Source organism: Vallitalea sediminicola, from assembly GCF_054408565.1.
Window position 1 is genome coordinate 1 of sequence record NZ_BTPT01000023.1, and the last position, 48104, is coordinate 48104.

The window sequence follows — 48104 nt, forward strand, 5'->3', positions numbered from 1 at the left end:
TGTGTATTGTTTGATAAAAGTTTGAATATCTACTCGCATAATTGTGCACCCCTTCCATATGGATTGATAGCACAATTATAGCAAAAAATGCTAAAACAAAACTGTATAAATTCCTACATTTTTATGTTGGAACTTTTCTACATTTTCATTATAGCATTTACATTATTAAAGGAGTAACTAATAAAATAATAAAAGAAAAAATAAGTACGAAACAACAATAACGAAAAACACTTTTTTTGTACATTCTAATACACCTCCTAAAACATTATAAATAAATTATATCATAAATGGGGTGGAATAAGTCATGAAAAGAAAACAAGATTATATATATTTTGACATTGAAATTAACTAATAGTAAAATATAATTAAATATTATAAATGAAATTCAAAGGATATACTTGAAATTTATTTATGGCAGGATAAAATGAAGCTAGCGTGAAGACTAAGAATATAGATGAGTATATTTAGGTTCAGGATGAGGTAAACAAAAAATGGAAAGAATAGAATACAGTTTTCAATCTAAAGATATTAAAAACTTCTTTAAAAAGAAAAAATGCCCATATTGTGGTAATACAAAAGTAACAAAAAGAACAGTGAAAGAGTTCAAAGGTAAAACCAAAAGTAAATTAGATGGTATGGAATTAAATCCAGATGTAGATTTATATGCTGGAACTATTGTATATAAATGTGAAAAATGTAAAAAGGAGTTTATTTTGCAAGCTCTATCCGATAAAACAAAATTAATGGAATCTATACCTGAAAATAAGCTTAATGATAATGAAAGAAAAGATAAGACTACATATGATATCAAAACAAAAATCGTGTAAATATATTCTTTAAACTATTAACTATGATTATGATACTCATTTTTTTATTTACCTATTCATTATGAATAAAATATTTTCATAAAAGTACTAGTTCTATATACTTTACTCATCTAAATATAATAATCTTTATATATTTTCATATTGAAAGTAAGTGTCAACTATGATACTATACTTATAAGTATTGTAAAAAAAACTATAATAGGAGGTTTAGCAGATGAACATTATCTATTTTAACACTCATGATTCTGGAAGATACATTTCACCATATGGATACAAAGTTCCAACACAAAACATTGAAAAATTTGCAAGAGAATCGATATTATTTAGACAGGCTTATAGCGCTAGTCCTACCTGTAGTCCCAGTAGAGGAGTTTTATTATCAGGAATGTATGCACATAATAATGGACTCATCGGATTATCCCATCGTGGATTCAAGATGAACGATTATAATAAACATATAGGTAGTTATCTAAGGGAAAATGGTTATAGAACAGCTATAGCGGGTACAGAACATATAGCTAATCATGGATTATTAGAACAGCACAACATGAATTATGATGTATTGCCATATGATGATGTCTTAGGACCAGCTAGTGACGATAATGATATACAAAATGCCAAGGCAGTTGCGGATTATATACTTGAATATAATAAAGATGAGAACTTTTTTATTTCCTTTGGTTTATGGAATACACATAGGAAGTATCCAGAGGAAATCACAGAAGGATATGAACCAGATTATCTTAAAGTACCTTCCAAACTAAAAGATACATATATGAACAGAGAAGATTTTGCTCATTACTGTACATCTGTAAAAATTGCTGATGATTGTTTTAAAATGGTTTTAGATGCGCTAAAAGAAAAAGGTATCTATGATGATACAATAATAATATTTACTACAGACCATGGATTGCCTTCGCCATTTATGAAATGTACACTTTTTGATAGTGGTATGGGGGTATCTCTAGTATTGAGAGTACCTGATTCACCTATGAATGGAAGAGTAGTGGAATCTATGTTTTCTCAAGTAGATCTATTCCCAACAATTTGTGAATTAATAGATTTAGAAATACCTGACTACATTCAAGGAATTTCACAAAAACCGGTTGTAATGAAGGAAAAAGATAAAGTCAGGGACCAAGTATATGCGGAGATTAATTACCATGCTTCATATCAACCTATGAGATGTATAAGAACAGAAGAATATAAATATATAAGAGTCTTTGATAACTACAAGAAGCCAATGCTCGCTAATATTGATAACTCTAATCCCAAAAAAGTATTATTAAGAAATAAATTTGATGAATATGAAATAAAAGATGAATATCTATTTAATACAGTTATTGATCCACAAGAAAAAGAAAATCTTATAGATGATGGGAAGTATAATAATGCATTAAATGAGATGAGACATAAACTAGATGATTTTATGAAAGAAACAAATGATTTTCTATTAAATGATAAAATAGAAGTACCAAAAGGTGTAGTAGTAAATGACCCTACTGCTAATACACCGAAAGAAAAAAGGATATTTTATTAAGATAAAGGCTTAATCAATAATTACCGTCATAAACATATATTTATGTCAAAATGATTAAGCCTTATATTATACCTTGTTCTATATAGTTAATGATTTTTCTAGTAGCCAATTTTTTATATCTTGGATGATATTTCTATCTTCTTCATTCATAGAAACATTGCCAATTGAATTGATTATTTCATCCATCTTAAAAGGAATACCTAGCAAACAAGAAGATATATTTTGTATCAACTGACTATTCATAGCATCTGAATATATTTTAGATTCTTCAATATGACCATTTTTTAGATTCAAACCTAATTCAAAGTCACCCCATGAAAATCTTTTGCCTAAGGATATTTCAAATTTTGGAGCCTCTCCATAACGCCATTCCCAAGAAGCATATTTATCATATAGTTCATGAATGTCGTAAGTATCCATATCTACATTAATAGTATCATTATATTTACCATAGATGTTTTCAAAACTATCGATAAGACTTTTTTTCATGGTTTCAATAGTTAAACTATCACTTAGTTCACATAAATTAAGTACTCTAGAACGAACGGAATCAATACCTTTTGAACTTATTTTCTCTTTAGAAACTTGTAGATAATCAGTAAGTTTGCTGAAATTAGTATCTATAAGGATTGTACCATGATGATAAGCTGATTTTGCTAAAAAATAAAAAGCATTGCCAGAGAACTTCTTACCATGGGCAGTTAAATCATTACGACCTGAAAATTCTGCATCAATACCAAAATTTCTAACAGCCTGTAAAATAACATTTAATTGTTTATCTAGATTATATAACTTTTTATCCATAATAAATGTAAAATTAAGATTGCCTAGATCATGATAGACAGCACCACCACCAGATAATCTTCGAGCCAATTTTCCATTTTCATTTTCTAACTTTTTCCACTTGCATTCTTTCCAAGGATTTTGATTTCTGCCTATTACAACAGTATTATCATTTTGCCATAGATATAAAATTATATCATTATCAGTAATACTACTTAACAAACATTCTTCTAAAGCTAAATTATACCAAGGATCTGTTGAATTAGAACATATTACCTTTACATTAACATTATTACTCTGCAAAATGTAACGCACCACCTTCAGCAGCTAAAACAGCTTCATGAATAGATTCTGCGGTAGTTGGATGAGCGTGGATTGTTTCTATGATATTCTCAGTTGTTAGACCATTTTTAATAGCTAACGTTATTTCTGCAATTAAGTCTGTTGCATGAGGTCCTATTATTGATCCACCTATTACTTTTCCAGTTGATTTTTCTTTTATTATCTTTACAAAACCTTTGCTTTCTCCTAGAGTCAATGCCTTACCATTAGCTGCAAATGGGAATTTACCTATTTCAATATCAATACCGTTTTTTTGTGCCATATTTTCGCTTACTCCTACCATAGCAATCTCAGGATTAGTAAATATAGCACTTGGTACTGCAGTATAATCCATTGTAGTTGCAATGCCAAGAATATTTTTAACTGCTACAATACCTTGATGGGAAGCGACATGAGCAAGTTGGATTATATTAGTAACATCACCAATAGCGTATATATTAGGGATATTAGTTTGCATTTTATCATTAACTTTGATACCTCTTGTTGTTTCATCTAGTTCAATATTTAATTTTTCTAAACCGATGTTTTTGTAAGAAGGTTGTCTTCCTACAGCCATAAGTACTTTATCAGCAGTGATGAACTTGGTTTCATTTTCTTCTGTAAATGAAACAATACATTTATCATCTTCACTCTTGATAATTGATTCTACACGGGAACTTGTATATAGTTTGATGCCGGAAGCCTTAGCGATTGTATTAATCTCGTCACAGACATCTTTGTCACATGCTAGTAGAGTATTTTCCAAGAATTCAACTACAGAAACATCTACTCCAAAGCTAGAATAAATGAAAGCGAATTCCATACCGATAATACCGCCGCCAACAATAACTAATTTATCTGGTAATGTATCAAGTTCAAGAGCATCTCTACTTGTGATGACATTATCTAGATCTATACCTATAATTGGAATCATTGAGGTTTTGGAACCAGTAGCGATTATAATATTTTTGCTGGTTATAGTAGCTTCCAGTTTATTATTTTTGGTAAATACTGTATTCTTATCAATAATTTCACCAGTACCTCTGATAACTTTTACATTATTTTTATCTAACAGATATTCTATGCCGATTACTAATTGATTGACAATGTTAGATTTCCTGTCGATAACCTTTTTCATATCTACAGAAATGTTGTCAGCATGTAAACCGAACTCATCAGCTTCTTTTAATTCTCTATAAACCGCTGATGAGCGTACGATAGCTTTAGTTGGTATACAACCATAGTTAAGACATGTTCCACCAACTTTTTCCTTTTCTATCAGAATAACATTGGCTCCCAATTTGGCAGCTTGAATAGCAGCAACGTATCCACCAGGTCCACCACCAATAATGGTTATATCGCTTTCAAGTTGTTGCTTTTGTGGTTTTAATAATCCACTGAAATAGTTGAAATTGTTGGAAGGTTTACTAACAGTACTTTCGATACTTGAAGTTTTTTCTTTAATATCTTCTTCAGGTATTTCACCGTCTATTATTGCAAGAATAGAACCTATAGCTACTGGATCGCTTTCATTAGCTTCTATGCTTTTAATTATTCCGTTAGCTGTTGCCATAATAGGCATATTTCCTTTATTAGATTCAATATTAAATAAAATATCTTCGGTAGTTACTTGATCACCAACATTCTTGTGAACTTTTCCTACTTTGCCATCTTTCGCATGACCTGATAATTTATCCAATTTAACTTCAATGTTCATGATATCCTCCTATACAAAAAAAAGATTATATTATTAAAGTAATTATATTTAAAAATAAGAGGCAGTCCAAACTGCCTCCGTTACTAATATAATTTATTTGAAATCGCCTTCAAATGTATCAATAGATTTCTTTAACAATGTTACAGTGTACGCCATAGAAGGTCCGCCGCCAAATGCTACTGCTACCATAGCTGCTTCTAGAATTTCTTCACGTGTCGCACCAGCTTCAAGAGATTTGTACACATGGAACACTATACAATATTCACAACGGTTATAAGCACCAATTGCTACACTCATTAATTCTTTTGTTTTAACATCTAGAGCTCCGGGTTCATAGGCAGTACCTAATAAATTCATGAATGACCCCATATGAGCTTCATTTGTTTTACCTAAATTTTCTAATCCTGACATAAAATCATTTAACATTTCTCTTGGGTCTTTTGCCATCTATATTCCTCCTAGTAGTAAATTAATTGCATATGCAATGATTAGTATAGCACATATTATTTTAGATATCAACTATCATCAATAAATAATTAATGGGAACCTTTTCAGTAGTTAGAAAAGGTTCTAACCTAAAATAAATTATCCATTAATATTATCTACCATTTTCTTTAAAACATTCATAAAAACTTTAAGTTCTTCATCTGTAATATTCTTAGAAAAAACGTTACTTGCTTTTTCGCCTTCAGGAAGCAATTGTTTTCTTAGGTTAACTCCAGTATCTGTTAACTCAAGAGTAGTTATTCGTCTATCATTAGAATCTTTTACACGTTTTACATAGCCATCTCTTTCCATTCTGTCGATTAATCTTACTACAGTAGAACTTTTTATGTTCATTTTTTTAGCAAGATCAACTTGACTAATAGATTTACACTTACCTAGATAATATAATGCAATCCATTGAACTCTAGTGCTACCTAATTGAATCAATCTGTCATTAAAATAATTCTCCATTTGTTTTGAAGCATTATTGGTAATAAATGCAACACAATCATCAAGATTAAACATTAAATCACTCCCTATATTATTAAGAAATTATATTAGTGTATATTAAAAGAATATTTATATATAAAAATAAAATATCAATCAATTTTGGTAATCAATTAAATTATATTAAAATTATATTAAAAAGAAAAGTCTTTTTATATAAAAATTAATTTTACTTAATAAATTATTAAAATAGGTTTACTTTTTTCTATTATCATAATATTATTAGTGGGACAATATAAATACATAAGGCTATATAGACTGCTGAATTTAATATAGTATGATATTAAAAGGTTAATCTTATTTTTGTAAAATAATTATTAGGTATATATATTGATCAGGATATTTTAAGGAAAACATTAAATAGACATAATAAGTGGTACTAAAAAATACTTGTATAATAAAAAATCTATGCTATAATTATAATAACGAAACGTTTCGTGATGGAGGTGTGTAATATTTCAACTATTAAAGATGTAGCAAAATACACAGGATTGTCTATAGCAACCATATCGAAATATATTAATGGTGGCAATGTGCTAGACGAGAACAAAAGAATAATCCAAGAAGCTATAGAAGTTTTAGATTATAAAAGAAATGAAATGGCCAGGGGATTGAAAACAAATAAGACCATGACAATAGGGGTGTTGTTACCTTCATTAGAAAACATATTTTTTACTTCAATTGTATCAATAATTGAAGGCATTTTACAGGAAAAGGGCTACGGAACTATAATATGCGACTTTAAAGAAGATAAAGAATTAGAACATACTAAACTTGAATTTTTAATAGATAAACATGTTGATGGTATTATTATGGTTAGTTATAGTGGAGAAAAAGAGCATATCAAGAAATTATTAGATAAAAAAATTCCAGTTATTCTATTGGATAGAATGATAAAAGGTTTAGAATGCGACATAGTTCTTGCCGATAACTTGAACGCTTCTTATCAGGCGGTAGAAGAATTGATTACAAGAAAACATAAAAGGATAGGTATAATATGCGGACCAGAAAAGACTTATACTGCTGATGAGAGAAGAAAAGGCTATATCAGAGTTCATGAAGATTATGATGTTGATATAGATGAAGAATTAATTAAAAATGCAGATTACACAGTAGTAAGTGGTTATAATGCCCTTGTTGATCTATGGAATGCAGACAATCGTCCATCCGCTGTATTAGTGACTAATTATGAAATGACAGTAGGTGCGATAATGGCAGTCAATGACCTTAATATTAGTATTCCAGACCAATTATCTTTAATTGGATTTGATAATATTCAGATGGCAAGAATAGTAAGACCACCATTATCCATCGTTGAACAACCAATGAAAGAAATTGGTGAAACGGCGGCTAATCTTATGCTGAAAAGACTTAACAAAGATTATTCGGATTTTCCTTCGACTTATAGATTGAAAACAAAAGTTCATATAAAAGAATCTGTATCGACCAATATATAGAGATAACTATATTTGGTTGATATTACTTTAGGCAAGAGCTAAACGTTTAGCTTTAATATATAAATATAAAACTAAACGATATGCAAATTAATAAAGTAACAATGTCAAAAATATAAATTAAATAAAGGAGTAATGAAAATGGAAAATGATCTAAGGAATAATTTTCAGATTGCATCAGATGGAGTAGACCCTAATATTATACCTAAAAAAAAGCTATATACAGGAGATGAAATGCCAGCAGTAGGGCTTGGCACATTCGGTTCTGACAGATTTACTGTAACGCAGATATCAGATGCTGTGTTAGGAGCAATTTCAGTTGGTTACAGACACATAGACTGTGCTTCTGTATATGAAAACGAAAAAGAAATTGGTGAATCTCTCGAAATAGCTTTGAAAAATGGTATCAAAAGGGAAGAACTATGGATAAATTCCAAAGTATGGAATGATATGCATGGTGACGGAGAAGTTTTAATATCAGTGGCTAAGACCTTAAAAGACTTAAAACTTGATTATTTGGATTTATATCTTATACATTGGCCATTTCCTAATTATCATGCTCCAGGCTGCTCAGTTGAATCAAGAAGTGAAAATTCACACCCATATATTCATGAAGAGTTCATGAAAACATGGAGACAAATGGAAAAATTAGTAGATATGGGATTAGTAAGGAATATCGGAACATCCAACATGACTAAAGCAAAGTTTGAACTACTAATGAAAGATGCAAGAATTAAACCGGCAGTTAACGAAATGGAACAACATCCTCATTTTCAACAACAAGAATTATTCGAATATTGCATAAACAATAATATTCAACCTATTGGTTTTTGTCCTATTGGATCTCCAACTCGTCCAGATCGAGACAAAACAGAAAACGATACAGTAGATATTGAAGATCCGGTTATTGTTGCAGCAGCAAAAAGACTTGGAGTACATCCGGCAGTCGTTTGTATTAAATGGGCAGTTCAAAGAGGTCAAGTACCTATTCCGTTTTCAGTAAAGAGAAACGAATATCTTAGCAACTTGAAATGTATAACAGAAAATCCTCTAACTCATGAAGAGATGGAAGCTATATCTAAGATAGATAAAAACTGTCGTTTAATCAAAGGTCAGGTTTTCTTATGGAAAGATAATCAATCATGGGAAGATTTATGGGATCTAGATGGGAAAATAACAAAATAGCGAGGAGGTCAACAGCAATGAAAGCGGCTGTATTATACGCACAAAAAAAGATTAGAGTAGAAAATATTGAAAAGCCTGCTATAGAAGCCAATGAAGTGTTGATAAAAGTAAAAGCTTCAGGAATATGTGGTTCAGATATACCAAGAGTCTTAGGAAAGGCTTCTCACTATTATCCTAATGTATTGGGACATGAATTTTCAGGTGAAGTAGTTGAAATTGGAAGTGAAGTAAAAAATATACATATTGGAGACAAAGTATCTGTAGCACCTCTAAAACCTTGTCATTCATGTGAAGACTGTCTTAGCGGTAATCATGCACTATGTAAAAATTATAGTTTCATCGGTTCAAGAGAATATGGTGCTTGGGCTGAATATGTAAAAGCACCAGAAGTTAATATAGTGAAATTACCTGATGAAGTTTCTTATGTTCAGGGAGCATTTCTTGAACCTATAACCGTAGCATTACATGGTCTGTTAGTCATGGATTTCAAACCAATGACAAGTGTAGCTATAACCGGTATGGGAACCATAGGTCTATTGACTTTACAATGTGCCAAGATCATGGGTGCAAAAGATATCACAGTATTTGATATTGATGATGAAAGGTTAAAAATCGCTGGTGATTTGGGAGCGGACAATGTAATTAATACTATGACAGATGATATCAATGAAAAAATTAAAGAAATTACAAAGGGTAAAGGTTTTGAAATGGTTCTAGAAACGGCAGGAGTACCATTTACAGAATTATTATGCTTAGAAATTGCTGGTAATAAAGGTAGTGTCATGTATATTGGTACACCCCACACTGAATTTACTATACAGCCAAAACAATTTGAATGTATGAACAGAAAGGAATTGAAAGTAAAAGGTTCTTGGATGTCATATTCAGCTCCTTTTCCAGGAAAAGAGTGGACTTTAGGTGCTAATTATCTTGGAACAGGACAGATAAAAGTAGAAAAATTAATAGATAGAATTATTGAAATAGAGGATATAAAATACGCATTTGAAGATATAGAGGCAAAAAAAGTATCTGGTAAGGTAATTATGCAATTATAGGAGGAATAATTATGCCATTAGTAAGTTCACTAGAATTAATTAATAAAGCAAAAGAAAAAAATGTAGCAATAGCAGCATTTAATATACATAATCTAGAGACTATTCAAGCAGTCATTGAAGGTGCTAGTGAAGAACGCGCTCCAGTTATTATTCAAACAACACCAGGAACATTAAAACATGCAGGAATAGAATATATAGGGGTTATTGTAAAAAAAGCAGCAGATATGTATAATATTCCGGTAGCACTTCATGTTGACCATTGCCCATCTTTTAATACTATTGTACAATGTATTAAGAATAACTATACATCAGTTATGATAGATGGAGCTAATCTTGAATATGAAGAAAATGTGAAATTGGTCAAACGTGTTACAAATATGGCTCATGCTGTAGGAATTCAAGTTGAAGGTGAGATTGGAAGGATAGGCGGTGTCGAAGACGATATGTTTGTCAACAGTGACGAAGCTGCATTAACAATTCCTTCTGAAGCCAAGAAATTTGTTGAAGATACTGGTATTGATACATTAGCAATAGCAATAGGGACTGCCCACGGTATGTACAAAGGAGAACCTAAGTTAGACTTTGATAGGTTGTCTGCAATCGAAGCTATAGTAGATGTACCTCTTGTTCTACATGGTGCTTCTGGTGTACCAGATGATAGTATCAAAGAGGCCATAAAACGTGGAATAGCAAAAATAAATATAGCAACAGAATTAAAAAATCCTATGGCAGAAGCTATAGTAGATACATTCGCTAAAAATAAAGATGAGAATGATCCAAGAAATTATATGGGAGCTGCTAGAGAAGCTGTAAAAGAAGTCGTTAAGAGAAAGATTAGACTTTGTGGATCAAGCGGCTTAGCTGACGAATTCTAGAGGTGTGTAATGATTCTTACAATTACTATGAATCCAGCTATTGATAAAGTCTATATAATAGATAATTATACACTTGGGGAGGTACATCGTCCTAAGAAGACGGTTGCCTCTGCAGGTGGTAAAGGACTTAACGTAGCCAAGGTTGCAAGAACAATGGGTGAAAAAGTTGTTGCAACAGGTTTATTAGGTGGTTCTAATGGAGATTTTATTAATAATAAAGTGAAAAAGCTGGATATTGAAAGCAGATTTATTAAGGTAAGTGGAGAAACAAGAATATGTGTTAACGTATCTGATACTGTTAATCAGATTAGTACAGAGATATTGGAAGCAGGACCAGTTGTATCAGAATATGAAGTTGATGAATTTATCAAAGCATATGAAGATATGTTGAATGATATAAAAGTGGTTACTATTTCTGGGAGTTTACCAAAGGGGATATCTGATGATTTTTACAAAGTATTGATTGATATTGCTAAGAAGCATAATAAAAAAGTTATTTTAGATACAAGTTCAAAAGCATTCATTGAGGGTATAAAGGCGATACCTTATATGGTAAAACCGAATACTGATGAGATTAAGCAAGTTTATAGTGGTGACGTGAGTACATTGCAAGGACTTGTAAAGGCTATTGAGCATTTTAAGAGAATGGGTGTTGAGGTACCTATAATCAGTCTAGGAAAAGATGGGTGCATTGCGGGACTAGATGGTGGTATATATAGATTTACCATTCCACCTGTGGAGGTTATAAATACAGTTGGTTCAGGTGATTCTTTTATAGCTGGATGTGCAATAGGATTAGAAAGAGAGTTAAGTCAGATAGACATGATTAGGATGGGTATGGCTTGTGGAACTGCTAATACTCAATTTGCTCAGACTGGGTATGTTGAGAAAGAATTGGTGGATTTGTATTTTAATCAGGTAGAGCAGGGTAAATTGTAATAATCACTTGCCTTACTCTGAAAAGCGATTGGTCTGCGTGATTATTACAATTTACCCTTTTATCCATGGTATCCATGTTATGTAGATAAAAAGATTACAGTTATATTGTGTAGTAAGTAATAAAATAATATATATAAAAATAATAGGAGATGATTAGTATGTTGAAGAAGATTCCAAGTATTTTATCACCAGAATTGTTGAAAATATTGATGGAGATGGGGCATGGGGATGAGATAGTTATATCTGATGGTAATTTCCCTGCTGCTTCAATGGCTCAGAGATTAGTTAGATTAGATGGGCATGGTGTACCTGAAGTTTTAGAGGCTGTGTTGGATTTGATGCCTTTGGATGTTTATACTGATGAACCTGTTGGATTGATGGAAGTCGTGAAGGGGGATACTTATGTTCCTGAGATATGGGATACATATAGAGGTATAATCAAGGAAAAAGAAGGAGACAAAAAAATCTGTTATGAGGAAAGATTTGCATTTTATGAGAGGGCTAAGAAGGCTTATGCAGTTGTAGCTACTGGGGAAACTTCATTATATGCAAATATTATTCTTAAAAAAGGTGTTGTTGTTTAATGGGTGATTTGCTATTAGCTATTGACCAAGGTACATCTGGTTGTAAGATGACTATATTTGATGTAATGGGTAAAGTAGTTTCTAGTATTACTAAGAGTTATGAGACTTATTATCCTAGTGAAGGTTTTGTGGAACAAGATACTGAAGAATGGTGGCAGGTAATTACTGAAGGGATTTCCCAGATATTAAGTAGAGACAATATTAATCCAGAAGATGTAAAAGGGATTGGTATTGATGGAACATCATGGGCTTGTATTCCTATTGATAAAGAAGGTGATGTTCTAAGTAGAGCTATGATATGGTTAGATAGAAGGGCCGAAAAACAAGCTGATTGGATGAAAGATGTAATCGGAGAAGATAGATTAATTAGCATCAGTGGTAATCCTGTTGATTCAGCGTATATAACTCCTAAGATGTTATGGTTAAAAGATAATAAGCCAGAGATATTCAATAGGACTTATAAATTCTTGCAAAGTAATGCTTATATAGCTTATAAGTTGACTGATGAAATTTCACAAGATTATTCCCAGTGTTATGGATTCCATTATTTTGATATAAAAAAAGGTGAGTGGAATGTTGAGATAGCTGATAAGCTAGGATTATCTATAGATTTGATGGCACCATTAATGAATAGCCATGATATAGTTGGTAGTGTTACAGAAAAAGCAGCTAAGTCAACGGGGTTAAAAGTTGGTACACCTGTTGTTGCTGGAGGGCTGGATGCTGCTTGTTGTACTTTAGGTGCTGGTGTAATCAATGAAGGACAGACTCAAGAACAAGGTGGTCAAGCAGGTGGAATGAGTATTGCGTTAGGTAAGCCTATAATACATGAAAGATTAATTCTTGGATATCATGTTGTACCTGATATGTGGTTGTTGCAAGGTGGTACAACAGGTGGAGGCGGAACTCTCAATTGGTTCAATAGAGAATTTGGACATGTTGAGAAGGAAGAAGCTGATAAAAGAGGAAGTAGTCCATTTGTCATAATGAGTGAAGAAGCTGGAAAGATACCACCAGGTAGTGATGATATAATATTTTTACCTTATATGAAGGGGGAAAGATCTCCTCTATGGAATAGTAAGGCAAAAGGTGTTTATTATGGATTGTCTTTTGATAAAACTAGAGCCCATATGATAAGAAGTACGATGGAAGGTGTTGCATATGCTCTTAACCATAACTTGGAAACCGCAAAAGAAGTAGGGGCTTTGGTTGGTACGTTATCAAGTGTAGGTGGAAGTGCCAATAGCAGCGTATGGACCCAAATCAAAGCAGATGTAACTAACCGAACTATTGAAGTACCTTATTCAGACCATGCGACTACTCTAGGTGCTGCTATTTTAGCAGGAGTTGGTGTAGGTATATACAAGGATTTTAATGAAGCAATAGAAAAGACAGTAACTATCCAAAACACTTATGAACCTAATCAAGAAAGAGTAGAGATATATATAAGAAATTATAGCAAATATATAAAGCTAAGCAATTTATTTGTAGATTCCCTTTGGTCTTAGAAGAAAAGTTGTAGATTTTAATTATATACGTCAAATAAAGTAGAGAGTAGATGAATACTATTTTCTGCTTTATTTTTTATGATATATTTATTACGACCTAAAAGTATACGAAATAGTATGCCAGCTTTACAAAATAAGGTATAGCATTGTTTATTTATTAATTACTAATATATTAACCAACAGTTAAACTATGCTCATTATATTTAACTATATCTCTATTGGTATATGATTAATTACACTGTATACTAGAAGAAGAATATTCTATCTAAGCAAATGACTATGAGTGGTAATTACCATATTAATAGTGGTTAATATAATTAAGGAGTGTCGTATAATGAAAGAATTACAGATTGGAGAAGTAATATATAGATTAAGAAAAGATAAAGGAATGACTCAGCAACAACTTGCAAAATGCATTGGAGTATCAACCGCCGCCATATCAAAATGGGAAAGTGGAAATTCATATCCAGATATAACATTATTACCTATATTGGCAGCATTTTTTAATGTTACTATTGATACGTTGCTTAATTTTAATAATGATATTAGTGATGAGAAAGTAAAAGAAATATATATAGAATGTGAAGATCTTTTTAATGATTCAGATATGAGTATAGCCATTAAGAAAACGAAAGAGTATTTAGCCGAATATCCAACGAGTTATTTTTTAATGAGTAGAATTGCATTTTTATATACCATATATTCTTGGAAATCAGATGATGAAGAAAGATGTACACAGATAATAAATGGGGCAGTAGATCTATACGAAGAGGTAGTTAAGGATAGTTGTAATACTAAGTTGGTAGAAGCTTCATTATTTGCTTTAGGTAGTCTATACGCAGTATTAGATAGGGAGGAAGATGCTATCAATGTACTTAATAAAATTCATAAAAGTCAATGTGATCCTGATGATATCATGGCAAGTATTTATATAAAACAACAAAAATATCAAGAAGCTAGGAAGTTACTGCAAAGTAAATTGTTCAAGTGTATTAATGAAATATCTAATATATGTTTAAGTCTAGGTAATTCTTATCGTATTAATGAAAAAGATTATGATTTGGTTGAAAAATATTATAATCTAGGTATAGATGTAAAAAATTTATTCCAATATAATGGGAGAACAGTTTTTTTATTAAATGAATATCTCCAACTAGCGCAATTATATGTATATAGTGGTGATAATAAGAGTGCAATAGAAATGTTAAAGAAGATGATATACTCTTATAAAAATTACGATTTCACCAATATAGAAGGATTTAAGAAATTATGGTGTTTTGAGGAATTAAAACAAAGTGAATATCCTATCAGAATTAATATATATGAGAATATATTAGCTATACTAAAACAATCTAGTTTTGATCCTATAAGCGAAGAAAAAGAATTCAAGAAGATAATTGATGAAATAGAGAAATTGAATAAATAGCTATAATTATATTATGCCATAAAAATTGGTTACTGTACTAATTGAGTTGCAAAATAGTAAAATCGATTAGCCATATTCATATTAATTGAATATGGTATTTTTTTGTTTTTAATTATAACCAGCATTAACAAATAAATATTACTTGATATTTAATGGAAATACATATATAATTATAAATATAAAGGTTATATATATAACTATTATATTTATAATTAATTAGGAGAGTGATTAAAATGAAATATGATTATGCTGATTTACTAGATGGTTTACAATTAATTCAAGGAGCTTTTTTCAAAGATTTTGATTTTATAGGTCCAAAAGATCTTAATATAACTCAGGAAAGAATTCTAATCAAAGTTGGTGAACCTGTCAAGGTACCTATGTCAGATATAGCAATAGCTATAGGAATAGAAAAGGGACCATTTTCTCAAACAGTAGATAAAATGGTTAAAAAAGACTATGTAGTAAGAAAACGTAGTGAAAAAGATAGAAGAATTGTATATCTAGAGTTAACCGAAAAAGGTGAAAAATATTCAAAAGCCATGAGAAAAGAAGTCAATGAACATATGGATAATGTTTTGAATGGGATAGATGATTCTGAAAAATTAATAGAAGCACTAAAAACAATTAAAGACACTGCAGAGTTACTATTAAGAAAGGACGGAATATACAATGACAGAAGATAAAGTGTTCATAATGGAAAAAATGTCTCCCAAAAAAGCAGTCTTAAAGTTAGCGATACCCACAATGTTAGGAGTAATAGTTCAACTTATTTATAATCTGACTGATACGTTTTTTGTAGGAAAGACAAATGATCCAGATCAAGTAGCTGCATTATCCGTAGTACTACCTATATTCTTGATTATACAAGCTTGTGGTACAACACTGGCAATTGGCGGAGGGTCTTATTTATCAATCCTACTAGGTAAAAAAGAACAAAAAAAAGCTAATGAAGTAATTAATACGTCTATAGCTTTAACAGCTATATTAGGTGCTATATTAACATTGATATTTGTTATATTTACACATCATATAATTAGTGCCATAGGAACTAGTTCAGGAACGTATGTTTATACAAAAGATTATTATCAAATCATTGTATCTTTTAGTATAATACTTGCCATTCAGGTTACACTGTGCGGACTCGTAAGGTCAGAAGGTTCAACAGGAAAATCTATGATTGGAGTAATCTTAGGAAACGTAGTAAATATTATATTAGATCCAATATTTATATTTACACTTGGTATGGGTGTAAAAGGTGCTGCTTGGGCAACGGTCATTGGTAATTTAATTGGAGTTATATATTATTTAGTCTACTATATAAACAAGAAAAGTATGTTTAAATTAGGATTTAAATATATAAGGATAAGCACTGAAAATATGAAAAACATGTTCAAAATTGGAATACCTGCTGCATTAAATCAATTTATAATGAGTGCATCTTTTATTATTGTTAATATTGTAGCTGTAAAATATGGTAATAATATTGTTGCAGCAGAAGGAATTTACTTGAGAATAGGATCGATAATAGCTCTTTTAACAATGGGTCTTGCTCAAGGTAGTCAGCCTTTTGCAGGTTATAATTACGGAGCTGGCAAATACGATAGATTTACTGAATGTTTTAAGACGACTATCTTATATGGAACAATAATGTCAATATTTTTTACTTTTGTCATTGCAATATTTCCAGAATACCTATTTAAAGCTTTTATAGATGATATAGAAGTAATTGATATAGGAGTAAGAATGCTGAGAACATTTGCTATATGTACACCATTTTTTGGTTTGCAAATGTCTGTAATGACAATGTTCCAATCAATAGGGAAAGCACCACAAGCATTGCTTTTAGGTCTTTCAAGACAATGTATTTTATTTATTCCACTTCTATTCATACTAGATAATATATTTGGACTTAGTGGATTTATTTTTGCTCAACCTGTAGCGGATATTATAACAACAGGAGTTTCAGTAATTCTGTTATTATTACTTAAAAAAGAATTACATCTAAAGAAAGAATCAGGTTATAAAAAAGAACTAGGTGTTAAAAAAATTCTTCAGACTAATGAGTAATATAAAGTAATAAAAATAAAATGTGATATAATAAGGGTGAAATATCTAGCATACTCCAAGACTAGATATTTCACCCTTTTGGTAATCGTTTGCATAATAGACATATGTGTTGAAGATTTCTAATCTAGTTAGGATAAGGGGAGTATGTATATATAATTAATCATGTAAGGGGAAGGGGAGTTAAAAATAAATAGCTCTCAAATTGAGCATGAAATGGCAGAACAGGATTATATTAATATAAATCCTATCTATCATACCCTTAGCAATGATAATTATTATTTTTAAGTATATTAAACGGTCATTTATAATGTGTTCAATACACAATGTCGATATATTATATGTATAATTATATGTGAATTTATTTTAAGAAGTAAATCAATACTCCTTAAAATAAATTTGTGTAATATACAGTTCATTTACTTGCCCTTTAGTTAAATAAACTACTATTACGTTTGCATAATATCAATTATGCGTCAAAAGGTTCTTGAATTGTTAACACTTGTATACATTAACAAAACAGTGAGGTTAGAATACATTATATATAAATGAAAATAAGTAATAACTGAAATGGATATTTAGTTAGCTTGTAGCTAACAATAATAACCAAATCGTTAACTACATTATAATACACGATTTGGTTACTGTCAATACCTAATTTTATAATATATTGTCTTATTGGTTATAAGTATTTACAGCAATATGAATGGATTCTAAAATAAACAAGAGGTGGTTAGAATGCCAAATTTTAGTGATAGATTAAGATTATTAAGAAAAAATAAAGGACTTACTCAAGAGCAATTAGGTGAAGTAGTAGGCAAGACCAAAAATAATATTTCGCAATATGAAAGAAGTGCTAGACAAGCTGATGATGAAACAAAAAAGCAATTTGCTAAATTTTTTGACGTATCCATGGATTATTTAATGGGTTTAGCAGATAATCCAACTCCTATATCAAAAATATTTGATTTTAAAGATATTGATAAGGAATTTAATAGATTTATTGATAACCTAGAGAGTTTGGATGGACTCCGTTTTCATAAGAAACCATTGTATGATAGAACTAGAATAATACTTGTTAAATCATTAAAGCACGGTCTAGAATTAGCAGAAGACTCAGTTTCTAATAATGAAAAAAAGGTATAGATAATAAAAAATAGGACTGTTCAATGAACAGTCCCTTTAACTTAACTTATATTACTGATACTAATCTTATAATTGATTCAGTTGTTTTCAATAAATTTTCTTCAGAATAATTCTTAGCTATTTCAAAAGCTTCAGGTCTTTGATTAATACTAAATATAGAACTGATTCCTCTTTCATATAGAGCATCGGTTTCATCACCGATAGCACCTACAATAGCAATAACTGGTTTATGATATTTTATGGCTCTATCAGCAATACCTACAGGTACTTTACCTCTTAAGCTTTGTCCATCAATTTTACCTTCGCCAGTAATAATTAAATCAGCATCAACTATTATATTATCAAAGTCAACAGCATCCAATAATATATTTATGCCTGATTTTAATTCAGCATTAACAAAAGCGACTAGACCAGCACCTAAGCCTCCTGCGGCACCTGAGCCTTTATATTTCTGTAAGTTTATCTCTAAGTCTCTATTGACTATACCAGCATAATGTTTTAGGTTTTCATCAAGAAGTTTTACCATCTCTTTATCGGCACCTTTTTGTGGTGCGAATATATAAGATGCTCCGTTTTCACCATATAATGGATTATCAACATCACATGCTACGATAAATTGACAATCAGATATTTTGGCATTCAGATTACTTGTATCAATAGTAGCTAAAGAACCTAAGCCTTCACCTGTAAGATCTATTTCTGTATTGTCTTCTTGCAGAAATTTAACACCTAATGCAGATGCCATTCCAACACCGCCATCATTTGTTGCACTTCCACCTATACCAATGATTATTTTCTTACAGCCTTTTTCTAGAGCATCCCTAATTAATTCACCTGTACCATAAGTAGTTGTCTTAAGAGGATTTTCTCTTCCTTCTACTAGAGGCAGTCCTGAAGCTTGAGCCATTTCAATAACTGCTGAACCATCATCTAATATTCCATAATTTGCTTCAATTTTATCAAAAAGTGGACCTGTAACTGTTTTGGTAACTTTTTTACCACCAATCGCATTTAAAAAAGCATCTACAGTTCCTTCGCCTCCATCAGCTATAGGTATAGTGACTGTATTAATTTCTGGTCTAATGTTTTTTATACCTTCTTCAACTATATTACAGACATTGATAGAGTCCATAGTACCTTTAAAAGAATCTGAGGCAATAACTATTTTCTTCAAGTAATCAACTCTTTTCTATGTTAGTCAGTCTTTGTTAAATGAATATTACTCCTAGTATCATTATCATCACAATTGCTACAATACCTTGAACAAGGGTAACACCCGTTTGACATTTATAAGCAGTGGATGTATCCATATCACTGAACTGGGAAACAACCCAGAAATAACTATCGTTGGCATGGGATACCGTCATTGAACCAGCACCGATAGCTAGAACTACAAGTACTTTTGCCATTTCACTTGTCATACCCATATTAACCATAAGTGGTGCAACCATAGCTGAAGTTATGATCATAGCAACTGTAGAAGCTCCCATGGCTGTTTTAAGTAACATGGCTATGATAAATGGTAATAATAATCCAATATTATATTTAAGTAATGAATCGCTTAATGCATCAGCAAGTGGTAATGCTTGTAAGATAGCACCAAGAGCACCACCAGCACCTGTAATCGCTAAGATGGATGCGGAATTAAAGATACCTTTTCCAACCCATTTAAAACTATTTTGCTTTTCATCCTTTGGAATTAAAGTCATGGCTAAGAAGATTCCCAAAATCAAAGCTGTAACAGGATTACCTATAAAATCAAAGAATGATTTCATGAATCCTTCACCAAAAGGTGCAGATGGAAAATCTGCTATTGATTTAAAAGCAATAAGTATAATAGGTAAAATGATAGGTGCAAAAGATTTGAAAGCACTTGGAAGTTTACCATATTTTTCTAATAATTCTTCTACTGTAGTTTCAGGGTTAGGGTCGATAGGGAATTTTGGACCTACTTTAATTGCATATATGTAACCTGCAAGCATAACAGGAATAGATACAACTAGACCCATTAAAATAACTAGTCCTAAATTAGCTGATAATGTACCAGCCATTGCTATTGGACCTGGTGTTGGTGGAACAAGACAATGTGTTGCATATAATCCTGAGCTAAGAGCAGTAGCCATAACAGCTAAAGATACTTTTGATTTCTCTGCTAGAGCTCTATTTATAGGTGATAGGATTACAAAACCTGAATCACAGAATACTGGAATACTTGCTACATATCCAGTTAAACTCATTGTGAGAGGCGCTCTTTTCTTACCAACAAGCTTCAATATACTATTAGCCATTGTAAGAGCTGCCCCTGTTTTTTCAAGTATCGTACCTATAATTGTACCGGCAATGATTACAATACCAATATTGCCTAGGATATTACCAAAACCTTTTTTAATCGTTGATATTATAGAATCAGCAGGCATTTTTGTACATATACCGATAAAATATGCCGCTAGTAACAACACTATAAAAGGATGCATTTTGAATCTAGAAATCAAAATAATTGTACCCACAATTGCAATTAAAACGATAATAAAAAGTCCTATGCCACTTGTCATAATATTTCCTCCTAGTATTTTTAAGTATTAATTCAACTTATACATATTGTTTATATAAGAATATAAACAATATAGAAGTACTGAATGATAAAAATTATTTGCATTTAAACCTGTTATCTGCTCAATCTTTTTTAAGCGATAAACTAGGGTATTTTTGTGAACAAATAGAGCTTCTGCCGTTTCATTTAAATTAAGATTATGTTCAAATAATGAATCTAATGTTTTATAAAACCATTCTGGAACTTTATTATTTTCATTTAATATTGATAAATACAACTTTTTAATAAATGGTTCAGATGCATCTGCTTGTATTTTATGAAGAAGGTACTTTGCTTGTGTTTCAAAATCGTTAATATCAAGAGGAGCTTTCTTACTTATAGAAATAAGTTCAACAGCTTCGTTAAATGATTTTTTATATCCATACAAATCGTTATAAGAATTACCTAATCCTATTTTAGTATCGAATGGTTGTTTATCCTTAAGGGTGTTTAAGATATTATTTATATATGTAGAGCGTTTGTCATCAGCAATATCTTTGAAAATTATAAAATAATGATTAATGATACCAAAAAAATCATTATTAGTTATATAATTATTACTTGTTAATAGCTTTTCAATCTCTCCCATTGCATTAACAGATTCATAGACTTCATCATTAGAAAATTTATCTAATTTTATTACCACAGCACATCTCATTAATTTAAGATTGACGTGTGATACTTTTGATAAACATAAAATTTCTTCCTCTGTTTCAGAAATAGGATTAAATATTAACTTTCTTATCATTTGATTGTTAAGGTCTTTAACTAGATTGACCTGTTCAGAAATAAGATATTGTTCGAGAGCTAGTTCTACAGAATTTTTTACAAGCTTGGCTACCATTCTAACTTCATCAGGATGTCCGTAAATTCCTACAACACCAATAACTTTTCCTTCAATGTTAATTGGTAGATTGACACCTTGTTTGGCACCAGGAAATTTTTCAACATCATCTGGGTAGATTTCAATACTTTTTCCAGACTTAATAACATCATCTGCACCTTTATGATAGGTGGAAATTCTGTTAGGTTCGCCTGAAGCAAGAATGAAACCATCACAATCCATAATATTAATATTACGGTAATCAATAACTTCCATCATTAAATTAACAATTTTTTGCGCAATATCTTTTAAAAACATACCTATCTCTCCATATTTTTATTTATCAAAATATAGTACTGTTCCAGTTGTATTATGGAAATATTTATCGCCAAATTCTTGTTTCAACTGATTCATAGCATTTTCTCCCGTACAATGTGAAATGCCGAATTTCTTTATTTCCATAGATTTTAAATTATCTATAGTTTGACGAATTCTATCCTCATCAGCTCTAACTAAATGAGTTCCTCCAATGATTGTATTGATATTTTTACCAGTACGTTTAATTAAAGTTTTAAGCATATTGATTACTCCAGGATGTGAACAACCTAAAATAACTACTAAACCTTCTGGAGTATCAATAGCTAGCATAATCTCATCATTAAAATCATCAAGAATATGGTCATCATTGTTTTCTAGATAAAATCTTGGATTGTTTTTCTCAAATGAAGTAACACGTTCAAAATTAGAAATGATATAAATACCTTTATCTATTTCTAAGATATCTTCATCTACAAAATGAGATTCAACATTATTATCCTTTAAAAATTCTTTGTTAAAACTATTTCCTAAAAACTTATAATGAGTATTATCAAAGCTATATTTTTTTCTAAATGCATTTTTATGAATATATAGTTTGAAATCAGAAGTAACAGTTTCTACAAAATGTCTGAATCCACCTGTATGATCATAATGTCCATGACTTAAGACCACCATATCAATATCATTTAAATCTTTGCCAAGTGTAGATGCATTTTCGATAAAATCACCACTTTGGCCAGTATCAAATAGTATTTTTTTATTATTTACTTCAATTAAAAATGAAATACCATGTTCATTTAATAAGCCTAGATGTTCTCCTTTAGTATTTTCTATGAGAGTTGTTATAGTTAATTTCATAGATATCCTCCTTTCTATTTGAAATAAGTAGTAGCATAATATATTATCAACAAATTAATTCTGAAAACCATGATATTATTATGCGTTTTTACTACAGCTTATATTATTGATTACAATTATAATTATAATTTATCTAAAAATAATATTCATTATGTATTAAAACAATAATTAGTGACATAATGCTTGGTTTTTTGTTCGTTTTAATAATCATATAAAATATGAGAAATTATTTGTGGGTTATGTATTATTATACAACACATATGGTTATTTATGTTAGCTAATAATTATTTTTTGTTTTATAGGATTATAAATTACTAAGTTAGACAATAATAAGTGATATAACTATTTTTATATTTTCAAAGGCAGGTTGCTATTTATGAAAAGAATAATTATAACGGGTAATAATAAGGTAAGTAACTTAAAATTTATTTTTGAAGATATTATGAATAAAGTTAACGTGAAATATGAAATAGGACAAGAGAGTAATTCTATCACTATTAATGTAGATGATAACAGTGAAACAACTTATTATGCTATTGCTAATGTAGATTATGAATTGAAAGATATTAATATTGATATACCTCTATGCAGATTTATTACTCTTGGATTTAACAAAAAATCTAGTGTTACTATATCAAGTTTAGGTGGTGATTTGGATACTAGTAAAACTCTAATCTACTGTATTCAAAGAGAAATTGATGAGAATGATACAATAATTGAGCCACAAGAATTCCCTGTATTCATTAAATCATCTTGGGGACATGATATATATAATATAATGTCAGCTGTAACTGCGGTTATGTTAATAGATAGGAGTATAAGTGATAAATTAAATTCCATGTAAGAAGAATTGAAAATCTGATTCTAAAAATCAATCATTTTGAATAAAGATAAATATAGATAAACATTAAACATATGAATATATATTGAATGAGAATTTTTCTAAGGAGAAGGGTTAACGTTTAATATAATGGAAGGGAGATAAGTATCATGGAAGATAATGTTATCAGAAACAATCAAGTGAATTTAATAGGAAAAATACATTCTACATTTGAATTCAGCCATGAAGTATATGGAGAGGGATTTTATAATTTTGATGTGGAAATATCACGACTAAGTGATAACGCTGATATAATACCTATAATGGTATCAGAACGTCTTATTGACACAACTAGCGATTTGAGAGGTAAAATAGTAGATGTTCAAGGACAATTTCGTTCTTATAACAGGCAAATTGAGGGTAAAAATAGATTGGTGTTAACAGTTTTCGCTAGAGAAATCTCTATTTTTGAAGAAGAAGAGATCAAAAGAAATCCTAATTACATATATTTAGACGGTTATATTTGTAAACCTCCAATGTATAGAACGACACCTTTTGGTAGAGAGATTACAGATATATTATTGGCGGTTAATCGCCCTTATAATAAATCCGATTACATTCCATGTATTTGCTGGGGAAGAAATGCAAGATATGCTGAAAAATTTAATGTTGGGGATAGAATAAAAATATGGGGAAGGATACAGAGTAGGGAGTATCAAAAAAAATTAAGTGAAACTGAGGCAATAAGTAAAGTTGCTTATGAAGTTTCAATTTCCAAGATAGAGATTCATGAGGATCATGAGGAAGAGGTTAAATAGTTAAAGAATTTAATGGTTATATGTGACAACGGTAGTTATGGTTAAACCATATATAGTGATAATCACGAGAAGGATTATCACTATATATGGTTTTTTATAGCTCAAGCCACACACTGTAGTAGCGACCATTAAATTCTATATATCTAATGAAATCCAAACAATCTAGCTGTTTGAGCTACTATAAAGCATATCACTATCCCTGTTATAGTAGGGATAATAAATGAGGCAAAAGTCCATTTTTTACTCTTGGTCTCTTTATAGATGGTCAATAACGCAGTCCCACATGGAAAATGATTCAGTGAAAATAACATGGTACATATAGCAGTAAGTATTGTCCAGCCATTGTCAACCAATAAGTCTTTTAGAGCTGAGAGACTATCCAGTTCTAGCATTGCACCAGTTGACATGTAACTCATAATAAGTATGGGTATAACAATCTCATTGGCTGGGAATCCCAATATGAATGCCATTAGTATATAGCCATCTAGACCAATCATATTTGCAAAAGGTTCAAGGAAATTAGCACAGTGGGATAGAATACTTATATTGCCGACAGTGATGTTCTGCAAAATCCATATAATAATTCCAGCAGGTGCGGCTACAACTATGGCTCTCCCTAATACGAACATAGTTCGATCGATTAGTGATCTAATCAATATTTTACCAATCTGTGGTTTTCTGTATGGTGGCAATTCTAATGTAAAAGACGAAGGTACGCCTTTCAGTATCGTTCGTGATAGTAATCTTGAAATACCAAAGGTTAAAAAAACAGCTAGAACAATAGTAAGTAGAATTACTAGGGTACCAATTACAGATGAAAATCTTCCACTAATTCCAGCAATAAAAATTGTAGCCAGTGCAATTAGTGTAGGAAAGCGGCCATTACAGGGGACAAAATTATTGGTTATTATTGCAATGAGACGTTCGCGGGGAGAATCTATTATTCTACAGGATGTTATACCAGCTGCATTACATCCGAAACCCATGCACATGGTCAATGCCTGCTTACCATGAGCACAGCACTTCTTGAAAAAGTAATCTAAATTAAAAGCTATTCTAGGTAGATAGCCCAAATCTTCTAATAGTGTAAACAATGGAAAGAATATAGCCATAGGGGGTAACATAACAGATATTACCCAGCCCAGAGTCCGAAATAATCCCAAAACAAGTATACCATGGAGCCAAGATGGAGCACTAATCCAATTAAAGAATTCTGTTAGTTTTAATTCGGCATTACAAAACATATTTGATAATAATGATGATGGATAGTTAGCACCAATAATTGTTATCCAGAATATGATTCCCAGAAGTAAAAGCATTATTGGGATACCAAGTGCTTTGGAAGTAATAACTTTATCTATTTTCCTATCAAAATCTCTACATTTCTTCTTATGTTTAGTTATCACATTATTAGCTATAGTCTCAGCTTTAATAATTATACTGGATACTATTTTTTCTCTTAGAGTATTTATATTAATATGATGTATCTCTTCAAGGTCTTCTTTTATGGATTTTATCTTGGTCATGATTTCATTATCTGTAGATAGGTCAATATTAAGATGCTTTTCTATAGATTTTATTATTGAATTATCTCCATCAAGTAATCTTAGTGATGTCCATCTAATATCTAAAACATCATCTTTGATAATAGGGGATATAAAAGGAGATAGTTCATCAACAGCATTGGTTATTTGTTCATTATAATCAATAGATATAGGGGATATGGATTGTTCTGTTTTAATAATACTATGTAATTGATCTTTTAGTATATCTAGACCTATGCCACTTCTAGCATTAGTAGGAATGACTGGAATTCCTAGTTCAGCGGATAATTTTTTGCAATCAATATCAATTCCTTTTCTCTTGGATTCATCAATTAGATTAACACATAAAATGACATTGCTGGTGATTTCAAGTATTTGAATTACTAGATTAAGATTTCGTTCTAAGCATGTGCTGTCTGCAATTACGACCACAGCATGAGGTTTACCCAAACATATAAAATCTCTTGCTATCTCTTCTTCAACAGAGTTTGATAAAAGAGAATAAGTTCCAGGTAGATCTACCAGTACATATTTTTGTTGATCATGAGTGAATGTGCCTCTAGCATTAGAGACTGTTTTTCCTGGCCAATTTCCTGTATGTTGTTTTAGTCCTGTAAGTGAATTAAAAACAGTGCTTTTGCCCGTATTAGGGTTACCTGCTAAGGCAATAACTATATCATCTGGAGATTGAAGGTCTATATTGAAACTATTTTTCAGAGTTTTTAGACCAGTTGATTGGTTAGTAAGTCCCATTAAATGGTGTCCTCCTTTTTAGGAATATATTCTACTATTATTTTAGATGCTACATCTAAGCGAAGGGCTATTACCGAACCTCTAATTTCATATGCTACGGGGTCTCCGCAGGGGCTTTTATACAAAGCTTTGATAGGAGTATCTTTTACTAATCCCAAGTCAAGTAATCTTCTTCTAGTGATTCCATCTGCAAGTAATCGTAATAACCTACAGTTTTGACCTATTGTAAGTTTATCCAATGACATTATGTTACTCATAATGCTGATCACCTCAATCATTTAATATTTTTTAGTGGATACAGGTGTTTGATTGATATAACTTATATGAAAGTTAGGCGTAAGAAACTTTTTGAATTCACTTAGGATAATATATTTAAGTAGAACTTGTTTGGTGCAAGTACATATAAAATTTTATTGGATTTTTTTTCAGCATCATATGGATTATTATAATATGTGTAATACATTGATATGGAATAAATTCATTACCTAAGTAATAAATTAGACTTAAGGAGGGGATAATCATCAATTTATCAGAGTTCTATACCTTCAGAGGATATGAGATACTAAATAGGGAAAATAATTATCTAACCCCTAGCATGGAAGATTATTTGGAAATGATATATAGAATTTGTAGAGATGAAAGTTATGTAAGAATGAATCAACTGGCTAATAATCTTAATGTAAGACCTTCATCTTCAACTAAGATTGTTCAAAAACTAAGTTCCATAGGATTAGTCAATTATGAAAAATATGGATTAATAAGTCTCACTGAAAAAGGAGAGAAGGTAGGGGAATTTCTTTATCATAGACACATTGTTCTAGAAAAATTTCTTAACATAATTGGAGTGGAAGATAGTATATTGAAGGATACAGAATTAATGGAACATTACGTTAGACCAGTGGTTCTGAAGAATATCGAACAGTTCATCAAATTTCTGAATTCTAATCCTAATATCCTACAAAAATATTATGAATACCTAAGAAATGATACTCAATAATAATAAATAAAATTGTCAATAAAAAATAATTGTTTTCCTATAAAAAATATGAGCAAGCCCGGCGTAGATGTATAGGAGAATATTATCTATATCATCTATGACGAGCTCTAAGTTATTCTAAAGTTAAATATATTAATTACCTTCTATAACATTTTGCATATCATACATACCTTCAGATTTCTGGCTTAAAAATTTAGCTGCATTTACAGCTCCAACAGCAAATATATCTTTTGATAAGGCACTGTGATTAAGCTCAATTATTTCATCTTTCCCAGCAAATAGAATTGAATGTTCACCTACGATTGAACCACCTCTAACTGCATGGATACCTATTTCTTTTGAATCACGTTTAACTCTTTCTTTAGATCTATCATAAGTATAGGAATATTCATTGTTTAGAGATTCATTGATTGAATCAGCAATAGCTAATGCAGTACCACTAGGGGCATCAATTTTTTGATTATGATGTTTCTCAATAATCTCAATATCGAAATTAGCTGAAGTAAGGGTTTTTGCAGCTTTCTTAACTAAGTTCAATAGTAAATTTACTCCAAGAGACATATTAGCAGATAATAGGATTGCAATTTCTTTGCTAGATTCATTAACTAAATTAAGTTGTTCATCATTAAGACCAGTTGTACATAATACAACAGGTATTTTTCTAGACTTTGCATAGTCGATTAATGAAGGTACAGCTTTGGCTGTGGAGAAGTCAATAATAACGTCTCCTTCAATATCAATAGTGTTTATATCAGTGAAAACAGGATATGGATTGTTAATGTCATCAGATATATCAATACCTGCTACTATTGTTGCATCATTATCTTCTTCAACTATTTTAGAAATTACCTGTCCCATTTTCCCATTACAACCATGCATTATAATTCTAGTCATTGTAAAACTCCTTTCATTTTTGAAACCTTTTCTATAGCAATAAATAACCACTGAATACTGAATCAAAATGTATTCAGTGGTTTAATGATTTAGATAGTTATTCCTAATCTTTTTATTGCATTTTCAACTCTTAATCTATTAGCTGGTTCCATATCTATTAGTGGTAAGCGACATGGACCAGAAGGAAGACCCATATAATTCATAGCAGCTTTTACTGGGATTGGGTTAACTTCGCAGAAAAGTGATTTAATAAGTTCATGTAATTTTAGTTGTAGTTCAAGACTACCTTTTACATCACCAGCTAAAAACTTAGCAACTATGTCATGAGTTTCTCTTGGTAGAATATTAGCAACTACTGAAATTACGCCTTTACCACCTAGAGAGAGTAGAGGTACTATCTGATCATCATTACCTGAATATAGATCAAGATTACCTTCGCATCTAGCAACTAGTTCAGTAATATGACCTATGTTGCCACTAGCTTCTTTTATAGCAACAATATTATCTACTTTTGATAATTCTACTGCAGTATCAACGTCAATGTTAAGACCTGTTCTTGATGGTACATTATATAATACAACAGGAATATCAACACTACCGGCAATAGAAGAAAAGTGTCTAATTAAACCTTTTTGAGTTGTTTTATTATAATAAGGTGTTACATGTAATAAACCATCAGCACCTAGTTTTTCAGCTCTCTTAGATAATTCAATACCGTGTTTAGTATCATTGCTTCCAGTTCCAGCTATAACAGGTACTCTTTTATTAGTCCTGTCTATCGCTACTTTTATACATTCAAGATGTTCCTCATCATTAAGTGTTGAAGATTCACCAGTTGTACCGCATATAACAATACAATCAGTTTTATTTTCTATTTGAAAATCAATTAATTTCTCTAATCCTTCATAGTTAACACTCATATCATCGTTAAATGGTGTTACTATTGCTACACCAGCTCCTGTAAAAATAGACATACAATTAACCTCCTAAGATTTTATATACAAAATTTTATTGATATCTCTATAATCTTTACATTTATTTATTACTTACTGTTTTCCTTGAAATCTTTACGTAATACAATCATCCACGTTTGTTAAATAGTTTTCAATTATACTTTAGTATATCTGTTTTTCTCCAAAACATCAATATAAGGTAAGTAAATATTTACGATTTCATATGGAAATTTATTTTTATAATTATCAGACCTCCTATTTCAATTACTTACTTAATATATTATATTGCTATTAACTAAAATAATTGAAATTTTTGTTTAATATTTCAGTAATAAGTGGAGGAGAAAATTTTAATAAAAAAACAGCCGGCGTTGTGTGCCGACTGTGAAAATCAATATTAAACATCACAAGTAGCACCCCATATATAATATTATTATATATGACAGTTATATAGCTATTGACTATATACCCAGACAGAAAATAAAACAGGTATTTTCTTCTTCGGCATAGTACCCTTTCAGTAATTATCACTTTTGCCTGGACAAATCAAATCACTTACTAATGTAAAATGCTCCTCTACCATACTAAACTATTAAATTTTGTATTATAATATCACTAATGTAGAAATTTGTCAAATATAATCAAGTAATGTTTAGATTAATTTTTTAAGAATCTCATTGCTTCTTTCAATAAATCTAGTCATTGCTTCAGGTGTTAACTGTTTATGACTGATCATAGCTAAATCATAAATTTGATTACAGAATATCTCAGTGTTTTCGTTATCCTTATTTTCAATGATATATTTTACTAATTTGTTTTTCTTATTAAGTAGAAGACTTTCATTACTTGGCATAGCGGTACTATCCATTCCGAACATACCATACATTTTACTCATATCCTGCATTCTACGAGACTCTTCAGGTAATATTATCATGGCAGAGATGTCTTCTGATTTTAGATTTTCCATATTTACGCTAAGGTTTTCATTGCTAAGAGCTTTTCTGAAAATAGTTTGAACTTCTTCATTAAGCTTTTTGCTATCTTCCTCACTTGTACTATCTTCATCTTTTAGACTATCTGTCAAGTCAGCATCTATTCTTGCAAATTTTATATTATTTTCATTTTCCTTCATTTCCATATGAGATATGAAAGGTTGATCAATAGTTGCATTCATTATGACAGCTTCCATACCATTATCTTTAAACATCTTAATATATTGGGATTGAAGTGTTTCATCTGTTACATAGTATACTTTATTTTCATGCTTTTCTTTATTTCTTTCAAGATATTCTTCAAGAGTTACATAATCACCTGTTGTTGTTTTATATAAGACTATTCCCTTAGTTTTATCAAAGAATTTATCATCTTTTAAGCAACCGAATTTAATGAATGGATGAATATCATCCCAGAATTTCTCATAGGATTCTTTTTCTTTTTTAAATAATGAATTAAGTTTGTCTGCAACCTTTTTACTAATGTATGCAGAAATTTTCTTAACAAAACCATCATTCTGTAAGAAACTTCTTGATACGTTAAGTGGTAGGTCAGGACAATCCAAGACACCTTTTAATAATAGTAAGAATTCTGGAATAACCTCTTTGATATTGTCGGCAACAAAAACTTGGTTGTTATATAACTTGATTTGTCCTTCCATTGTATCAAATTGATTACCTAATTTTGGGAAATAAAGTATTCCTTTTAAATTGAATGGATAATCCATGTTAAGGTGAATCCAGAACAATGGTTCTTTGAAATCCATAAAAATCTTTCTATAGAATTCTTTGTATTCTTCATCAGTACACTCATTAGGTTTCTTTAAATATAATGGAGTAGTATCATTCAATGGTTTTGGTGCTTCAGGTTCTTTAACTTCACCATTTTCTTCTTCATTTTCTACCTTAGGTTCTTCCTTATTAGGATTGGTAAGATAGATTTCTATAGGCATTAGAGAACAATATTTCTGTATTGTACTTCTAACTGTGTATTCATTTAAGAAATCTTTTCCTTCATCACCGATACTTAATGTAATTTTAGTTCCTCTTTCAGTTTTATCACTATCGCTCATTTCATATTCATTACCGCCGTCACTTACCCAGCGTACAGCTTTTGAGCCTTCTTTATATGAAAGAGTATCTATTGTAACATTTTCTGCTACCATAAATGCAGAATAGAAACCAAGTCCGAAGTGACCTATAATCTGATCTTCATTAGCCTTATCCTTATATTTATTAAGAAAATCTTCTGCACCAGAGAAAGCAATTTGATTAATGTATTGCTTAACTTCTTCATCAGTCATACCAATACCATTATCTATAAAAGTCAAAGTTTTTTCTTTGTCATCAACAATAACCTCAATTTTGAATTCAGTATTTTCAGATAGAGACATTTCGCCCATTGCATTTAATTTTTTTAACTTAGTTATAGCATCACATCCATTAGAGATAAGTTCTCTAACAAATATATCATGGTCAGAATATAACCATTTCTTAATTATTGGAAAAATATTTTCACTATGGATGGATAAATTCCCTTTTTCAGTACTCATTCTTAACTCCTCCTAACGTTTTTCGTAAAATATTATTAATTTATGTTATAAATTATGTGTGTATTATTAAAACTTATATAAGATATAATAAATGTATTTCTAAGAGATGTCAAGAAAAAATTAGCACTCATCTTGGAAGAGTGCTAACAAAAAGAAGTATACTTAATGAATATCCCGTATATATGCCTTTATACAGCGATACCATGTTTTTTAAAAAATGTTTTTACTGAACTATCCCAATAATTTTCTAATGTTTTATCTAATGTAAATATACTGATGGAACTTCCAGTTGTACATTTGAGAATATTATCTTCAAATAAAATATTGATAAATAATCCATTGATATTATCAGCTTTAGTATTCAATTGATGTTTAGCAACTATGCTTTCTATTTTATCGTGGGGTAGAGTGAAAACAATTTTAAGATATGAAGGAGTTTTATTTCCTTTTATCATATAGAAAGCTATATCCTTTATTTCTGACCATTTAACCAGTTTTCTATCTCCAAGTATTTCTACCTCATCTGACGATAGGTATTTTTTATTTAAATCACAAGATATATTGAATTTAGTAAAAGTATTAAGTTCAACATTTGATACTTCAAATTCATCAAACATTGTATCTCTTAATAGATTATTCATAAAAAGTTTTATATCGATTACGTTAAAAGATATCATATAGCACCATTCCTTCCAGAGCATCAATCTAAATTGTACTCTTAAAGTATATCATACAAAATAGAGGTAGAACTTTCAATACTTTTATTGTAATATTATTAAGTAAGTAGTATATCACCAAAACCAAGTGTTATTTTCAAAAACATGTATAGAAAGTAGAGTTGTTTACATATGAATAAATTAAAGAGAGATTTCTATGAAAGAGATACATTGATAGTAGCAAAAGAATTATTAGGTAAGCATCTAGTATATAATGATAACGATGAAGAGGTTATTGTAAAAATAACTGATGTTGAGGCATATAAAGGAATTGATGATAAAGCTTGTCATACTTATGGAGGAAGAAGAACACCTAGAACCGAAGTAATGTGGGGTGAAGCTGGACATGCGTATATTTACATTATATATGGAATGTATTATTGTCTTAATGTAGTTACAGAAAATATTGATAATCCATGTGCTGTTTTGATTAGAGGAGTAGTTACAGTTAAAAATATTACTAAAATGTCTTACAATAGATATGATAAAGCTTATGAAGAGCTCAATACTTATCAAAAGAAAAATTTTTCTAATGGACCAGGTAAACTATGTAAAGCATTATCACTTGATCTTAATCATAATGGAATTGATTTGCTTTCTGATAATTTATATATATGTGATGGTGAAAATAATATAACTTATGTTAAAAAATCTAAACGAATTAATATTGATTACGCTGAAGAAGCGGCTGATTATTTGTGGAGATTTTATATAAAATAAATATGTTAAATCAAAAACTTAACCAACAAATGATTTAATTTAACATATATAGATTAATCAAGTTAAATAATGAAAAAGAAAGGAAAATAAAAAATGAGAACAAGTATGAGTTATGCAAAAGATTTAATGACATTCATAAAAAACAGTCCTTCCCCATATCATGGAGTTATTGAAGGGAAGAAATTACTTGATAGAGCAGGATTTACACAATTGAAAATGAAAGATGAGTGGCAGGTACAAAGAGGTGGTAAATATTATATTATCCCTTATTCATCAACAGTCGTAGCTTTTACAGTAGGAGAATTAGTTGACGACATGGGATATAAAATAATAATATCACATACAGATAGTCCAAGTTTCAAGATAAAACCTATTTCAGAAATAAAAACAGAAAATTACATTACACTCAATACAGAAGTCTACGGAGGACCTATATATTATACATGGTTAGATAGACCTTTGTCACTAGCTGGTAAAGTAGCACTGAAATCTGATAATCTGATGAAACCAATAATAAAATATATAGATTTCAAGAAGTCCATACTTACAATACCAAGTTTGGCTATTCATATGAATAGAGATGTCAATGAAGGTGCCAAATTTAATCCTCAAAAAGATATTTTACCTCTTATTGGACAAATTAATGATACACTGGAAAAAGATAATTATCTAGTATCACATATTGCAAAAGAACTTGATGCTGAAGTAGGTGATATCTTGGATTTCGAACTCTTCCTCTATTTAGTAGGAGAGGGAAATATCATTGGTATCAATGAGGAATTTGCACAATCTTCAAGATTAGATAATTTGGCTATGGTATATAGTAGTCTTTCTGCAATTACTGAAATAGAAAATAAAAGTGGTATTAATATAGCTGGATGTTTTGATAATGAAGAAATAGGAAGCAGGACTAAGCAAGGTGCCGATTCAGTAATGTTCGCTAATATATTAGACAGAATATCAATGGCACTTAGTAGAACTAAATCAAAACACTATAGAATGTTAGATGAATCATTTATGATTTCAGCTGATGCCGCTCATGCATTACATCCTAATGCTGTAGAAAAGAATGACCCAACTAACAAACCTTTACTTAATGAAGGAATAGTGATTAAGTTAAGTGCTAAACAAAGCTATGCCACAGATTGTGAATCAACAGGTGTAATTCAGCAGTTATGCCATAATATAGATATTCCATATCAAAAATATGTTAACAATTCAACTATACCAGGAGGAAAAACGCTAGGACCCATTACTACATCCTATGTGCCTGTAAAAACAGTAGATATTGGAGTGCCTATGCTTGCAATGCATTCAGTTAATGAATTAGTAGGAGTAAAAGATTTACTGGATATGGACAAATTATTTAGTAAGTTTTATAGTTTATAAATATTAAAATGTTGATATGTAGTATAAAATGTTAAGTTTTACACAAAATAATTTATGTTAATTAACTAAAAAGATAAAAGAACCTTTTATTATTTTTTCATATATGGTAATATTAAGTAGTATTAATAACTACATTGTGCAGTATAGATGTTGAGGAGGCTATTCATTGAATTTTAAGATTGTAGTAGACAGCAGTTGTGATATAACTAATAAGATGAAACAAAATATGAACGTAGAGATAACCCCACTTACCATAGAGCTAGAGGGTACAAGATACAGGGATGACGATTCATTTCAGGTTGACGAATTTGTCCAAGAAATGAATGCGAGTACAAATGTACCTAAGACTGCATGTCCTTCACCGGCAGAGTATATTGATAGATTTGCAGGTGAAGAAGAAAACGTATTTGTTATAACTTTATCTAGTAAATTAAGTGGAAGCTATAACAGTGCTGAAATAGCAAAAGATATTTACCTTAGTGAAAATGATAATAAGAATATACATGTATTTGATTCACTTAGTGCATCAGCGGGTGAAGTATTATTGACATTAAAAATTGATTATCTAGCAAAATTAGGAAAGACTTATACACAGATAGTAGATTCTATCAGCAACTATATAAAAGAAATGAAAACATTATTCGTACTAAATAAACTAGATAATCTTGTGAAAACTGGAAGAATGAGTCTAGTAAAGGCTGCTATAGCCAATGTACTTAATATAAAACCTGTATTAGCTTCTAATGGTAAAGGCGAAATAATTATGATTAACAAAGGTCGAGGGATTAATAAAGCCATTAGCAAAATGATTGCAGCAATTGGCGAAACAAAAGATAATCTTGAAGATAGCCTGTTAGTAATTGCACATTGTAATTGTTTTAAAAGAGCTAATTCGATAAAAGAAAAGGTTAATGATACGTATAATTTTAAAGATATATTTATTGTCGAAATGAAAGGTTTATCTTCTACTTATGCTAATGATGGAGGAATAGTTATAGCCTTTTAAAGGTCATTTTTTAGGGGAGATGCGTTATAGGCACCTCCCCTTATTTTAATTATTCATTCAGTTTATTTACTTTTTTTTCTGCAAAGACAATAAGCTCATATAGACCTGTTGCCAACAATGCTAGTATGATGATACTCATCATTACCCAGTCCATTTTCAGTACTTGACTACCGTATACAATTAATTGACCAAGACCAGCTCTGCCAGCAATGAACTCACCGATGATTACACCAATAAACGATAATCCTATATTAACTTTCATTGTACTGATGATATTGGAAAAGTTAGCTGGAATGATAACTTTTTTTAGTACATCTATTTTTTTGCCATTGAAGGTGTAGATGAGTTTGACTTTTTCTTTATCCACATTCATGAAGCCATTAAAAACATTAATGATTGTAACTACTATAGCAACTGTTAAGGCGGTTATGATTATTGATCTTGTATTATGACCAAGCCAAACAATAAAAATAGGTGCTAATGCTGTTTTGGGTAAACTATTGAATACTATGAGATAGGGTTCCAGTATTTTTGATATCTTATTGTTCCACCATAGAATAATAGCTATAATAATACCTAAGATGCTTCCTAATACAAAACTTATTATTGTTTCATACAAAGTTACCCATATGTGATAGAGTAGGGAACCATCCATTAACATCTCTATAGAGGTTTTAACTATTCTCGATGGTGAGCTGAATATAAAAGAATCGATTACTCCTAATAGTGAACATATTTCCCAGGTAATTATAAGTACTAATAAGATAATTATTTGATATAAAAGGATGATTTTTTTTTCTTTCTTAACTTTTCTAAGATACTTATTTTGCTCAGGTGATATATTATGATTAATCATTCTTATCTAGCTCCTTCCAAATGGCATTAAAATAATAACGGAATTCAGGAGCACTTCTTGAATTAAAGGGTGTTTTGTTTTCCATAGTCAACTTGATATCAAAGATTTTTTTTATGGTTGCTGGTCGTTTACTTAGAACGACAACTTTGTCACCCATACTAATAGCTTCATCTATTTGTAATGAAAAACAACTTTAAAGGTTATTGATTGGTAGAAGTTCAACTTCTAGTTTATCACCATCCCATAGAATATTTTTAATGGTTTTATTAATCACTATTTTTTTTTGTTCATGAGATAATATGTTATGAATGCTACCATCAATGAGGTGGTTAAGCTTACAATTATAAGTTGTATCATTATCAGTATCGCATGTTTTAATAAGGATATTCAACTGCTTATTCAGGGATTGTAATTTATCATCCATCTGTTCAATTTCGTTAATTATATATTTTGAAGCAGAAGAAGTTTTACTTGATAATATTAAGGTTAATTGATAAATGGTATTTTTGGTTTCAGTGATTTCTTTTTCCAAGCCAGCTATTTTTTTATCTTTATCATGGTTTGTTTCTTTATGTATATAGTTTTCTAATTTATTGATAAGATTATCAACTGTTAGATATTGTTCTATTGAATCAAAAATTAAATTTTCACAGATGTTCCCTTTAAGATTTTTTACATGGCAGTCAGTACTTTTAGTAGATTCTTTGACTCGACATTTATAATAAAAATGTTTAACCTGTTTATCTTCATATTTACTAATTATTTTTAGGGGTACTTTACAGTTCTTGCATTTAATAAGTGGGGTAAGTATTGCTGTTTTGCTATCTAGGGAGTAACCTCTATGAATATTGGATAACAGCATTTTTTGTGTTTTTATCCAAGTGGTTGATGTTACGATTGGACGATGAACACCAATAGAAATGATCCATTTGGAGAGTTCTCTTTTACTTGGAGTATGTTTTTTTTCGTTGTTTTTATTGTAAGCCATAATTCCATAAGTTCCATCAAAATCCATATTGTTCAATTCTTTGTTGATTAATGAGTTATTTTCCAGGAAATAATCATATGCTTGATTATCTGCTGCCATATAAACAGGATTAATCAATATATTTTTGAGTGAACTTATATTAAAATCTTTATTATTTCTAGTTTTCAAACTGTTTTTGAGAGTGTATAGTTGTAGTTTAGTAAGAGAACCAAATTCTAAATATTTTTTGAAAATTATTTCCACTAATTTAATTTCCTGTGCTTCGTTAGTAAGAATAGATATTGATTTTCCAGTATTATTATCTAGTATTCTAGTTGCATTATATCCTAGAGGTGTTATACCTCCTAGCCATCTACCCGTTTCAGCTAGTTTATACATATTATCTTTTATTCTTTCTGCGATTGTTTCACGCTCTAATTGTGCAAAGACACTGGCTATATACATCATAGCACGCCCCATAGGTGTAGAGGTATCAAAATGATCTCTAATACTAACGAATTCAACGTTATTGAAAGATAATGTTTCTAATATATTAGAAAAATCCAATACATTTCTACTGACTCTATCCAATCTATAACATATAAGAACATCAAATTTTCTTTCTTTTGCATTTCTAAGCATTTCTTGATATTTGGGACGTTTGGTATTACCTCCTGAAAAGCCTTCATCTTCATATATGTAAAGGTCTTGTACTTTGAAATATTTATAAGCATATTCTTTACATAATTCTATTTGGTTTTTAATGGATTCTCCGGATTCTGTGATTTTAGATTTTCTTGAATAGATTCCTATATTCATTAAATAGCTCCTTATATTTTTTATATATAAGTATATGAATATAAATAGAGTTTAAGAGCAGAAAAATAAATTTCTGCTCTTAGAGAGTGTAGAGTATGATATTATTAAATATCGATAAGGATACTTGCATTCATAATTACTGCTTAGTAAGATTTACCTTATTTTGATGCATTTCTTCTGCAATTTCCCTTGCATGTATTAAGGTTTTTAAGATAATACTTCTTGTTTGTTCATCAATAAGTTCTCCATGAAATTTTAACCCGTCTCCTTCTTCTAGTTTTTCTATAAAAGTATCAAGATCTACATCTATGGATTTATTATCGTCTAACTCCCTAATGGGAAGAGAGTTATTGCTTCTTCCTAGCAGATAATCAGTGGTAGTATTTAAAGCTAAAGCAATTCTATTAATTATTTCGCCCTTAGGCTCTCGAAGGTTATTCTCATATCTTGACATTGTTGCTTCTGTAACATGAACTTTGCCAGCTAATTCTTTTTGTGTAAATTGCTTTTTTTTTCTAAGATTTAATATTCGATAACCAATAGAATTATTATCCATTATAAACACCACTTTAAATAATTATTTTTGTAATATATATATATACCCTTTGAGATATTTCATTAATAGTATAATACTTACTTACCAAAATTAAAATTAGTATTACCAAAAATACAAACTATTAGTTGACACTTACCAAATGGTATGGTACGATTTACTTGTTCGAATGGTAAGTGCTGGGAGGTGATTGTATGAATACTTATAGATTAAAATCTGCCAGAGCTTCTATGGGGTACACACAGGTAGAAATGGCAAGAAAGCTATCCATAACACAAAAAACTTACAATAGAAAAGAACTTGGTATAGTGGATTTCAATTTACGTGAAGTAACTAAAATTATTGAAATTTTGAAGCTGGATGTTGATAATGTGTATGGTATTTTTTTCAATGATAAACTTACCAATTGTATACCAAATGAAGCTTCTAAAAATGCTTAGTCAGAAAAAAATATCACTATAATACATATATTAAAGCAAATGTATATTAAAAAGCAAATATATATTGTGTTTTATAATATATTTCTTGGAATAGACACTTAAGCTACTTGACATATTAAAATGTACAATGAATTTTTAGTACGTTTCTATTAAATTTAATGCATGATTGATACATTTACTTATAATATTATTGGCTTAATTAGAATAAATTATGTTAGAATTTTAATAAAAAATAATATTTATGGAGATAAAATTAGTATAACATAAATTAATTTCATAATCATAATTAAAAAATTTGTTGTGGATAAAGAAGGTAACCTAATTAAAGGATTACCTTCTTTATCCATGTGAACTAATAACAAAAAACACCTTAAGATTTTTTAAGGTGTTTTTACTTCCAAAGAAGCTATATTTTAGATAATCAATATGAGAAACTTTTATTGTAGTAATTCAGGTAAGAACAATGATATTTGTGGAAAGTTTGTAATCATTAATACAATAATTATTTCTACAACTAAAAAAGCAATTATTTTACGACTGATGGCTTCAACCTTCAGACCAGATATACCACATGCCACAAAAAGATTAACGGCCATAGGAGGTGTAATCATTCCCACAGAAGTATTAACAACAATTATTATACCTAATAGAATAGGGCTGATGCCTAATGAAGCTGTAAGTGGCAACAAAATAGGTGCAACTAACAAAATAATCGCTTGTGTTTCTAGAAAACTACCCAAGAAAAGTAACATTATATTTATCAATGTAGTGATAACAATAACGTTTGATGATAAACTCATCATGGCTGTTGTTACTTTTGCTGGTATTTGCGCACTTGTGATAATCCAAGAAAATGAAGCAGAATTAGCAATAACGAATAGTACTACAGAAGTACTTATAGCACTCTTCAAAATTACCTGTCCCAAATCTTTCATTTTTAATTCCTTATAGACAAAAACACTAACGATAAAGGAATAGATAACAGCAACTGCTGCAGCTTCTGTTGGTGTGAATACTCCACCATATATTCCGCCTAAAATAATTACAGGCATAAGTAGTGCTAAAATAGCTTCCTTAAATGTTACTATCAAATTCTTTAAGCTTGTAGGTTCACCTTTTGGGAGTTTTAATTTCTTGGAGTAATAGAATATTACACCTATTAAACTAAGTCCAATAAGAATACCTGGAATAATTCCTGCTGTAAATAATGTACTGATAGAAACACCTGCTACAACTCCATATGTAATCATTGGGATACTAGGAGGAATGATAACTCCTAATGTTCCACCTGCAGCTGCAATAGCAGAAGCAAAATCCTTTGGATATCCCGCCTTTATCATAGCTGGAATCATAATTCCACCAATAGCTGCAACTGTAGCTGGATTAGAACCAGATATCGCCCCAAAAAACGCAGAAGCAATTATTGTGATAATACCTAATCCTCCCACAGTACTTCCTACACATGCTTTGGCAAATTTAATTAACCGTACAGAGATTCCGCCTCTTTCCATTAATCCTCCAGCTAACATAAAGAAAGGAATTGCCATAAAAGGAAATGAATCTAGGGATGTGAACATTCTCTGTGCCACAACAAAAGATGGAGTCGGCATATCTCCAAATGTCAAAGCAACAATAGAAGATACTCCCAATGACACAGCGATAGGTATATTTAATAAAAGTAATATTAACAAGCTTCCAAATAACAAAAGAACCATTAAATTTCCATCCTTTCTTACAAGTATTTTTACTAGTTCACAACTTGTTTATTTTTGCAAACAACCATCTGTATTGAACGAATGATCATTAGTAATGCGCCTACTGGTATTGCAAGATATGCATACCATATAGGTATAGCCAATGCAGGGGAGAGTTGTCCTATATTCATTTGATGATTAATGATTTTGAAAGAGAATGTTATAATCAAAAAATTAAACATCAAGATAATGGCTATTCTTAAATATTTTGAAGCTGCTTTTAGTTTTTTGGGTAACTTATTAACTACAATTTCAACACCTAAATGTGCATTTTTCTTAATTCCTAAACTAGCTCCTATATAAGCAATCCATATCATCAAATACCTTGCAAGCTCTTCTGACCATGGAATAGCTCCCAATTTAAAATATCTAAAAATCGTTGAGATAAAGACTGTAATAGTCATTATTGGGAAAATGATAATTAGAATATATTCTTCTAAGTTATTTAATATTTTTCTCAAAATACCTACCTCCTAAGATATTTGACGACTCTTATTAATCAAAGAGTCGTCATTAAAAATAAGATATTATTTCTTAAGTAATTGATTAATTAGATCTTCACCAATCTCATCTTTGAATTTATCATAAACTGATTGAGTAGCTTCTTGGAAAGCTTTTTTGTCTGGATATGTGATTTCCATTCCTTTTGATTTTAATGTTTCAACTAATTCTTCTTCTAGGTTAATACAATAATCTCTTTGCCATGTACGAGCTTCACTTTCTGCATTAGTTATTGCATCTTGTAATTCAGGAGTTAATCTGTTGAAGAAATCTTTGTTTATCATGAATACTGCTGGAGAATAGAAATGTCCTGTTATAGCTAGATTGTCTTGTACTTCATAGAATTTACTTGTATCAATAATTACTAATGGATTTTCCTGACCGTCAACAGTTTTTTGTTGTAATGCTGTGAATAACTCTCCAAAAGGCATTGGTACTGGCTGTGCACCTAGAGCCTTGAAAGTTTCCATATGAACTGGATTTTCCATTAATCTTATCTTTAATCCTTTTACGTCTTCGGGAGTATTGATTGGTCGGTTACTATTAGTTAACATTCTGAACCCGTTTTCCCAGAATCCTAATCCTTTTATACCTGTACTGTCTAATGAAGATAACATATCTAATCCTAGCTGACCATCTAATGCTTCAAATGCGGTAGTTCTGTCTTGAATAATGAATGGTAAGTCAAAGAGCATAAATTTCTTCGAGAAGTTAGCTAAAGGTCCTGTAGATGATAAAGTTGCTTCTAGTGTTCCCATTGACACACCTTCAATTGCATCTCTTTCACTACCTAGCTGTGCACTATGAAATAATTGTACATCTATTTGATTATTAGATTTCTCTTCCACAAGTTCAGCGAATTTCTCTAAGCCTTTGTGATAATGTGATTCTGGAGATAGAGTATAAGCAATCCTGATAATCGTTGCTTTCTCATTTGGTTTGTCTTTTTGATTTGTTTCCTCATTCTTAGTTGTTTCATTATTTTCTTTTTTAGATTCATTACCCTTATTCCCACACCCGACAAATACAACGATCATTAAAACAATCATAAATAAACTAACTATTTTTTTCATGAAAAACCCTCCTTGAAGTTTTGGTTTTATTTAACATTAGAATATCAACTTAATATGGGTTGCATCTAATGATTAAATCAATCTAGCAAACTGTAGCTGTAAAATTCGGAGCATATAAAGCGGCTAATCGAATAGCTTCTACCATACTGACTTCACTTGCTTTACCTGTTCCGGCAATGTCAAAAGCTGTTCCATGATCAACTGAAGTTCTTAAAAAAGGAAGATTGTTGGTAATTGATATAGTTCTTTCGAAATCCACCATTTTTGTAGCAATATGTCCTTGATCATGATAAAGGGATAATACAGCATCATAGCTTCCCTTAAGAGCAAAGTAAAAAACTGAATCAGCTGATACTGGACCTACTACATCAATTCCAGCCTTTTGAGCTTTTATGATAGCTGGACTAATCTCTGTTACTTCTTCATTTCCGAAAAGTCCATGTTCACCACTATGTGGATTCAATCCAGCAACAGCCATTTTTCCATTAGTAATTCCTAATCTGGATAAAGCTTTTGAACATCTAATGATATATTCATAAACTCTTTCTTTAGTAGTAATCTCACAAGCTTCTTTTAGTGATACATGACGTGATAAAAAGAAAACTCTTAAATCATATACTTGGAACATAGTAAGTGGATCTTTGCTATTGGTTAAGTCTTCTAAGACTTCTGTGTGACCAATATAATTTATTCCTCCAGCTTTGAAGGCTTCTTTGTTTATTGGTGTAGTGGCTATGGCATCTACTTTTTTAGATAGAGCTAGTTCAACTGTTTTTTCAATATAATCAAAAGCAGCTTTTCCAGCCATACCTTGAACTGTTCCCATTTCTAATTTTTCAATATCTACATTTTCTAAATCAATTAGATTAAGAATACCTTTTTGATAATTCCCTTTTTTAACATCTTCAATAACATTAATTTCTAATTGTACATTACAAAATTCCATAGCTTGTTGTAACGTTTTTTTATCTCCAATTACAACTGGTTTTGATGTATTATGTACTTCTTCCTTAGCTAAGGCTTTTACTACAATTTCAGGTCCAATCCCAGCAGGATCTCCCATCGGAATGCCTATATAACTTCTGTGCATTTTATCGTCCCTTTCTTTTGGTTAATTTGTGTTTTTATGATATTCAGTAGATACTTTTGTTAATAAATAATCTACACACTTAGTAATGGCATGAATTTCTCCAATTAATCCACCTTTAGTAATAATAGGCATGTGTTCATATTGACCCTTAATAATTCTTCCATAGACTGCAAGAGGTAATACTTCATCTTTTACCTCTATTCCTGCTGATTGCAATTCTCTACATACAGCTACAGTAACATCGCCACCACTGGTAAATAAACCCCCAATAACTCCAGATGTTTTTTCCATTAAGCGTCTTGTTATTTCAGCTAATCCACTTGATATTCTTAAGGATACATCATCTTCTGATATTTCTAGATCCTGTGCAATTTCATGTAAATCCAACACTTCTGTTTCATCAGTAGTGGTTACAACACCTATAATGTTGTAATTTCCCATTTTATTTATCAAGTTTTCTACAATTGCATTTATTTCATTATCACGGGTATCATCATAAATAAGTGATTTAGGATTAACTCTTTCAAACAAAGAAACATGTTTTACTTTTAATGCTTCTAATTGTCTCCTTGTTAGATTACTTACACTTCCTACAGTAAGCATTACTTTTTGTCCTGGAATAATTCTAGGTTTATCAATGAATGCTTTAGTCAATGCAGCAGTAAAAGGACCTGGATCTACGGCAATAACTTTTAGACCTGTATTTTTTACAGCACTTGCTATTATTTCAATATCTGCATTGGTGGTAGCGTCCATTACAATAATCTTATTGCCTATTTCCTTGCTATGAATAATTTTTTCCTGTAAAGTGTCTTGATCTTTTAAGATTTGATTGAGTGGAATATAATCCACATTATATTTACTTTGATTTTGAATTAATTTAGAAACATAAGAGGTGTAAACAGGTGTTTTAGGATCTTTTGCAACATCTGTATTCTCTAGTGGTACAGAATTTACCATTAGATATCCTCCTATAGTAATTCGCCCTGATGAAGGAAAAGCAGCTACTACAATAGCAATTGTATCGTCCTCTAAATGATCAAGGACTGCATCAATTTCACTTCCTACATTTCCTCGCAAAGTACTATCAATACGTTTAGAAAATAGTTTTACATTTTTATCATAGAAAAATTCAGTTACTTGTGATACTTTTTTATAAGCAATATCTTTTGATATTCCTCTGCTATCTGTACTAATAGAGATTATTTTAAAATCTCCATGCAACTTTTCATCATAAGCTTCTAATTTTAGGAATGTAGCTGCTCGATAGCCAGTTCTAGATAATAAAACACTTGTTGCATTAGCACCTGTTAAATCATCTGCAATAATTACAACTTCCGGCATGATAGCCTCCTTTCTTGATATATATTTACTATATTAGATCCACTACAACACCTAATTGATTAAGTTGATCTAATGTATGTTTATCGATTCCTTCATCAGTAATGATTCTATCTAATTGATCTAAATAACAAATTTTTGCAAAGCTTCTATTGCCAAATTTCCAATGGTCAGTTACTAATATAACTTCATCAGCAGAATTCATTATTTGTTGTTTTATTCTTTGCTTTTCTAGACTAGGGGTAGTTAGGCCTTTATCCAAATCTACAGAACTTGTACCTATAAAAGCAATATCTACACATATTTTTCCAATAAAATCTATTGCTTCTGAACCTAGACATGATCCTGTTGTCCCTTGGATAAAACCGCCGGTACAATATACTTGCATCCCTTGAAATTTTGAAAGAAACAAAGCAATCATTAAATCTGGTGTAATTACCTTTAAGTTTTTTATATGTTTTATATGTTTAGCAATTTCCATATTAGTTGTACCTGCATCTAATATGATAGTATGTCCTTCTTTGATCAATTCACTTGCATATTTAGCAATTTTTTGTTTTTCTTCCAAATGAACAGAGGTTTTTTTATTATAGGGAACTTCTTCAATGAGCATATCATGTAAAACAGCTCCTCCGTGGGTTCTTGTAATGAACTCATTGTCCTCTAAATATTTTAAATCTCTTCTAATTGTCATGGGAGAAATATCTAAAGTCTTTGCTAGATCTTCTACTATGACTGTTCCATTTTCTTTTAAATGCTGGATTATATAATTTCTTCTTTCTGCTTTTAACATATTTTTTTCACCGCTTTGTTATTTTTTGTTTTAAAATTTGTTTTTATTAGTTTTTATTTGATCGTTTATGTTTGTTTACAGTATACTTGGTTTTTTGACTCTTGTCAACAATTTTTGAATTTAATGTGGTAAAGAGTGTATTTAAGAAAATTAAAATATCCAATAATGCTTTTAAAAGTGAAGAATGTATGATAAAATGTACCTATAAATTTGATTTTTGAAAGGAGTGGTGTTACATGTTAAAAATGGATATGGTATTACAGGTAACTAAACAATTGAAGATTGAACTGCTCCCAGGGAAAAATTTATAATTAGAATAATTATTAGACCTAGAGCAGTGTCATTTTATTGCCTAGGTTTTTATATTTATTGATAAAGGACTTTTCTTGTTAATATGTAGGGAAGGTTTGTGTATAAATATTATATAACTCTATACTTATGTGGATAACTATAATCCTAGTGCGATGAATGAACGGTGCACTAGGATTTTTTTCTGGAGAAAAATAAGGAAGGTAATAATATTTATGATAATTAACATGTATGGATGGAATCAAGATTTAGAAGAGAGGTTTGAGACTTATTATAATAAAGGGCTAATACCTGCACGTATACTAGTTGAAAACAGAGGAATGTACAAAGTTATAACAGAACATGGTGAACTTAGTGGAATTAATTCGGGTAAATTGTATTATGAAACTGATAAAGAATCTCTACCTACAGTAGGTGATTGGGTAGCTGTAACGCCAATTGATGGTGAAGACAAAGTTGTTATACAGCACGTTTTACCTAGAAAAAGTCAATTCGTCAGAAAAATAGCAGGTTCAACTATAGAAGGTCAAGTAGTTGCAGCTAATTTTGATTATGTTTTTATAGTTGCATCACTCAACAATAACTTCAACATCAATAGACTGGAAAGGTATTTAACCATAGCTTGGGAGAGTGGGGCAGAGCCAGTTATAATCTTAAGTAAAGCTGACCTTTGTGATAATACTGATGAACGAATGATAGAAGTAGAGAATATAGCTTTTGGTGTGAGTACTTATGCAATCAGTTCATTAGAAGGTATAGGTATATCTCAGATTAAGAAATATTTCCAAAAAGGAAAAACTTCAGTGGTATTAGGTTCATCTGGAGTAGGCAAATCTACATTAATAAATACTTTATGCGGTGAAGAAATATTAAAAGTCAATGAGGCAAGGGAAGGTGACGATAGAGGTAGACATACAACAACCCATAGGCAATTAATAATACTTGAAGATGGTGGTATGGTCATAGATACTCCAGGGATGAGAGAACTGGGGTTATGGAGCGAAGGAGAAGATGGAAATGCTTTATCAGATACTTTTAGCGATATTGATGAACTAAGTAAAAAGTGTAGATTTCGAGATTGTACGCATACTAATGAACCAGGATGTGTTGTCATACAAGCAATTGAAAATGGAGAATTAGAGAGAGAAAGACTTGATAATTTTAATAAGCTTAAGAGAGAGTTGCGGTTTATAGAAAGTAAGAAAAATGCAAGGGTAAGATTGGAAGAAAAGAAGAAGATGAAGGCTATGTTTAAAAAATATAGAAAATAGATGGTTATGATTAGTTTAAGGTTGCTACAGTATTTAATATGTAGTGACCTTTTTACTTCATTAATTAAGTGTTGAATAAGAGGTAATTTGTTGAAGGTTGAATGTGGAGTAGAGATTTTAGGTTGAAATGGTGTGTTCGGTACAGGAAGTCCGTGGATGTATAGGTATAGGAA

General features: G+C 30.5%; 45 protein-coding genes and 1 riboswitch. Of the genes, 21 read left to right on the forward strand and 24 right to left on the reverse strand.

Annotated features, from left to right (window positions below; all coding sequences use genetic code 11):
• Positions 1 to 491: 491 nt before the first annotated feature.
• Complete coding sequence (locus tag ACX6CF_RS09995) at positions 492 to 827, forward strand: hypothetical protein (RefSeq protein WP_458785185.1); 336 nt, start codon at positions 492 to 494, stop codon at positions 825 to 827.
• 214 nt (positions 828 to 1041) lie between these two features.
• Entirely contained in the window at positions 1042 to 2367 is a 1326-nt protein-coding gene (locus ACX6CF_RS10000) for a sulfatase family protein (RefSeq protein WP_458785186.1), read from the forward strand.
• 78 nt (positions 2368 to 2445) lie between these two features.
• On the opposite strand, the gene ACX6CF_RS10005 is transcribed toward ACX6CF_RS10000, so the two are convergent.
• The 4 genes from ACX6CF_RS10005 to ACX6CF_RS10020 all read right to left on the reverse strand — a co-directional run bounded on the left by ACX6CF_RS10005 (position 2446) and on the right by ACX6CF_RS10020 (position 6199).
• A complete protein-coding gene (locus ACX6CF_RS10005; RefSeq protein ID WP_458785187.1) occupies positions 2446 to 3453 on the reverse strand; it encodes a lipoate--protein ligase in 1008 nt (335 codons plus the stop codon).
• A complete protein-coding gene (gene lpdA, locus ACX6CF_RS10010; RefSeq protein ID WP_458785188.1) occupies positions 3443 to 5188 on the reverse strand; it encodes a dihydrolipoyl dehydrogenase in 1746 nt (581 codons plus the stop codon). Before lpdA ends, ACX6CF_RS10005 begins: the two co-directional genes overlap by 11 nt.
• A 93-nt stretch (positions 5189 to 5281) precedes the next feature.
• Positions 5282 to 5635 carry a carboxymuconolactone decarboxylase family protein gene (locus ACX6CF_RS10015; protein WP_458785189.1) on the reverse strand — a complete coding sequence of 118 codons (354 nt, stop codon included), beginning with the start codon at positions 5633 to 5635 and terminating at the stop codon, positions 5282 to 5284.
• 138 nt (positions 5636 to 5773) lie between these two features.
• Positions 5774 to 6199, reverse strand: coding sequence for a MarR family winged helix-turn-helix transcriptional regulator (locus ACX6CF_RS10020; RefSeq protein ID WP_458785190.1), 426 nt, complete (start codon positions 6197 to 6199; stop codon positions 5774 to 5776).
• 422 nt (positions 6200 to 6621) lie between these two features.
• Between ACX6CF_RS10020 and ACX6CF_RS10025 the strand changes: the two genes are divergently transcribed.
• The 11 genes from ACX6CF_RS10025 to ACX6CF_RS10075 all read left to right on the forward strand — a co-directional run bounded on the left by ACX6CF_RS10025 (position 6622) and on the right by ACX6CF_RS10075 (position 18420).
• A complete protein-coding gene (locus ACX6CF_RS10025) occupies positions 6622 to 7638 on the forward strand; it encodes a LacI family DNA-binding transcriptional regulator (protein ID WP_458785191.1) in 1017 nt (338 codons plus the stop codon).
• A gap of 138 nt (positions 7639 to 7776) precedes the next feature.
• Entirely contained in the window at positions 7777 to 8820 is a 1044-nt protein-coding gene (locus ACX6CF_RS10030) for an aldo/keto reductase (RefSeq protein WP_458785192.1), read from the forward strand.
• A 17-nt stretch (positions 8821 to 8837) separates the two neighbouring features.
• Entirely contained in the window at positions 8838 to 9875 is a 1038-nt protein-coding gene (locus ACX6CF_RS10035) for a galactitol-1-phosphate 5-dehydrogenase (protein ID WP_458785193.1), read from the forward strand.
• Between the two features lie 11 nt (positions 9876 to 9886).
• On the forward strand, positions 9887 to 10750 hold the full coding sequence (locus ACX6CF_RS10040) for a class II fructose-bisphosphate aldolase (protein WP_458785194.1): 864 nt from the start codon (positions 9887 to 9889) through the stop codon (positions 10748 to 10750).
• Positions 10751 to 10759: 9 nt separating this feature from the next.
• Entirely contained in the window at positions 10760 to 11689 is a 930-nt protein-coding gene (pfkB, locus tag ACX6CF_RS10045; RefSeq protein ID WP_458785195.1) for a 1-phosphofructokinase, read from the forward strand.
• A gap of 158 nt (positions 11690 to 11847) precedes the next feature.
• Positions 11848 to 12273, forward strand: coding sequence for an L-fucose mutarotase (gene fucU / locus ACX6CF_RS10050; protein ID WP_458785196.1), 426 nt, complete (start codon positions 11848 to 11850; stop codon positions 12271 to 12273).
• On the forward strand, positions 12273 to 13781 hold the full coding sequence (locus ACX6CF_RS10055; RefSeq protein WP_458785197.1) for a xylulokinase: 1509 nt from the start codon (positions 12273 to 12275) through the stop codon (positions 13779 to 13781). The genes fucU and ACX6CF_RS10055 overlap by 1 nt, the downstream gene beginning before the upstream one ends.
• A 334-nt stretch (positions 13782 to 14115) precedes the next feature.
• Entirely contained in the window at positions 14116 to 15207 is a 1092-nt protein-coding gene (locus tag ACX6CF_RS10060) for a helix-turn-helix domain-containing protein (RefSeq protein ID WP_458785198.1), read from the forward strand.
• 233 nt (positions 15208 to 15440) lie between these two features.
• Complete coding sequence (locus ACX6CF_RS10065) at positions 15441 to 15893, forward strand: MarR family winged helix-turn-helix transcriptional regulator (RefSeq protein WP_458785199.1); 453 nt, start codon at positions 15441 to 15443, stop codon at positions 15891 to 15893.
• Positions 15880 to 17277 carry an MATE family efflux transporter gene (locus ACX6CF_RS10070; protein ID WP_458785200.1) on the forward strand — a complete coding sequence of 466 codons (1398 nt, stop codon included), beginning with the start codon at positions 15880 to 15882 and terminating at the stop codon, positions 17275 to 17277. Before ACX6CF_RS10065 ends, ACX6CF_RS10070 begins: the two co-directional genes overlap by 14 nt.
• 735 nt (positions 17278 to 18012) lie before the next feature.
• Complete coding sequence (locus ACX6CF_RS10075; RefSeq protein WP_458785201.1) at positions 18013 to 18420, forward strand: helix-turn-helix domain-containing protein; 408 nt, start codon at positions 18013 to 18015, stop codon at positions 18418 to 18420.
• Positions 18421 to 18466: 46 nt separating this feature from the next.
• On the opposite strand, the gene ACX6CF_RS10080 is transcribed toward ACX6CF_RS10075, so the two are convergent.
• Genes ACX6CF_RS10080 through ACX6CF_RS10095 form a run of 4 tightly spaced genes read right to left on the reverse strand, consistent with a single transcriptional unit; the run spans position 18467 to position 23009 of the window.
• Positions 18467 to 19594, reverse strand: a complete 1128-nt coding sequence (locus ACX6CF_RS10080; RefSeq protein WP_458785202.1) for a glycerate kinase — start codon at positions 19592 to 19594, stop codon at positions 18467 to 18469.
• Between the two features lie 34 nt (positions 19595 to 19628).
• Positions 19629 to 20972 (reverse strand): GntP family permease, encoded by a 1344-nt coding sequence (locus ACX6CF_RS10085; RefSeq protein ID WP_458785203.1) that lies wholly within the window; start codon positions 20970 to 20972, stop codon positions 19629 to 19631.
• A gap of 27 nt (positions 20973 to 20999) precedes the next feature.
• Positions 21000 to 22151, reverse strand: a complete 1152-nt coding sequence (locus tag ACX6CF_RS10090) for a CdaR family transcriptional regulator (RefSeq protein WP_458785204.1) — start codon at positions 22149 to 22151, stop codon at positions 21000 to 21002.
• Between the two features lie 18 nt (positions 22152 to 22169).
• Complete coding sequence (locus tag ACX6CF_RS10095) at positions 22170 to 23009, reverse strand: MBL fold metallo-hydrolase (protein ID WP_458785205.1); 840 nt, start codon at positions 23007 to 23009, stop codon at positions 22170 to 22172.
• A gap of 376 nt (positions 23010 to 23385) precedes the next feature.
• Between ACX6CF_RS10095 and ACX6CF_RS10100 the strand changes: the two genes are divergently transcribed.
• Entirely contained in the window at positions 23386 to 23853 is a 468-nt protein-coding gene (locus ACX6CF_RS10100) for a hypothetical protein (RefSeq protein WP_458785206.1), read from the forward strand.
• Positions 23854 to 23999: 146 nt separating this feature from the next.
• Positions 24000 to 24647: a single-stranded DNA-binding protein gene (locus tag ACX6CF_RS10105; RefSeq protein ID WP_458785207.1), complete on the forward strand. Its 648-nt coding sequence runs from the start codon at positions 24000 to 24002 to the stop codon at positions 24645 to 24647.
• A gap of 143 nt (positions 24648 to 24790) precedes the next feature.
• Here ACX6CF_RS10105 and feoB read toward each other — a convergent pair whose 3' ends face one another.
• Positions 24791 to 26944 carry a ferrous iron transport protein B gene (gene feoB, locus ACX6CF_RS10110; protein ID WP_458785208.1) on the reverse strand — a complete coding sequence of 718 codons (2154 nt, stop codon included), beginning with the start codon at positions 26942 to 26944 and terminating at the stop codon, positions 24791 to 24793.
• Complete coding sequence (locus tag ACX6CF_RS10115) at positions 26944 to 27201, reverse strand: FeoA family protein (protein WP_458785209.1); 258 nt, start codon at positions 27199 to 27201, stop codon at positions 26944 to 26946. The genes feoB and ACX6CF_RS10115 overlap by 1 nt, the downstream gene beginning before the upstream one ends.
• A gap of 338 nt (positions 27202 to 27539) precedes the next feature.
• Between ACX6CF_RS10115 and ACX6CF_RS10120 the strand changes: the two genes are divergently transcribed.
• Entirely contained in the window at positions 27540 to 27941 is a 402-nt protein-coding gene (locus ACX6CF_RS10120; RefSeq protein ID WP_458785210.1) for a metal-dependent transcriptional regulator, read from the forward strand.
• Positions 27942 to 28073: 132 nt separating this feature from the next.
• Here the strand turns inward: ACX6CF_RS10120 and dapB are convergent, their stop codons facing one another.
• From dapB to ACX6CF_RS10140, 4 genes are all read right to left on the reverse strand, one after another.
• Positions 28074 to 28835: a 4-hydroxy-tetrahydrodipicolinate reductase gene (gene dapB, locus ACX6CF_RS10125; protein WP_458785211.1), complete on the reverse strand. Its 762-nt coding sequence runs from the start codon at positions 28833 to 28835 to the stop codon at positions 28074 to 28076.
• Between the two features lie 89 nt (positions 28836 to 28924).
• Positions 28925 to 29809, reverse strand: a complete 885-nt coding sequence (dapA, locus tag ACX6CF_RS10130; RefSeq protein ID WP_458785212.1) for a 4-hydroxy-tetrahydrodipicolinate synthase — start codon at positions 29807 to 29809, stop codon at positions 28925 to 28927.
• A gap of 382 nt (positions 29810 to 30191) precedes the next feature.
• Positions 30192 to 30375, reverse strand: a riboswitch (Lysine riboswitch).
• A 65-nt stretch (positions 30376 to 30440) separates the two neighbouring features.
• Positions 30441 to 32333 carry a molecular chaperone HtpG gene (gene htpG / locus ACX6CF_RS10135; protein ID WP_458785213.1) on the reverse strand — a complete coding sequence of 631 codons (1893 nt, stop codon included), beginning with the start codon at positions 32331 to 32333 and terminating at the stop codon, positions 30441 to 30443.
• A gap of 188 nt (positions 32334 to 32521) precedes the next feature.
• On the reverse strand, positions 32522 to 33010 hold the full coding sequence (locus ACX6CF_RS10140) for a DUF5721 family protein (protein WP_458785214.1): 489 nt from the start codon (positions 33008 to 33010) through the stop codon (positions 32522 to 32524).
• A gap of 171 nt (positions 33011 to 33181) precedes the next feature.
• On the opposite strand from ACX6CF_RS10140, the gene ACX6CF_RS10145 reads away from it, so the two are divergent.
• The 3 genes from ACX6CF_RS10145 to ACX6CF_RS10155 all read left to right on the forward strand — a co-directional run bounded on the left by ACX6CF_RS10145 (position 33182) and on the right by ACX6CF_RS10155 (position 36164).
• A complete protein-coding gene (locus ACX6CF_RS10145; protein WP_458785215.1) occupies positions 33182 to 33769 on the forward strand; it encodes a DNA-3-methyladenine glycosylase in 588 nt (195 codons plus the stop codon).
• Positions 33770 to 33862: 93 nt separating this feature from the next.
• On the forward strand, positions 33863 to 35158 hold the full coding sequence (locus ACX6CF_RS10150) for a M18 family aminopeptidase (RefSeq protein WP_458785216.1): 1296 nt from the start codon (positions 33863 to 33865) through the stop codon (positions 35156 to 35158).
• A 166-nt stretch (positions 35159 to 35324) separates the two neighbouring features.
• Complete coding sequence (locus tag ACX6CF_RS10155; RefSeq protein ID WP_458785217.1) at positions 35325 to 36164, forward strand: DegV family protein; 840 nt, start codon at positions 35325 to 35327, stop codon at positions 36162 to 36164.
• A gap of 49 nt (positions 36165 to 36213) precedes the next feature.
• Here ACX6CF_RS10155 and ACX6CF_RS10160 read toward each other — a convergent pair whose 3' ends face one another.
• From ACX6CF_RS10160 to ACX6CF_RS10175, 4 genes are all read right to left on the reverse strand, one after another.
• Entirely contained in the window at positions 36214 to 37020 is an 807-nt protein-coding gene (locus ACX6CF_RS10160; RefSeq protein WP_458785218.1) for an ABC transporter permease, read from the reverse strand.
• Positions 37013 to 37177, reverse strand: coding sequence for a hypothetical protein (locus ACX6CF_RS10165; RefSeq protein WP_458785219.1), 165 nt, complete (start codon positions 37175 to 37177; stop codon positions 37013 to 37015). The genes ACX6CF_RS10160 and ACX6CF_RS10165 overlap by 8 nt, the downstream gene beginning before the upstream one ends.
• 36 nt (positions 37178 to 37213) lie before the next feature.
• Positions 37214 to 38806, reverse strand: coding sequence for a recombinase family protein (locus tag ACX6CF_RS10170; RefSeq protein WP_458785220.1), 1593 nt, complete (start codon positions 38804 to 38806; stop codon positions 37214 to 37216).
• A gap of 136 nt (positions 38807 to 38942) precedes the next feature.
• Positions 38943 to 39362, reverse strand: coding sequence for a helix-turn-helix domain-containing protein (locus ACX6CF_RS10175; RefSeq protein WP_458785221.1), 420 nt, complete (start codon positions 39360 to 39362; stop codon positions 38943 to 38945).
• A gap of 191 nt (positions 39363 to 39553) precedes the next feature.
• Between ACX6CF_RS10175 and ACX6CF_RS10180 the strand changes: the two genes are divergently transcribed.
• Positions 39554 to 39799 carry a helix-turn-helix transcriptional regulator gene (locus ACX6CF_RS10180; RefSeq protein ID WP_113671867.1) on the forward strand — a complete coding sequence of 82 codons (246 nt, stop codon included), beginning with the start codon at positions 39554 to 39556 and terminating at the stop codon, positions 39797 to 39799.
• 437 nt (positions 39800 to 40236) lie between these two features.
• On the opposite strand, the gene ACX6CF_RS10185 is transcribed toward ACX6CF_RS10180, so the two are convergent.
• The 6 genes from ACX6CF_RS10185 to ACX6CF_RS10210 form a co-directional block, all read right to left on the reverse strand.
• Positions 40237 to 41514: a TRAP transporter large permease gene (locus ACX6CF_RS10185; RefSeq protein WP_458785222.1), complete on the reverse strand. Its 1278-nt coding sequence runs from the start codon at positions 41512 to 41514 to the stop codon at positions 40237 to 40239.
• Between the two features lie 32 nt (positions 41515 to 41546).
• Positions 41547 to 42014: a TRAP transporter small permease gene (locus ACX6CF_RS10190; RefSeq protein ID WP_458785223.1), complete on the reverse strand. Its 468-nt coding sequence runs from the start codon at positions 42012 to 42014 to the stop codon at positions 41547 to 41549.
• A gap of 66 nt (positions 42015 to 42080) precedes the next feature.
• A complete protein-coding gene (locus tag ACX6CF_RS10195; RefSeq protein ID WP_458785224.1) occupies positions 42081 to 43127 on the reverse strand; it encodes a DctP family TRAP transporter solute-binding subunit in 1047 nt (348 codons plus the stop codon).
• 82 nt (positions 43128 to 43209) lie between these two features.
• The gene (gene pdxA, locus ACX6CF_RS10200) at positions 43210 to 44217 is read right to left on the reverse strand and encodes a 4-hydroxythreonine-4-phosphate dehydrogenase PdxA (protein WP_458785225.1); all 1008 of its coding nucleotides are present in this window, start codon (positions 44215 to 44217) and stop codon (positions 43210 to 43212) included.
• 21 nt (positions 44218 to 44238) lie between these two features.
• Positions 44239 to 45561 (reverse strand): four-carbon acid sugar kinase family protein, encoded by a 1323-nt coding sequence (locus ACX6CF_RS10205; protein ID WP_458785226.1) that lies wholly within the window; start codon positions 45559 to 45561, stop codon positions 44239 to 44241.
• A gap of 28 nt (positions 45562 to 45589) precedes the next feature.
• Complete coding sequence (locus ACX6CF_RS10210) at positions 45590 to 46351, reverse strand: DeoR/GlpR family DNA-binding transcription regulator (protein WP_458785227.1); 762 nt, start codon at positions 46349 to 46351, stop codon at positions 45590 to 45592.
• Positions 46352 to 46875: 524 nt separating this feature from the next.
• On the opposite strand from ACX6CF_RS10210, the gene rsgA reads away from it, so the two are divergent.
• Positions 46876 to 47931, forward strand: a complete 1056-nt coding sequence (gene rsgA / locus ACX6CF_RS10215; protein ID WP_458785228.1) for a ribosome small subunit-dependent GTPase A — start codon at positions 46876 to 46878, stop codon at positions 47929 to 47931.
• Positions 47932 to 48104: the final 173 nt, after the last annotated feature.

Coding starts and splice junctions, on each gene's coding strand:
- ACX6CF_RS09995 (WP_458785185.1), top strand. CDS start 492: ATGGAAAGAATAGAATACAGTTTTCAATCTAAAGATATTAAAAACTTC.
- ACX6CF_RS10000 (WP_458785186.1), top strand. CDS start 1,042: ATGAACATTATCTATTTTAACACTCATGATTCTGGAAGATACATTTCA.
- lpdA (WP_458785188.1), bottom strand. CDS start 5,188: ATGAACATTGAAGTTAAATTGGATAAATTATCAGGTCATGCGAAAGAT.
- ACX6CF_RS10015 (WP_458785189.1), bottom strand. CDS start 5,635: ATGGCAAAAGACCCAAGAGAAATGTTAAATGATTTTATGTCAGGATTA.
- ACX6CF_RS10020 (WP_458785190.1), bottom strand. CDS start 6,199: ATGTTTAATCTTGATGATTGTGTTGCATTTATTACCAATAATGCTTCA.
- ACX6CF_RS10025 (WP_458785191.1), top strand. CDS start 6,622: ATGGAGGTGTGTAATATTTCAACTATTAAAGATGTAGCAAAATACACA.
- ACX6CF_RS10030 (WP_458785192.1), top strand. CDS start 7,777: ATGGAAAATGATCTAAGGAATAATTTTCAGATTGCATCAGATGGAGTA.
- ACX6CF_RS10035 (WP_458785193.1), top strand. CDS start 8,838: ATGAAAGCGGCTGTATTATACGCACAAAAAAAGATTAGAGTAGAAAAT.
- ACX6CF_RS10040 (WP_458785194.1), top strand. CDS start 9,887: ATGCCATTAGTAAGTTCACTAGAATTAATTAATAAAGCAAAAGAAAAA.
- pfkB (WP_458785195.1), top strand. CDS start 10,760: ATGATTCTTACAATTACTATGAATCCAGCTATTGATAAAGTCTATATA.
- fucU (WP_458785196.1), top strand. CDS start 11,848: ATGTTGAAGAAGATTCCAAGTATTTTATCACCAGAATTGTTGAAAATA.
- ACX6CF_RS10055 (WP_458785197.1), top strand. CDS start 12,273: ATGGGTGATTTGCTATTAGCTATTGACCAAGGTACATCTGGTTGTAAG.
- ACX6CF_RS10060 (WP_458785198.1), top strand. CDS start 14,116: ATGAAAGAATTACAGATTGGAGAAGTAATATATAGATTAAGAAAAGAT.
- ACX6CF_RS10065 (WP_458785199.1), top strand. CDS start 15,441: ATGAAATATGATTATGCTGATTTACTAGATGGTTTACAATTAATTCAA.
- ACX6CF_RS10070 (WP_458785200.1), top strand. CDS start 15,880: ATGACAGAAGATAAAGTGTTCATAATGGAAAAAATGTCTCCCAAAAAA.
- ACX6CF_RS10075 (WP_458785201.1), top strand. CDS start 18,013: ATGCCAAATTTTAGTGATAGATTAAGATTATTAAGAAAAAATAAAGGA.
- ACX6CF_RS10085 (WP_458785203.1), bottom strand. CDS start 20,972: ATGACAAGTGGCATAGGACTTTTTATTATCGTTTTAATTGCAATTGTG.
- ACX6CF_RS10090 (WP_458785204.1), bottom strand. CDS start 22,151: ATGTTTTTAAAAGATATTGCGCAAAAAATTGTTAATTTAATGATGGAA.
- ACX6CF_RS10095 (WP_458785205.1), bottom strand. CDS start 23,009: ATGAAATTAACTATAACAACTCTCATAGAAAATACTAAAGGAGAACAT.
- ACX6CF_RS10100 (WP_458785206.1), top strand. CDS start 23,386: ATGAAAAGAATAATTATAACGGGTAATAATAAGGTAAGTAACTTAAAA.
- ACX6CF_RS10105 (WP_458785207.1), top strand. CDS start 24,000: ATGGAAGATAATGTTATCAGAAACAATCAAGTGAATTTAATAGGAAAA.
- feoB (WP_458785208.1), bottom strand. CDS start 26,944: ATGGGACTTACTAACCAATCAACTGGTCTAAAAACTCTGAAAAATAGT.
- ACX6CF_RS10115 (WP_458785209.1), bottom strand. CDS start 27,201: ATGAGTAACATAATGTCATTGGATAAACTTACAATAGGTCAAAACTGT.
- ACX6CF_RS10120 (WP_458785210.1), top strand. CDS start 27,540: ATGGAAGATTATTTGGAAATGATATATAGAATTTGTAGAGATGAAAGT.
- dapB (WP_458785211.1), bottom strand. CDS start 28,835: ATGACTAGAATTATAATGCATGGTTGTAATGGGAAAATGGGACAGGTA.
- dapA (WP_458785212.1), bottom strand. CDS start 29,809: ATGTCTATTTTTACAGGAGCTGGTGTAGCAATAGTAACACCATTTAAC.
- htpG (WP_458785213.1), bottom strand. CDS start 32,333: ATGAGTACTGAAAAAGGGAATTTATCCATCCATAGTGAAAATATTTTT.
- ACX6CF_RS10140 (WP_458785214.1), bottom strand. CDS start 33,010: ATGATATCTTTTAACGTAATCGATATAAAACTTTTTATGAATAATCTA.
- ACX6CF_RS10145 (WP_458785215.1), top strand. CDS start 33,182: ATGAATAAATTAAAGAGAGATTTCTATGAAAGAGATACATTGATAGTA.
- ACX6CF_RS10150 (WP_458785216.1), top strand. CDS start 33,863: ATGAGAACAAGTATGAGTTATGCAAAAGATTTAATGACATTCATAAAA.
- ACX6CF_RS10160 (WP_458785218.1), bottom strand. CDS start 37,020: ATGATTAATCATAATATATCACCTGAGCAAAATAAGTATCTTAGAAAA.
- ACX6CF_RS10165 (WP_458785219.1), bottom strand. CDS start 37,177: ATGGGTGACAAAGTTGTCGTTCTAAGTAAACGACCAGCAACCATAAAA.
- ACX6CF_RS10170 (WP_458785220.1), bottom strand. CDS start 38,806: ATGAATATAGGAATCTATTCAAGAAAATCTAAAATCACAGAATCCGGA.
- ACX6CF_RS10175 (WP_458785221.1), bottom strand. CDS start 39,362: ATGGATAATAATTCTATTGGTTATCGAATATTAAATCTTAGAAAAAAA.
- ACX6CF_RS10180 (WP_113671867.1), top strand. CDS start 39,554: ATGAATACTTATAGATTAAAATCTGCCAGAGCTTCTATGGGGTACACA.
- ACX6CF_RS10185 (WP_458785222.1), bottom strand. CDS start 41,514: ATGGTTCTTTTGTTATTTGGAAGCTTGTTAATATTACTTTTATTAAAT.
- ACX6CF_RS10195 (WP_458785224.1), bottom strand. CDS start 43,127: ATGAAAAAAATAGTTAGTTTATTTATGATTGTTTTAATGATCGTTGTA.
- pdxA (WP_458785225.1), bottom strand. CDS start 44,217: ATGCACAGAAGTTATATAGGCATTCCGATGGGAGATCCTGCTGGGATT.
- ACX6CF_RS10205 (WP_458785226.1), bottom strand. CDS start 45,561: ATGCCGGAAGTTGTAATTATTGCAGATGATTTAACAGGTGCTAATGCA.
- ACX6CF_RS10210 (WP_458785227.1), bottom strand. CDS start 46,351: ATGTTAAAAGCAGAAAGAAGAAATTATATAATCCAGCATTTAAAAGAA.
- rsgA (WP_458785228.1), top strand. CDS start 46,876: ATGATAATTAACATGTATGGATGGAATCAAGATTTAGAAGAGAGGTTT.